Origin of the sequence: Nocardia neocaledoniensis, from assembly GCF_029868625.1 — a bacterium.
Taxonomy (GTDB): Bacteria; Actinomycetota; Actinomycetes; order Mycobacteriales; family Mycobacteriaceae; genus Nocardia; species Nocardia neocaledoniensis_A.
Genome location: NZ_JARWOJ010000268.1, coordinates 1 through 56,490, shown reverse-complemented (window position 1 = coordinate 56,490; position 56,490 = coordinate 1). Strand labels below are relative to the sequence as shown.

General features: G+C 67.3%; 57 protein-coding genes, 1 tRNA gene and 2 pseudogenes (1 of these 60 only partly in view). 33 read left to right on the top strand and 27 right to left on the bottom strand.

The annotated features are described in order from the left end of the window. Positions 1-1,357 carry the 5' portion of an MFS transporter gene (locus QH270_RS20660; protein WP_280345032.1) on the bottom strand. Its footprint begins 188 nt before the window's first position, so the window shows 1,357 of its 1,545 coding nt (coding positions 1-1,357); the start codon lies at positions 1,355-1,357; its stop codon lies beyond the left edge, outside the window. Positions 1,358-1,544: 187 nt separating this feature from the next. On the opposite strand from QH270_RS20660, the gene QH270_RS20655 reads away from it, so the two are divergent. Further along, positions 1,545-2,279, top strand: a complete 735-nt coding sequence (locus tag QH270_RS20655; protein ID WP_280344988.1) for an SDR family NAD(P)-dependent oxidoreductase — start codon at positions 1,545-1,547, stop codon at positions 2,277-2,279. 22 nt (positions 2,280-2,301) lie between these two features. On the opposite strand, the gene QH270_RS20650 is transcribed toward QH270_RS20655, so the two are convergent. Then, positions 2,302-2,979 carry a class I SAM-dependent methyltransferase gene (locus tag QH270_RS20650; RefSeq protein ID WP_280344985.1) on the bottom strand — a complete coding sequence of 226 codons (678 nt, stop codon included), beginning with the start codon at positions 2,977-2,979 and terminating at the stop codon, positions 2,302-2,304. A gap of 270 nt (positions 2,980-3,249) precedes the next feature. On the opposite strand from QH270_RS20650, the gene QH270_RS20645 reads away from it, so the two are divergent. Further along, complete coding sequence (locus QH270_RS20645) at positions 3,250-4,206, top strand: GlxA family transcriptional regulator (RefSeq protein WP_280344982.1); 957 nt, start codon at positions 3,250-3,252, stop codon at positions 4,204-4,206. Here the strand turns inward: QH270_RS20645 and QH270_RS20640 are convergent. Beyond that, positions 4,190-4,900 (bottom strand): TetR/AcrR family transcriptional regulator, encoded by a 711-nt coding sequence (locus QH270_RS20640; RefSeq protein ID WP_280344979.1) that lies wholly within the window; start codon positions 4,898-4,900, stop codon positions 4,190-4,192. The genes QH270_RS20645 and QH270_RS20640 overlap by 17 nt on opposite strands. 108 nt (positions 4,901-5,008) lie before the next feature. On the opposite strand from QH270_RS20640, the gene QH270_RS20635 reads away from it, so the two are divergent. Next, positions 5,009-5,695, top strand: coding sequence for a hypothetical protein (locus QH270_RS20635; protein ID WP_280344976.1), 687 nt, complete (start codon positions 5,009-5,011; stop codon positions 5,693-5,695). Further along, complete coding sequence (locus QH270_RS20630; protein ID WP_280344973.1) at positions 5,692-6,501, top strand: SDR family oxidoreductase; 810 nt, start codon at positions 5,692-5,694, stop codon at positions 6,499-6,501. Before QH270_RS20635 ends, QH270_RS20630 begins: the two co-directional genes overlap by 4 nt. A 207-nt stretch (positions 6,502-6,708) precedes the next feature. Here QH270_RS20630 and QH270_RS20625 read toward each other — a convergent pair whose 3' ends face one another. Next, entirely contained in the window at positions 6,709-7,425 is a 717-nt protein-coding gene (locus QH270_RS20625; protein WP_280344970.1) for a histidine phosphatase family protein, read from the bottom strand. A 163-nt stretch (positions 7,426-7,588) separates the two neighbouring features. On the opposite strand from QH270_RS20625, the gene QH270_RS20620 reads away from it, so the two are divergent. From QH270_RS20620 to QH270_RS34700, 3 genes and pseudogenes are all read left to right on the top strand, one after another. Further along, on the top strand, positions 7,589-8,644 hold the full coding sequence (locus QH270_RS20620) for a hypothetical protein (RefSeq protein ID WP_280344967.1): 1,056 nt from the start codon (positions 7,589-7,591) through the stop codon (positions 8,642-8,644). A gap of 1,406 nt (positions 8,645-10,050) precedes the next feature. Next, entirely contained in the window at positions 10,051-10,224 is a 174-nt protein-coding gene (locus QH270_RS34705; RefSeq protein ID WP_432420392.1) for a transposase, read from the top strand. Between the two features lie 15 nt (positions 10,225-10,239). Further along, a pseudogene (locus tag QH270_RS34700) lies at positions 10,240-10,803 on the top strand (IS5 family transposase); the annotation flags it as partial. On the opposite strand, the gene QH270_RS20615 reads toward QH270_RS34700, so the two are convergent. Next, entirely contained in the window at positions 10,720-11,157 is a 438-nt protein-coding gene (locus QH270_RS20615; RefSeq protein WP_280344964.1) for a nucleotidyl transferase AbiEii/AbiGii toxin family protein, read from the bottom strand. The pseudogene QH270_RS34700 and the gene QH270_RS20615 overlap by 84 nt on opposite strands. Before the next feature lie 100 nt (positions 11,158-11,257). On the opposite strand from QH270_RS20615, the gene QH270_RS20610 reads away from it, so the two are divergent. Further along, positions 11,258-12,316, top strand: coding sequence for a hypothetical protein (locus QH270_RS20610; protein WP_280344961.1), 1,059 nt, complete (start codon positions 11,258-11,260; stop codon positions 12,314-12,316). Positions 12,317-12,585: 269 nt separating this feature from the next. Continuing rightward, complete coding sequence (locus QH270_RS20605; RefSeq protein ID WP_280344958.1) at positions 12,586-12,816, top strand: hypothetical protein; 231 nt, start codon at positions 12,586-12,588, stop codon at positions 12,814-12,816. A gap of 141 nt (positions 12,817-12,957) precedes the next feature. Here QH270_RS20605 and QH270_RS20600 read toward each other — a convergent pair whose 3' ends face one another. Both QH270_RS20600 and QH270_RS20595 read right to left on the bottom strand, forming a co-directional pair. Further along, positions 12,958-13,500, bottom strand: a complete 543-nt coding sequence (locus QH270_RS20600; protein WP_280344955.1) for a hypothetical protein — start codon at positions 13,498-13,500, stop codon at positions 12,958-12,960. A gap of 412 nt (positions 13,501-13,912) precedes the next feature. Continuing rightward, positions 13,913-14,677: a hypothetical protein gene (locus QH270_RS20595; RefSeq protein ID WP_280344953.1), complete on the bottom strand. Its 765-nt coding sequence runs from the start codon at positions 14,675-14,677 to the stop codon at positions 13,913-13,915. Positions 14,678-15,371: 694 nt separating this feature from the next. Between QH270_RS20595 and QH270_RS20590 the strand changes: the two genes are divergently transcribed. Then, positions 15,372-15,674, top strand: coding sequence for a carotenoid oxygenase family protein (locus tag QH270_RS20590; protein ID WP_348537675.1), 303 nt, complete (start codon positions 15,372-15,374; stop codon positions 15,672-15,674). Between the two features lie 438 nt (positions 15,675-16,112). Here QH270_RS20590 and QH270_RS20585 read toward each other — a convergent pair whose 3' ends face one another. The 6 genes from QH270_RS20585 to QH270_RS20560 form a co-directional block, all read right to left on the bottom strand. After that, on the bottom strand, positions 16,113-17,369 hold the full coding sequence (locus QH270_RS20585) for a PEP/pyruvate-binding domain-containing protein (protein ID WP_280344949.1): 1,257 nt from the start codon (positions 17,367-17,369) through the stop codon (positions 16,113-16,115). A 51-nt stretch (positions 17,370-17,420) separates the two neighbouring features. Further along, the gene (locus tag QH270_RS20580; RefSeq protein WP_280344946.1) at positions 17,421-18,035 is read right to left on the bottom strand and encodes a MarR family transcriptional regulator; all 615 of its coding nucleotides are present in this window, start codon (positions 18,033-18,035) and stop codon (positions 17,421-17,423) included. Positions 18,036-18,225: 190 nt separating this feature from the next. Then, complete coding sequence (locus QH270_RS20575) at positions 18,226-19,458, bottom strand: TetR/AcrR family transcriptional regulator (RefSeq protein WP_280344943.1); 1,233 nt, start codon at positions 19,456-19,458, stop codon at positions 18,226-18,228. Positions 19,459-19,552: 94 nt separating this feature from the next. Beyond that, positions 19,553-20,917, bottom strand: a complete 1,365-nt coding sequence (locus QH270_RS20570) for a PEP-utilizing enzyme (protein ID WP_280344939.1) — start codon at positions 20,915-20,917, stop codon at positions 19,553-19,555. A gap of 233 nt (positions 20,918-21,150) precedes the next feature. Beyond that, positions 21,151-22,131 (bottom strand): hypothetical protein, encoded by a 981-nt coding sequence (locus QH270_RS20565; protein WP_280344936.1) that lies wholly within the window; start codon positions 22,129-22,131, stop codon positions 21,151-21,153. Positions 22,132-22,285: 154 nt separating this feature from the next. Then, positions 22,286-22,510 carry a hypothetical protein gene (locus tag QH270_RS20560; RefSeq protein WP_280344933.1) on the bottom strand — a complete coding sequence of 75 codons (225 nt, stop codon included), beginning with the start codon at positions 22,508-22,510 and terminating at the stop codon, positions 22,286-22,288. Positions 22,511-22,818: 308 nt separating this feature from the next. Between QH270_RS20560 and QH270_RS20555 the strand changes: the two genes are divergently transcribed. From QH270_RS20555 to QH270_RS20545, 3 genes are all read left to right on the top strand, one after another. Next, positions 22,819-23,178 carry a hypothetical protein gene (locus QH270_RS20555; RefSeq protein WP_280344930.1) on the top strand — a complete coding sequence of 120 codons (360 nt, stop codon included), beginning with the start codon at positions 22,819-22,821 and terminating at the stop codon, positions 23,176-23,178. A 333-nt stretch (positions 23,179-23,511) separates the two neighbouring features. Further along, the gene (locus QH270_RS20550; RefSeq protein ID WP_280344927.1) at positions 23,512-23,859 is read left to right on the top strand and encodes a DMT family transporter; all 348 of its coding nucleotides are present in this window, start codon (positions 23,512-23,514) and stop codon (positions 23,857-23,859) included. Next, entirely contained in the window at positions 23,859-24,179 is a 321-nt protein-coding gene (locus tag QH270_RS20545; RefSeq protein ID WP_280345028.1) for a DMT family transporter, read from the top strand. The genes QH270_RS20550 and QH270_RS20545 overlap by 1 nt, the downstream gene beginning before the upstream one ends. A 607-nt stretch (positions 24,180-24,786) precedes the next feature. Here QH270_RS20545 and QH270_RS20540 read toward each other — a convergent pair. Both QH270_RS20540 and QH270_RS20535 read right to left on the bottom strand, forming a co-directional pair. Then, positions 24,787-25,266 carry a hypothetical protein gene (locus QH270_RS20540; protein ID WP_280344923.1) on the bottom strand — a complete coding sequence of 160 codons (480 nt, stop codon included), beginning with the start codon at positions 25,264-25,266 and terminating at the stop codon, positions 24,787-24,789. A gap of 735 nt (positions 25,267-26,001) precedes the next feature. Next, a complete protein-coding gene (locus QH270_RS20535) occupies positions 26,002-26,757 on the bottom strand; it encodes a GntR family transcriptional regulator (RefSeq protein ID WP_280344920.1) in 756 nt (251 codons plus the stop codon). A gap of 163 nt (positions 26,758-26,920) precedes the next feature. On the opposite strand from QH270_RS20535, the gene QH270_RS20530 reads away from it, so the two are divergent. The 4 genes from QH270_RS20530 to QH270_RS20515 are packed head-to-tail and all read left to right on the top strand — an operon-like array spanning position 26,921 to position 30,118. Then, a complete protein-coding gene (locus tag QH270_RS20530; protein ID WP_280344917.1) occupies positions 26,921-27,808 on the top strand; it encodes a phosphate/phosphite/phosphonate ABC transporter substrate-binding protein in 888 nt (295 codons plus the stop codon). A 41-nt stretch (positions 27,809-27,849) separates the two neighbouring features. Beyond that, positions 27,850-28,593, top strand: a complete 744-nt coding sequence (phnC, locus tag QH270_RS20525; protein WP_280344913.1) for a phosphonate ABC transporter ATP-binding protein — start codon at positions 27,850-27,852, stop codon at positions 28,591-28,593. Beyond that, the gene (gene phnE / locus QH270_RS20520; protein WP_280345025.1) at positions 28,593-29,411 is read left to right on the top strand and encodes a phosphonate ABC transporter, permease protein PhnE; all 819 of its coding nucleotides are present in this window, start codon (positions 28,593-28,595) and stop codon (positions 29,409-29,411) included. Before phnC ends, phnE begins: the two co-directional genes overlap by 1 nt. Then, a complete protein-coding gene (locus tag QH270_RS20515) occupies positions 29,408-30,118 on the top strand; it encodes a tyrosine-protein phosphatase (protein ID WP_280344910.1) in 711 nt (236 codons plus the stop codon). Before phnE ends, QH270_RS20515 begins: the two co-directional genes overlap by 4 nt. A 931-nt stretch (positions 30,119-31,049) precedes the next feature. On the opposite strand, the gene QH270_RS20510 is transcribed toward QH270_RS20515, so the two are convergent. Then, positions 31,050-31,370, bottom strand: a complete 321-nt coding sequence (locus QH270_RS20510; RefSeq protein ID WP_280344907.1) for a hypothetical protein — start codon at positions 31,368-31,370, stop codon at positions 31,050-31,052. 312 nt (positions 31,371-31,682) lie between these two features. Continuing rightward, positions 31,683-32,364, bottom strand: a pseudogene (locus QH270_RS20505) (integrase); the annotation flags it as partial. Positions 32,365-32,762: 398 nt separating this feature from the next. On the opposite strand from QH270_RS20505, the gene QH270_RS20500 reads away from it, so the two are divergent. From QH270_RS20500 to QH270_RS20490, 3 genes are all read left to right on the top strand, one after another. Beyond that, a complete protein-coding gene (locus QH270_RS20500; RefSeq protein ID WP_280344905.1) occupies positions 32,763-32,996 on the top strand; it encodes a hypothetical protein in 234 nt (77 codons plus the stop codon). 972 nt (positions 32,997-33,968) lie between these two features. Further along, positions 33,969-34,232, top strand: a complete 264-nt coding sequence (locus tag QH270_RS20495) for a helix-turn-helix domain-containing protein (RefSeq protein WP_280345021.1) — start codon at positions 33,969-33,971, stop codon at positions 34,230-34,232. 392 nt (positions 34,233-34,624) lie between these two features. Next, positions 34,625-35,839 carry a tyrosine-type recombinase/integrase gene (locus tag QH270_RS20490; protein ID WP_280344902.1) on the top strand — a complete coding sequence of 405 codons (1,215 nt, stop codon included), beginning with the start codon at positions 34,625-34,627 and terminating at the stop codon, positions 35,837-35,839. 78 nt (positions 35,840-35,917) lie between these two features. On the opposite strand, the gene QH270_RS20485 is transcribed toward QH270_RS20490, so the two are convergent. Beyond that, positions 35,918-35,990: transfer RNA gene (locus QH270_RS20485), tRNA-Asn, on the bottom strand. A gap of 203 nt (positions 35,991-36,193) precedes the next feature. Here QH270_RS20485 and QH270_RS20480 point away from each other — a divergent pair. Further along, positions 36,194-36,439 carry a hypothetical protein gene (locus QH270_RS20480; RefSeq protein ID WP_110039640.1) on the top strand — a complete coding sequence of 82 codons (246 nt, stop codon included), beginning with the start codon at positions 36,194-36,196 and terminating at the stop codon, positions 36,437-36,439. Between the two features lies 1 nt (position 36,440). On the opposite strand, the gene dnaG is transcribed toward QH270_RS20480, so the two are convergent. The 4 genes from dnaG to QH270_RS20460 form a co-directional block, all read right to left on the bottom strand. After that, complete coding sequence (gene dnaG, locus QH270_RS20475) at positions 36,441-38,363, bottom strand: DNA primase (RefSeq protein WP_280344898.1); 1,923 nt, start codon at positions 38,361-38,363, stop codon at positions 36,441-36,443. A gap of 23 nt (positions 38,364-38,386) precedes the next feature. Continuing rightward, a complete protein-coding gene (locus QH270_RS20470; protein WP_280344895.1) occupies positions 38,387-39,640 on the bottom strand; it encodes a deoxyguanosinetriphosphate triphosphohydrolase in 1,254 nt (417 codons plus the stop codon). Positions 39,641-39,646: 6 nt separating this feature from the next. Continuing rightward, positions 39,647-40,225: a YdcF family protein gene (locus QH270_RS20465; RefSeq protein ID WP_280345017.1), complete on the bottom strand. Its 579-nt coding sequence runs from the start codon at positions 40,223-40,225 to the stop codon at positions 39,647-39,649. A gap of 119 nt (positions 40,226-40,344) precedes the next feature. Next, positions 40,345-41,277: a LysR family transcriptional regulator gene (locus QH270_RS20460; protein WP_280344892.1), complete on the bottom strand. Its 933-nt coding sequence runs from the start codon at positions 41,275-41,277 to the stop codon at positions 40,345-40,347. An 83-nt stretch (positions 41,278-41,360) separates the two neighbouring features. On the opposite strand from QH270_RS20460, the gene QH270_RS20455 reads away from it, so the two are divergent. Continuing rightward, positions 41,361-41,774 (top strand): DoxX family protein, encoded by a 414-nt coding sequence (locus QH270_RS20455; RefSeq protein ID WP_280344889.1) that lies wholly within the window; start codon positions 41,361-41,363, stop codon positions 41,772-41,774. 10 nt (positions 41,775-41,784) lie between these two features. Here the strand turns inward: QH270_RS20455 and QH270_RS20450 are convergent, their stop codons facing one another. Continuing rightward, positions 41,785-42,462: an MBL fold metallo-hydrolase gene (locus tag QH270_RS20450; protein ID WP_280344886.1), complete on the bottom strand. Its 678-nt coding sequence runs from the start codon at positions 42,460-42,462 to the stop codon at positions 41,785-41,787. 72 nt (positions 42,463-42,534) lie between these two features. Between QH270_RS20450 and QH270_RS20445 the strand changes: the two genes are divergently transcribed. From QH270_RS20445 to QH270_RS20435, 3 genes are all read left to right on the top strand, one after another. Continuing rightward, positions 42,535-44,523: a TPM domain-containing protein gene (locus QH270_RS20445; protein ID WP_280344883.1), complete on the top strand. Its 1,989-nt coding sequence runs from the start codon at positions 42,535-42,537 to the stop codon at positions 44,521-44,523. A 56-nt stretch (positions 44,524-44,579) separates the two neighbouring features. Beyond that, on the top strand, positions 44,580-44,885 hold the full coding sequence (locus QH270_RS20440) for a GyrI-like domain-containing protein (RefSeq protein ID WP_280344880.1): 306 nt from the start codon (positions 44,580-44,582) through the stop codon (positions 44,883-44,885). A 72-nt stretch (positions 44,886-44,957) separates the two neighbouring features. Continuing rightward, positions 44,958-45,323: a DUF732 domain-containing protein gene (locus QH270_RS20435; protein WP_280344878.1), complete on the top strand. Its 366-nt coding sequence runs from the start codon at positions 44,958-44,960 to the stop codon at positions 45,321-45,323. Here the strand turns inward: QH270_RS20435 and QH270_RS20430 are convergent. After that, positions 45,320-46,591, bottom strand: a complete 1,272-nt coding sequence (locus QH270_RS20430; protein WP_280344875.1) for a phthiocerol/phthiodiolone dimycocerosyl transferase family protein — start codon at positions 46,589-46,591, stop codon at positions 45,320-45,322. The genes QH270_RS20435 and QH270_RS20430 overlap by 4 nt on opposite strands. A 146-nt stretch (positions 46,592-46,737) precedes the next feature. Further along, on the bottom strand, positions 46,738-48,138 hold the full coding sequence (locus QH270_RS20425; protein WP_432420391.1) for a glycine--tRNA ligase: 1,401 nt from the start codon (positions 48,136-48,138) through the stop codon (positions 46,738-46,740). Between the two features lie 173 nt (positions 48,139-48,311). Here QH270_RS20425 and QH270_RS20420 point away from each other — a divergent pair, with 173 nt between their 5' ends. The 6 genes from QH270_RS20420 (at position 48,312) to QH270_RS20395 (ending at position 52,801) form a co-directional block, all read left to right on the top strand. Further along, positions 48,312-48,662 carry an ArsR/SmtB family transcription factor gene (locus QH270_RS20420; protein ID WP_110039590.1) on the top strand — a complete coding sequence of 117 codons (351 nt, stop codon included), beginning with the start codon at positions 48,312-48,314 and terminating at the stop codon, positions 48,660-48,662. Then, positions 48,634-49,116, top strand: coding sequence for a Fur family transcriptional regulator (locus tag QH270_RS20415; RefSeq protein WP_280344869.1), 483 nt, complete (start codon positions 48,634-48,636; stop codon positions 49,114-49,116). Before QH270_RS20420 ends, QH270_RS20415 begins: the two co-directional genes overlap by 29 nt. A gap of 91 nt (positions 49,117-49,207) precedes the next feature. After that, complete coding sequence (locus QH270_RS20410) at positions 49,208-49,498, top strand: hypothetical protein (RefSeq protein WP_280344866.1); 291 nt, start codon at positions 49,208-49,210, stop codon at positions 49,496-49,498. Beyond that, the gene (locus tag QH270_RS20405) at positions 49,498-51,348 is read left to right on the top strand and encodes an alpha/beta hydrolase (RefSeq protein ID WP_280344864.1); all 1,851 of its coding nucleotides are present in this window, start codon (positions 49,498-49,500) and stop codon (positions 51,346-51,348) included. The genes QH270_RS20410 and QH270_RS20405 overlap by 1 nt, the downstream gene beginning before the upstream one ends. After that, positions 51,345-51,860, top strand: a complete 516-nt coding sequence (locus QH270_RS20400) for a hypothetical protein (RefSeq protein WP_280344862.1) — start codon at positions 51,345-51,347, stop codon at positions 51,858-51,860. The genes QH270_RS20405 and QH270_RS20400 overlap by 4 nt, the downstream gene beginning before the upstream one ends. 143 nt (positions 51,861-52,003) lie before the next feature. Continuing rightward, positions 52,004-52,801, top strand: coding sequence for an ESX secretion-associated protein EspG (locus QH270_RS20395; protein ID WP_280344861.1), 798 nt, complete (start codon positions 52,004-52,006; stop codon positions 52,799-52,801). Positions 52,802-52,807: 6 nt separating this feature from the next. Here QH270_RS20395 and QH270_RS20390 read toward each other — a convergent pair whose 3' ends face one another. Together QH270_RS20390 and QH270_RS20385 are read right to left on the bottom strand one after the other, a co-directional pair. Then, positions 52,808-53,644 (bottom strand): hypothetical protein, encoded by an 837-nt coding sequence (locus tag QH270_RS20390; protein WP_280344859.1) that lies wholly within the window; start codon positions 53,642-53,644, stop codon positions 52,808-52,810. 134 nt (positions 53,645-53,778) lie between these two features. Then, a complete protein-coding gene (locus QH270_RS20385) occupies positions 53,779-54,534 on the bottom strand; it encodes a GTP-binding protein (protein WP_280344856.1) in 756 nt (251 codons plus the stop codon). A gap of 126 nt (positions 54,535-54,660) precedes the next feature. Between QH270_RS20385 and QH270_RS20380 the strand changes: the two genes are divergently transcribed. Further along, positions 54,661-55,107, top strand: a complete 447-nt coding sequence (locus QH270_RS20380; protein WP_280219515.1) for a Zn-ribbon domain-containing OB-fold protein — start codon at positions 54,661-54,663, stop codon at positions 55,105-55,107. Then, positions 55,100-56,299: a lipid-transfer protein gene (locus tag QH270_RS20375; protein WP_280344853.1), complete on the top strand. Its 1,200-nt coding sequence runs from the start codon at positions 55,100-55,102 to the stop codon at positions 56,297-56,299. The genes QH270_RS20380 and QH270_RS20375 overlap by 8 nt, the downstream gene beginning before the upstream one ends. Positions 56,300-56,490 lie beyond the last annotated feature (191 nt).

Sequence of the window (56,490 nt, the reverse complement as noted above, 5' to 3'; positions counted from 1 at the left end):
TGCGGCCGCGCTCCACCGCCTGGATCGCGTCGGGCTGCAGGGTGGCGGGCAGACCCAGTTCGGTCATCCTGGCCTTCAGGTCCCCGGTGAGGAAAGAGCTCACCACGGCGCCGAGCACCGCGACACCGAAGGCCGCGCCGACCTGGCGCATCGTATTGGTCACCGCGGCCGCCATTCCCGAATGCTCGGCGGGAACGCCCGACATCACGGCCGAGGTCAACGGCACCACCGCGATGCCGAACCCGACGCCTGCCACGGCCATCGCGGCGGCCAGCCACGGATCGTTCAGCGCCCCCGACAGCTCGTGACGGGTGAGCAGGATGCCGATCGCACCGACGACGCAGCCGAGGATCATCGGTATCCGCGCACCGTGCCGTGCCACCCAGTACCCGGCCACCAGCGACCCGAGCACGATGGTGACGGCCATCGGCGTGAAGACCGCCGCCGTGCGCGCCGCCGAATAGGACTGCATCACTTGCAGATACATCGCGGTGAAGAAGAAGATCGAGAAGATGCCGAAGTACACGGCGAACGACACCACCAGCGCCCCGCGCACGACACGCAGCTTCAGATAGGCGAATTCGAGCATGGGCGCCCGCGCGCGCCGCTCGACGAACACGAACGCCACCAGCGCGAGCCCACCGAGAGCGAACAGTCCCAGCACGGTGGGCGAGGTGTAGCCCTCGTCCTGGCCGACTGTCGCGGCGTAGATCACCGATCCGAAAGCCAGCGCGCCCAGCAACGCCCCGGCCCAGTCGACGGGTTCCTGGCGCGGGTCCGAACTCTCCGGTACCGACCACAGCGCGACGACCAGCGCCGCGGCGCCGATCACCAGGTTCAACCAGAAGATCGAGCGCCAGCCCCAGGTATCGACCAGCACACCGCCCAGCACCGGACCCGCGGCCAGTGCCAGCCCCGAGACCGCGGCCCACACGCCGACCGCCTTGGCCCTTGACCGCTCACCGGGGAAGATGTGCCGCAGCAGCGACAGCGTGCCGGGTTCCGACGCCGCGGCGCCGAGGCCCATGATGGCGCGACCCGCGATGATCAGCGCGACGCTGCTCGCCAGCGCCGAGACCACCGATCCGGCACAGAAGATCACCAGGCCGACCATCATCACGCGCTTGCGCCCGAACCGGTCCCCGAGCGAGCCGCCCGCCAGCATCAATCCGGCGAAGACCACGGTGTAGGAGTTGACCACCCACTGCAGCAACGTGACATCGGCGCTCATCTCCCGCCGGATCGCGCCCAGCGCGACGCTGACCACGGTGGTGTCGAGAAAGGTCACGAAAACCACGGCGACAACCGCCGCCAGGGCGACTCCCGGCCGTGCGGGCGCCCCCGGCGCCGTGTCCATCGGTCTCACCGCCACAGGCTACTTGCCGCGGCGACGCCACCGTCGGCCGAACCAGAGCCCGTCGTCAGAAGTTTCTTTCGGCGACATCTCACGAAAGCGCCCGCGCCGCCGTCTACCGAGTGAGGAGCCGCGGACGCCGCTCCTCACGCCGACCGCTCGGCGTCCGAACAATGAAGGGGCACACACCATGTCGACCGCAGTGATCACCGGAAGCAACCGTGGACTCGGCTTCGCGACGGCCGAGGCGCTGGCCGCGACGGGCACCCGCGTCCTGCTCACCTCGCGCCGCGAGGCCGACGCGAAGGAAGCCGCGGCGACGCTGACGGCGAAGGGATACGAGGCGCACGGGATCGAGCTGGATGTCACCGACGCCGACAGCGTCGCCCGCGCGGCGGAGTGGGTGCGTCAGAACTTCGGCACCCTCGACATCCTGGTCAACAACGCGGGCATCCTGCCGGAGGCCACCGACGGCGAGCAGCACGAGTTCGCCTCGCTGCCGCTGTTCCGGGAAACCTTCGACACCAACGTATTCGGCGCGGTCGCGATGATCGAGGCGCTGCTGCCGATGCTGCGCGCCAGCGCCGCGGGCCGCATCGTGAACGTGTCGACCACGATGGGTTCGCTCGCCGAACAGCTGAACCCGGAATCGCCGTACTTCGGCATGGTGCTGCCCGCCTACCAGAGCTCCAAGGCGGCGCTCAACGCCGTGACGATCGCCCTGTCCAAGAAGCTCGCCGACACCACGACCAAGGTGACCTCGGTGTGCCCCGGCTTCGTCCAGACCGACCTCACCCCGATCAACCGTGACCAGGCGCCGCTCACCGCCACCGACGCCGCCGCGGTGGTCGTGCGGGCGGCGACCCTGCCTGCCGACGCCCCGTCGGGTTCGTTCTTCGACATGAACGGCACCGTCGCCTGGTGATCGGACTCCGGATGCGCGGAGCTCAGCGGTAATACGAGCGGACCGAGGGTTGCCCGGTGTAGCCGGGCCCCTCGGTGTCGTCGGCACCCAGATAGGTCGCCGAGAAATGCGGCACCCGCGGTCCCACACCGCGCAGCCGGTGGGCGCGCCGGTCGTAGGCCAGGCCTGCGGCACGCAACTCCGCGAGAACGGTTGCGGGCACGACGCCCCGGATCTCGTCGAGGTCGAGATCCGCGCACAGGAGACCGCTCGCCGCGGTCCACTCCGCCATGGCCCGGATCATGGCGAGCTTGTCGCCGAGGTAGTGCAGCCCGTGCACGCAGGTCACCAGATCGGCCGGGCGATCCGGGGTCCAGGTCAAGGCGGAAGCGGCGACCAGACGCAGGCGCGGGGTGCGCGGCCGGGCGGCGAAGAAGTCGACCAGATCGACGCCGATCAGGGCCACCTCGGCGTCCGGAAACTCTCGGGCGAACCGGCTTTCGGCCTCGAGCAGCGCTCGACCGGAGCCACAGCACACATCGATCCAGGTGACCTCCGCCGTGGGATCGTGCCGCAGCCGTTCGGCCAGCCGCTCGTACGGATCGAAGCCGAGTTCGCGGGCATAGCTGTTGACGCCGGCGAGGCCGCGCTCGCGGTTCATCGCGTTGTTCGCCACCACGGCGGAGCGTTCGAGGCTGGTGTCGTCGAGGAGGTCGGGCACCTGGCCATTCTGGTCGACGCGAGAGCGCGCGGCCAGCTGCCGGCGGCCGCATCGTGCTGTTCGCGGGCGGGGTGGTCGGGTGGGACGGGGGTGCCGTGGCGGACGCGGGCGAACGCGTCGATGCCGCCGGCGATGTGGCGGACGGTGGCGCGGAGCGAGCGGGCGAATGCGGGGCGTGGGTTCTCTGCGATGACTGGCATAGGTCAACGATCGCAGTGGACGGGCAGTCGCGGGAGTGGCAGGATCGACATAAACCGATTGGATTTTGCCATGGCTCAGCAGCGACCCACCATCGCGGTTCCGCTGGTCGACGGGATGACCCTGTTCGAGATCGGCATGCCGCTCGAAGCGCTCGGCTACGACTGGGATCCGGGCGCGCCACCGCTCTACGACGTGGCGCTGTGCGGTGACCTGCGCGGCGTCCGCACCCACACCGGCGCCCGCCTGCACCCCCATCGGTCACTGCGCGCGCTCGCCACCGCCGACACGATCCTGGTGCCCGCGGTCCCGCCCGGACGCTCGGTCGGCGCACCTCTGCTCCGGGAACTGCGCCGGGCCGCCGCGCGTGGCGCCCGGGTCGCCGCCCTGTGCACCGGCGCGTTCGCCCTCGCCGAGGCGGGCCTGCTCGACGGCCGCCGCGCCACCACCCACTGGCGCCACGCACCCCTGCTCGAACGGATGTACCCGGAGGTCGAGGTGGACGCCCGCGCGATCTACGTCGAGGACGAAAACACCCTCACCAGCGCCGGTTCCGCCGCGGGCCTCGACCTGTGCCTGCATCTGATCCGCCGCGACCACGGCGAACGCGCCGCCAACACCATCGCCCGCAATCTCGTCATCGCCGCCCACCGCGATGGCGACCAGGCCCAATACGTCCACGCCGACCCCCTGACCGACGAGGCCTCCTGGCTCGACGATCTGCGCGCCTGGCTCCGCGACCGCCTCCCCCATCCCGTCACCCTCACCGAGCTGGCCGCCGCGGCGAACACCTCCCCGCGCACCCTGGCCCGCCAGTTCGCCCGCGACGTCGGCACCACCCCCATGCGCTGGGTCACCACCGAACGCCTCGCCGCCGCAAGGGAACTCCTCGAATCCACCACCCACCAGATCGACCACATAGCCACCGAAGTCGGTTTCGGCTCCCCCGTCACCTTCCGCACCGCCTTCACCCAGGAAGTGGGAATCTCTCCCCACCGCTACCGAACTCGCTTCACGGCGCGGGATTGATTCCGCTCCCGCCGCCGACCCTGTACGTCCCTGCTTCGAGTCTCGTCCGGGCGATGCCCGCCGCGCTTTCGCCCAGAGCGAGCCACAGCGATGCGATGTCCTCGACGAGCCGGCTCCGCTCGATCGTGGCGGTGCCGTCCACCCAGGACAGGATGGCCTGCGCGGTCCCACCGATCACAAAGGCCGGAGCGGTCGACGCGAGCGAGTCCTCCTCCAATTCGACGCCATGCACGCTGCGAGCGTGACCAACAAGGATCGCGGTCAGACCCTTCATCGCATCAGCACGCCGGCCATGGGCCGCCGGGCTGTCGGCCACACCACCGAGGAGGACGAGCGCCTTGCGCGGGTCGGTGCCCAAAGCGCCCACCACCGCGTCGACCGCGGCGCGTGCTTGCTCCGGCAGGGGAAGTTCGACCGACCGCAGATACGCAGTGACCGCAGCCTGACCGACCTCCGCCGCGACATCATCGATCACCGCGCTCGCCAGCATGTCGAGATCGGTGAAGCTCTCGTAGAAGTACCTCTTGTTGAGCTGGGCCTCGGCGCAGATCCCGGCGACAGTCGCTGAGCGCCAGCGATTCTCGGCCATGGCTGTCAACGCGGCATCGATAAGCCTGGACCGTCGGCGGCGGACGCGTTCCGGTGCCGACTCTCCCCCGTAACTACGTTCACCGGCCGCGGACACGCGTGCCATTCTCCCACTTCCCCGTACGCGACCTCACCATTGACAGCCCACATTCAATTCTGGCACAGTCTTGTACCAGAATAGACAGGCATCAGCCCGTACAGATTGGGAGGCGTGATGAACGCTGAACTCGAGGCCGTCGCAGTGTCGGGCACTACCGAACTGCGACCGTCAACCCCGACCACGATGCTGAGCGAACTCCGCGCGCTCGCCGAGCACAGCCCGACGCGAGCGCGTGCCGAAACATGGTCGTATCTCAGAGAATTGGGCAGCAGGGACGACCGCGAGGCCCTGTCACAGCTCTTCGGCGCCGGCGCCGAACCACGCGACCTCGACGGGAAGCTCGATGGTCAGATCGTCGGCAAGCTGTTCGGTATCCCCGAGGCGAAGCTCGCGAATCAGCTCATGCGGATCGATCCGACCTGGCGGGGCAAGTCGTTCGACCTGGCGGCGGGGACGGGCCTGAACCGGCTCTCGCCGCTCGCCATGGTGGCGATGCCTGTCGTCACGTTCGGATATCTCGGGCTTCGCATGGTCGGCGGGGAAGCGGAGGGGTTCGGCTTCGACCACTCGGTCCAACAGGGTCTGATCGAGCCACGGGTAACGGTGCGCGCCTTGGACTACGGCGTGCCACGGTACAGGAACCCCGGCGTCCGCACCTTCCCGATCCGCAAGACCCGCGACGAAATCGTCGAGCTGACGCCCGGCGTCTACCTGGGACGCGCATTGCTGCGCACGGACGCCGGCGAGATCCGCCTCATCGCGTACTTCGCGCTGCGGCACCCGGTGGGGAGCCCGCTGTGATCGACCTCGACGGCGCACGGGTATGTGTGACCGGCGGCGCCAGGGGCATCGGGCGCGCCACCGTAGCGGAACTCATCTGGCGCGGGGCGACGGTCTGGATCGGTGACCGTGATCTCCCCGCCGCTCAGGAGACAGCGGAAGAGCTCGGCGCTCACGCGTACCACCTCGATGTCACCAACCGAGCCAGCTTCGAAGAGTTCCTCCGGGCCGCGTCAGAGCGAGGGCCGATCGACATGTTGGTCAACAACGCGGGAATCCAGCACATGGGGCGCTTCGTCGACCAGGACCTCGACGCGTTGCAGCGGGAGCTGGCGATCAACCTGGGTGCGGTACTGACCGGGACCCGTCTCGTTCTGCCCGACATGATCCGACGCCGCCGCGGGCACATCGTCAACGTGTCGTCGATGGCAGGCAAGATCACCACTCCTGGGATCGCCACCTACTCCGCATCCAAGTTCGGCGTGGTCGCCCTCTCTCGGGCCCTCCGCGCCGAACTCGCGGGCACCGGTGTCACCCTGAGCACGATCCTGCCCGCCGCGACCCGGACGGACCTGACCGCCGGTGTCCGGTTACGTCTGCAACCGACCCTGGAGCCCGAACACGTCGCCGCGGCGATCGTCGACAGTGCCGGCCACGGGCGCGGCGAAATCACCGTGCCGCGGTATCTCGCACCGATCGGGCTCCTGGAGGAACTGATTCCCGCGCCGATCATGTGGCAACTCAAACGATTCGTCGGAGGCGCCGACTACGGCGCATACGACCAGGCACGGCGGCAGGCGTACCTCGACAGAACCCGGTTGTCCTGACGCCCGCCGAAAGGACTTGCCGAGGTGAACGCGACGCGTCGGGCAACTGGTCCGATGCGCACCGAAGCGAGTCGTGCCCGCACGACACGGTGGTACCCGGCTGGTACGCAACCGCTTCCACCTCGGACCGATGTCTCACAGCAGGGGAAGGCCCGGTGTCATCGTCGAACGCCAGTGCTCGACGATGACACCGCCCTGGTTCGGGCCTCAGGAGACGGCGTGGCCGTCCCAGGAGACGAGCTTCCAGCCCTTCGCCGGGCTGCCCTTCACGACCACCCGACCGGTGTTGTGCAGCGGATCGGACTGCAGCTTGCTCATGTCCGGGTTCGAGACCGACATGAGCGCCCAGATCATGATGGTGCCGCCGTGGGAGAAGATCACCGCGCGCTTGTCGCCGCGGTCCTGGACGTCCTGGATGGAGTCGTCGACGCGCTTCTTGAACTCGTGGCCGTTGAGGGAGCCGGGGATCCGGGCGTCCAGGTTGCCCTGCATCCACTGGATCGGCGCGGCGAGATAGCCCTTGGTCGCGTCTGCTTCCGGGGTGCCCTCGTAGTCGCCGGCCTCGATCTCGTGGAAGCCCTCCTCGACGATGGTGGACTCACCACACCGCGCCGAGGTCGGCTCCGCCGTCTGCTGGGTCCGGACCATCGTCGAGGCGTAGACACCGTCGAACTTGCAGTCGCCGAGGAACTCCGCGACCGCCGCGGCCTGCTGCCTGCCCAGGTCGGTCAGCCCGGGGCCCGGGATCGACGTGTCGATCAGCCCGGAGGCATTGCCCGCCGACTGGGCGTGCCGGACGAAGGTGAGAAACATTTCACCGGTCTGCGGCGCGGCGACCGCGCTACCGCTACCGGCCACGCTGAGCGCGGCCACCGAGACGATCGCACCGGCGATCGCGGACAGGCGAGACTTCATGAGACGCATCGGGAGAGCTCCTTAGTGGGCAGATCATGTGATCCGGGACACTAAGGCCGGCTCGGCGACTCCCCGCGACCCTCTCCCGGTGATCGGGAGACCTTCGGCGCGGCCGCCCGACTCCTGCTACATCGCCAGCTACGCCCCCGCCCCTGGCCTATCCTCCATGGTCATGACCGGCCACCCCGATGTCGGAGCCGAGCTCTTCCGCCGTGATCCCCGCCCGCCCGATTCCAACGAGCGGCGCCGATACGCCTCGGCCCTGATCTGGCGTCAGCTCGTGATCGATGGCCGCGTCGCCCATGACCAGCTGGTCGCCGACCTGCTCGGCATCAGCCGTCACGTCCATCGTCGGTATGCCCACACGTACCGATACCTGCTCCCCGAAGCTCTGCCGGATGTCTCCCGGTCCCGGCTCACCGCCGCCCTGCGTGACACGCTCGCCCGCCTCCCGTCGGAGCCGGCCGGCCCGCTCCCACTCGACCAGGTCGTCATCCGGCTCGTGGCGTTCTTCGGCCCGGTGCCGATGGAATGGCTGCCGGATTCCACCGTCCGAACCGTGTTCACCGAAATGCGGCCCCGTGACGTCGAATTCGACGGCGCCTACTACCTCGCGGCACTGGACCGGATGTCGGTTGCCGACCCGTGGCGGCTGAGCGTCGTCCTGCGCGATGTCGCCGAGGCGAACCTGCTGTGCGTGGCCAGACTGCCACGACCCGACCTTCGCACAGCGGTGCACGCGGCATTCGACTCCACGGACGAGGCCTGGGTCGTCCTGTCCTACTCGGCCGGCGATTTCCCGCCATCGGTCGACATCCCGACCCCGGATGATCCACGACTCCGCACCGGCCTCATCGCACTCGCCGAAGGCCTCCCGGGCGACACCGTCGCGCACGGCCTCTTCCCCAGCCCCCTCACGAAACTAGCCCGCCTGTGCCTGGCGTCCATCGGGCACTACCCGCCCACCGAGGTCCTCGACACGGCCCGGCACGCCTACGACCGAGACCGCCCCTACTGCGCCCACGACGCCGTGGCATGCGCACTCGTCCACCCGCGAATCCCCGCCACCGAACGCGCCGCCCTCATCCGCCACCTGTCGGCCCTGACCTCCGACGGGCAAACGGCCCGCGGATGGCGGGTCCGCAAGAAGTTCTGGCGCATCGTCCGCTGGGCTCGAGGTATCCACACCACACCAGCCGCCGTCGAGCGCGACGCGAATAGCGGTTGAACGAAAAAAGGGTCCGGCTCGAAAGCCGGACCCTTTGTCGAAAGTGGAGCTAAGGGGACTCGAACCCCTGACCCCCACAGAGCCGAGCGACTCGACTACCAGATGCGACTTTAGACTACCAGAGCGTTGCGCAAATCATACCCTGACCTGGACAGATGCCCGTTCTCGACAACTCTTCGCAACTCTGCGCTACGACCGACGACGGCGACGTCGAGCGAGTTTGTTGGGACTTAGTTGTGAGTCCGCCGGGTTCCACAGCTCGCCAGATCAGTGCGGGCAGCCCCGCGGCGGCTTCCTCGTTCGTAGCTGTGAACCACCTACGCGGCACGGCGCCGGGATGTCGCGTCGTTGGGCCGCCATGAGCGCCTTCGGCGTCCGTCATCTCCGGCACAACTGCGAAGGAGGCACCGTGCACTATCCCATCGACGCCAGCACATTGGCGTCGACGCAGAGGATTCTCGCCGGCTTGGCCTCGAGCAACCTCTCGATGGCGCCTGTCTACAATCCGCACCGCAAGTCACGGATACCCTTACTGCGCAGGGGTTTCCACTACAGGCAGTCACAATCGCAGGCTGGCTTGACGCTGCCAACACGATTCTGGCTTTCCTGCACACGGCCACCCGCTGCAATGGCCTGATCCTCGATGCCACCGCACGCCAGTTCGACCCGATCTTGCCAGCGGCCTGGATGACCACCGAAACGACTACCTAGTGGCCCGGGCGGCTGCTACCGCGATCGAGCACGCCAGCATCTGGCGGACATCGTGACCTTGCAGGCGAATACGGTCGGCGCTTTGAGCAACCGCGTCACCTGGTATTGGGGCTCAGTCAGGGCCAGAAGGATCCGAACTGACGATGTCCGTGCAGGCGCGGGCGACCTTCCGCGCTACTCTAAGTCCTGGGACGTTCCAAGCTTAAGGGTCTGACCCACTACAAGTCTCTCTCACCGGACCTGAACCGACGTGAGGGGGTAGCGCGGACCGGACCGTGCGGTGGTACTCATTCCGTGCCAAGTACGCCGACACATGGACCACCCCCATTCCAGCACCACCTCACTCCGCCGCGACGCAGTTGATCGTTGCTCCAATTACGACACATGCTGATGCCTCACAGACCCAGCGCAAGGGCAAGCCGGTTCTCGTCGAGGTCTCCGCGCTGCTCGTCGATCAGGCGACGCAGGACGGCGCAGAGCGGCTCAGCCATCGGACTGGAGGCGGGAGCTGGTCCAGGTCAGTGTCGATGACGATTCGTACCAACAACACGACCGCAGCGGCGGGTGTGACGGTGTCAGGCGGCGCGTTGCACCCGGGGACTCGTGTGCTGTAGAGCAGTCCATTCTCGGCAGGTGCGCCAAGGCCTAGGCCCTGTCCTGTAATTCGTTGTGCTGGGTGGTGTTAGCTGTAGAACGTGGTTGGTCGTGGCGAGTTGACGGACCGGGCATGGGCTCGGATCGAGCCCATGCTGCCGATATCGGGCCGGGGCCGACGGTGGCGTGATCACCGGCAGGTGATCAATGCGATTCTATGGAAGCTCCGGACCGGCACACCGTGGCGTGACCTGCCCGAACGATATGGGCCGTGAAAAACCGACCACGAGCGGCTGCGGATGTGGACCGTTGACGGCACCTGGCAGGCGATTCTGAATGAAGTGATCGTCAAGGATGACTCGATCGGGCAGATCGAGTGGATCTCAAGTGTGGATTCCACTGTTGTCCGGGCTCACCGACACGCTGCCGGCGCCCGGAAAATGGGGGGCGCCACCAGCGCAAGCATCGCCGTGGGCGGGGAAGCGTTCGGCCGGTCGCGCGGCGGGCTGAGTACCAAAAGCCACCTCGCAGTCGACGACCGCGGCCTGCCGATGCGAGAGCTGCTCACACCCGGTCAGGCCGGTGACAACCCCCAAATCCTGCCGCTGCTCGACGGGATCAGCGTTGCCCGCACCGGCCCGGGCAGGCCGCGGACACGCCCGGGGGCCGTGATTGCCGACAAGGCGTATGCACATCCATCGACCCGAGCCGCACTGCGCCGCCGGCGAGTCAGATTCGTCAGTCCCGAACGAGACGACCACACGTTCCGATCACGCCGGCGGTCGCCTCTTTGCCTTCCATGGCGTCCTGGCCAATGCCGATGTGCTCATCCACGGCATCGCGCACTCGCTTGAGCGCCTTGCCGCGGGTTCCGGTGCCGGCGCCCATGTCGGGAACACCACGAGTCGGTCGATGTCCTCGGAGAATCGTTCGATCAGTCCGTAGACGCGCGAGATCGACGTTCCGCCTTTGAAGATGACGGTGAGCAGGCCGCTGTCGGTTTCCCCTGTCACCTCCACGGGGAACGTCGCTGCTCGCAGAACCTCCGTGGCCCAGAAGTCCTTGTCGAGTTTTCCGACCTTCACTGAGTATTCGAATGTCCCGACGTGCGAGCCGTCGACGCGAACATGTAAGCGGCGTGGAAGTTGCGGATCATTAGCGAAGCGAAGCTTCGAGCGTTGCGACGGGCCGAGTGAATCCAGGAACATGGCATCCCTGTGCGGGCCAAGACGTGTCGGCCCCCCGCAGTATCCTGGCGCTGCTCGGAGGTTGCCGGGCAGAACATCTTGGGGCGAGGAGCCATTCATTTTGAGCGCGAACCAGTATCGAAGCCAGCTGAACAACAAGCGCAAGCAGCGCGTCGACGCAGAGAAGAAGGCCGGTGAGTTCCGGACCAAGGAGTCGAAGAAACGCGCCGAAGCTGCGGGAGCGCGATTGGCGGCCTCGAAATCCAAGACCGACTCGACCGTGACGAGCAAGCTCCGCGAGGCCGAGCGTAAGGACAAGGAAGCCGAAACCGCCGGGAAGGAAGCCGGCCGGTGGCAGCTGCGGGCCAGCACCTATGCCAAGAGCGAGGCCGATCTCCAGGCCAAGCTGGCCAAGGCCGAAAAGTCCGAAGCCGATGCCGCCGAGACCAAGCGCAAACGGGAGGAACAACGGGCTCAGCGCCTCGCCGCAGGCCAGCAGACCGCGCTCGAATCCCGACTCACGAACACTGAATCCGCAGTTGAGCATGTGCTGCGCCGGCTGCCGGCGCCAAAACCCGAGAAGCTGCGAGTGCTGATCCTCGGGGCTGCCGGCGAGGGCGATCTCCGGGTGGGTCGCGAGCAGAGCCGGATCCGCAAGGCCGTGGATGCAGCTCTTCATCGCGACCAGATCGAGTTCGATGTTCGTTCTGCGGCGACGCCTTTGGACCTGCTCAACGGGCTCAGCAGGTTCTGTCCGCATGTGGTCCATTTCTCCGGTCATAGCGATGACGACTTCTTGGTGTTCGAGCAGGACACCGACGATCCCAACTCGGGCGTGGACGTCACCGCCGGTGCGTTCGCCCGCGCGATTCAGGCGACCGACACTCCGCCGCTGCTAGTGCTGTTGAACTCGTGCAACTCCGCAGCTCAGATCGATGATCTCGTCGAGGTCGTGCCGTTCGCGATCGGGATGGCCGATGAGATCGACGACGGCGACGCGATCAACTATGCCGCCCAGTTCTATTCCTCGATCGCCGACGGCCAGTCGATCAACTCCGCTCACCTGTCCGGGCGATCAGCCCTCGAACTCGCGGGGTTGAGCGGTGCCGACCTGCCGACCCTCCAGTGGGCCCCCGATGTGGATCCGAGCGTGACGATCCTGGTCAAGGCCATGGAATAGCAGCGACAACACCGACCGCCTGGGCATTCGTTCCTGATGCCCGGGCGAGTGCGACGTGTCTGCGGATCCCGGGGAAGCGGCTCGACTCGTGTGCCCGAGCTGGTCTGATCGGTTGCGCCCTCGGCGATCTGGGCTTCCAGCGGCGAGACGCGGTTGTCGAGGAACCGGTTGTTGTCCCGGGCTCCGCGCAGACGGTCCTGCAGGCCCTGCTTGTCCTGTGTGAGCTGCCTGACCTGGGCCTTGAGCGTCGTGTTCTCGGTGATCAGCCGTTGAACGCCGTCTTCGGGGATCTCGGCCTCGAGATCGCGGACCTGACCCACCGGCTCCCCGATCGTCCTGCGTTGCCGGGCGTTCTCGTCGTAGGCGTCAGCGACGGCGTCCTCGGCGTTGAGCGCGCGCTCGCGCCAGCAGGTCTCGATGTGGACCGCATGGTCGATGTCGGCTTGGACTCGGGCGGCCGTCGAACCGGGCGCGCTTCACGAATCAGACTGCCTGCCTGAGGGTTCTGATAGAGGAACGTGCGCGAGACGTCCGCGCGGCGAGCAACCGCGGCAACGGTGATCTGGCCCGCTCGAGCAGCCCGGCCGTCGCCGCGCGGCGCGCTTCGAGCGCGGCCGAGGTCTTGGTCTCGGCGGCCGAGGTCATGCGGACTCCTGTCCCCGTGCGGCCGCCAGGTCCTCGGCCCGGAAGTTGGTCGCCCAGATCCGGTGGAAGTAGTCTTGCGGGCGACGGAGGTCGAGTTTGAGGGCTTCGTCGAGCAGGCCGAGACCGGCCAGCGCCGTCCCGAGGCCGTCGATGGCGCGGGAGGTGGGTTCGAAGACCTGGTGCAGGTAGTCGGCGGTGGCGTCGTCGGGGACGCGTTTGGCGATCGAGCGCCATTGTTCGCGTTTGCGACGCCAGTAGAGCAGGTCGCCGCCGGAGAGCACGAAGTGGTCGCAATTCTCGCAGTTCAGTTTCCAGGGGCAGGCATCGCCGTTGACGACAGGCTGGAAGGTGCAGAACCCGCCCTCGGTCGGCGTGCTGCGCCGCGACAGGTCCAACGACAAGGCCATCGCTTCCTCCCTCGTCACCGGAGACGTAGTGTCCGAGAGCAGTTCTCCGGGCAACGCGGAACCGGGGCCGGAGACCCAGACCGCGGCCAGGACATCTTCCAGGTCTGAGTGCGCGACCTTCGTGTAGTGCATGGCCATCCGGTCCGAGACCTGTCCCAGGTAGCGACGGATGCGGGCCAGGCTCGCGCCGGCGCAGCAGGTTGGTCGCCAAGGTGTGCCGGGCTTGGTGCGGGACGGCCGAAAGCTCCAGTGCGGCAACCCATGCCCGGATTCGGCGGCTGAAGTGGGTGTAGGAGACCGGCCGTGTCATGTCCGGGTTGGTGACGCGGCTGGGAAACAGTGCCAGGCCCGAGCGTTCCTGCGGTGTCGCGGCGCGGCCGCGCCGTTCTTCGAACCGGGCCAGGGTCTTGTCCCGTCGTCGTTCCAGGCGTTGATAGAGGGGTTCGGGGATGCGGATTCCATCGTTGAAGGTTGCCGACCTTGGTTTGGTCGTGCCAGAGCAGTGGCAGCCCGCCGTAGCGGCCGATGCAGTCCAGCCGCAGGCCTATGACTTCGTTGCAGCGCCGGCCGGTGACGATGATCGCTTCCCAAATGTCGCGCAATCCGTCGGCGGCCGGATCGTGGGTCTTGAGCAGTCGGAGATGTTCTCATCGGCCAGGGTGCGGGCGACCTCATCGCTGAAGGGGTTGCCGGACCGGGTTCGGGGCCCGCCGGAGGGGAAGGCTGCGATGAAGCCGGGGTCGAGGCCGATCTCGGCGGCCCGTCCGGTTTCGAGGGCGCGGAACAGGATCTTGCGGATCTGGTTGAACGTGATCCGGCGGCTGATGGTGTTGACCGTCGCGGGTTTGCCGTTCGCGGTGACGACGCCGAGTGCGACCAGTCCGTGTAGTTCGCGGTGGCGTTGGTCGGCAACGAATCGTTGGGCGTGGGCCTCTCCCAGCAGCCGGGGGTTGTGCCCTTCCTCGGGCGCGTCGGCGGCCAGGAAGGCCCCGAGTTCGTTGCAGGCGCGGCGCAAGGTGTCGAAGGTGTTGCGGCTGCGGGGGCATTTCGGGGAACGCAGCAGCTCGGCGAGGTGCTCCCAGAGCAGATCCCGCAGCCAGCGTTGCGGGATCGTCGTCAGGTCGAAGTGGCGCTGAGCGCGTTGTAGTCGGCGACCGAAGTGTTCGGTCTCGATGAACCCTACGTCCTTGGCATCGGAAGGGCTGCAGTAGATCAGCCGCAGACCGTCGGCGATTTCCCGGCCGATGTGCCAGACCGCGCGCAACCCGTCGTGGAGACCGCCGAAGTCTTCGGCTCGCAGGCCGGCCATGATCGAATGCCTGTCCCGTCGACAGAGATTGGCCAACCGCTGCAGGAAGCTCAGCTCCAGGAGGTGTGACGCTTGCTCACCCCGTGCGCGTAGAGGCCCCACTTGAACTCGGCCTTGACCAGCGGCGGCAACCCGACGAGGTTGATGATCCCGAGGCGATAGGCCGGATCTGCCTCGGCGCACCACCGTCGGACGACGCCTCGTCATCACAGACCAGAACCGGCCATTTCGAGCGCGCCGGATCTCCCGTCCAGGCCGTATCGGCCCGCGCCCCACCAGGTTTGCCGTCGCGCCAGTAGCGCCCCCGGTGGATCCCGCAGAGCCCCCAGGGTCCAGATGCCAGGTCGGGACAGACCTTGACGCGGCAAATGCCGAACCCTGGCAGCGGGGCCTGCTCGGCGATCCATTGCTCCATATCGGTGGCGCCGGTCGCCCTGACGTGGTGGCGCCAGCGCTGATCATGTGCCCAGCAAAGAACCGCCCGCCGCGTCGGGGTCGGGCGATCGGGACAGACTCGGCAGATCCTCGGGTTCGGTTCCCTCGGTGGCAATCCGAGGCTGTGCAGCGTTGAGGAATGCTGACCGGGTCTGCCCGGCCGCGTGGGCCGAGTTCCATTCGTGCCGGTGGGCCGCGCAGAGGGCTTCCTTGCTCGTCTTGACTCGTTCGCAGTGCTCGACCATGCAGCCCCAGCCCCCTGGACCCGCGACCTTCGCACTCCCGGATCTACAAATACGACTTTACCTATGGCGGTTCGCGCCAGGTGCTGGGGTTGCCCGCCGAAAATACCTGCGGGGAATTGGTATTCGTACCGCGCGCCAACAGTCAAAGCGACGACGGATACCTGATGACCTTCATCCATGATCGCACTCGCGACACCAGCCATCTGGCGATCATCGACGCCGCAGATCTGATCAGCGGGCCGATCGCCGAGATCCGGCTTCCGGTACAGGTGCCCAACGGATTCCACGGCAATTGGATTTCGAGACATCGGGATTGACGTGCCGACCACATCGGTGGTCCGGACGTGCCCGGTGTCTTGCCCAGTGACAACGAAGCTGATCCGTCCATCCGAGATTTGACGAACAAGGCTTGGGAGAATTTGTACCCCAGAACGTTAGTCAGCGGTGGGCCACGGCGTCATCTACATGACTTCAGAGCGCCGCATGATCTTCGCTGAAGCAACGATTCCGCTGTTGCCCAGTCCCTCGATCGCGATCGCCTCGACACGACTACCTAACACTCCGCGCGTCAGTAGATTGTGCACAGTGCCGAACACTTCCAAAATCGGCTACTTCCGACGGTGCACGCAGCCGTTTCGGTGAGGGTCGCCAACAATGTCCTTTCAATTTTCCGCCAGCACCCCCAAACGTTCCGGTATCTGGGTCAAGCCACACTTTCGTCGACCACGATCAGCTAAGAGAGAGCAGGTAAACGCTCACGCGAGCGCGCCCTCAAGCACCTGACCGGCGCCCGCGTCGATGGTCACGGTCGCGCCTTCGAGCGGTGTGAGCACTCCCTCGCCAACTCCGACGATGCAGGGAACGCCGAGCTCACGGCTGATCACGGCCGCATGCGAAGTCGCTCCGCCGATTTCGGTGAGCACGCCGGCAACGACTGACATCGCGCTCACGTCATGAGGGCAGGTGGTCGGCCGAGCCAGGATCACGTTCTCGCCGGCGAGTGCGCGCGTCTCGGCCTCGTCCACGTCGGTGACGATCACGCCACTGACGACACCAGGACACGCGGGACGACCGGAGGCGAGGATCCTCGCGGCTGCCCGCACATCTGCGTCTACTCCCGAGCCGTCACCGGCGGTGCGGATCTTTGCCCGGCGGCACTGCAACAACCACAGCCTTCCGCTCTCGACGGTGAACTCGATGTCCTGGGCTTCCCCGGCCGAGCGGTCCAGTCGCCGTGCAAGCTCAAGCAACTCAGCATGTGCCTCGGGGACCGTGTCGTCCATCGCGGTGAGTGGCAGCGGATCGAAGTTGCCGGAAACGACGTCTTCGCCCTGCCCTCGGGGGAGCCATTCCCCGTAGTGGCCCGCGCTGGCACCGGTGGGGTCTCGGGTGAAGATCACGCCGGTGCCCGAACGGTCATCGAGGTTTCCGAACACCATCGTCTGGATCGTGACGGCGGTGCCGCCCAGCTCCGGGATCCCGCGCTCCTGCCGGTAGTGGTCGGCGCGCTCGGAGTGCCAACTGTCGAACACGGCAGCGATCGCGCGCACGAGCTGCGCCCATGGCTCGGCCGGTGCGGGCTCTCCGACAACCTTGTTGAACTGCTCCTGGAACCGCGCCCGGGTGTCGGCGGCGTATGCGGTGTCCCCTGTCGCGGTCGCCAGTGCTTGCTCGGCCGCGTTGGTCATGCCCAGGTTGAGGATGGTGTCCATCATGCCGGGCATGCTCGCGGGCGCGCCGGAGCGGACCGACACGAGCAGCGGCCATTTGCCGCGGCCGAACGTTCGTCCTGTCTCTTGCTCAAGCCACTGCATGGCGTTGGGAAGCTGGTCGAGGACATCCTGGGGGATTGTTCGGGCGCCGTCGTAGTATCGCGTGCACTCATCAGTGGTGATCGTGAATGCCGGCGGGACCGGGATGCCATGGCGGAGCATCTCGGTAATGCTCCACGCCTTGCCGCCGAGAATGTCGCGTCCGGCGTCGAGCTCTCCCGTCAATGCTACGACTGCCATATTCCCTCGACCTTCCTCGCCTTTACCGATGGACCGTATGTGTCTGGGAGCTCAGTACGCACGGCCAGCCGTCGCCTCGTCGAGCCGATTGCGGCCAGCCAGGTGAATGAGTTCCTCATGAAGCTCGAACCACACGGTGTGGTAGCTGTCGATGATCGGCTTCAGCAGCCACTCTGACTCGCCCGCCTGAACCAGGTTGAGCGCGGTCTGCAACCGCGGCCCGTACAACGCAAGACGCGACACCAATTCGCCGAGCCTGTCGATGATCGGGGTGATGCGCTCATGGATGCCGGGCAGCCTCGCCAGGACCCGTTCGTCGTACTGGGCGTCGAGGTGATCGTTGGGCTCCTCGCCGCACGTTTGCCAGTCAAGGGCCAAGGATTTGAAGTCTGCGTTGACCGGGTTGAACCGCTCGTAGAGCTCCGCCGCCGCGCTGCTGTCGACGCCGGCCCGCTCCTGCACGAGGAGCGCGTCGAGGCGTTCGCGCGCCGACGGTAGCAGCATGTGGGCGCCGCGAATCTCGCGGGTCTCGGCGCTAGCCGCCAGCGTGGTGATCACCGACTCCACTTCCGCAGTCGGTAGGCCGGTAGCCGTCGCCAAACCGTCGATGGTTGCCCGGCCCTTGAGCCGGAGCGCCCGCATAACGGCCAGTTCGCTGTCGACCATGATCCCTACTTCCTGTTTGTCGTGCCCTCGCCGACTCCACGCATCGCGATCCCTTAGACAGCCCGAAGCACGCCGACCGTCCAAATCGAGGTGCGGGAGATGCCGCTTTGTCGGTGCCGCGATCGTTCTGCGCGTTCGCTCTAAAACGTGACGCGGCTAACAGGGAAGTTACGACTCTTATAATGGGAAGTCAAGACTCTTCTGCGTGGCTTGCGGCGCGGCGACTGCGGGTGATGAGATCGGACATGGTCGCGATCGTCCGTGAGGGTTCAGCGACATCCTCGCGCGGCAGGAACCAGTCATCGAGGACAGCAGCTGCCATCAACATCGCCAAGGCAGCCCGGATGCGGAGCTCCGGTTCATCTCCGGGGTCGACGCCATCGAGCGTTTCCTGCTGCGACACCAGCTCGGCAAAAGTCGAGGAAAACCACGCGGCTACTGCGGCGTTCACGTCTTCGTGTGCCGGATCGTTCGCCACCCCCATGAGGATCCGGAGCAGTTGACGATTGGCGACCAGGGTCGAGTACAGGTCTGCGACGAACTCCATCTGACGAGCGCGTCGATGCTCGGGGGCGACGGCTGCCCATCGGCGGCTCACCGATCTGAACGCGTCGGCAAATGGCTCGAGTACCGCCTCGATCAACAGGTTCGACTTCGAGCCGAAGTGGCGAAACAACGCCGACTCCGACGTGTGCGCCGCACCGGCGATGTCGAGATAGGTCGTTGCCGCAAAGCCCCTCTGCGCGAACGACTGTGCCGCACCGAGCAGCAGCGCTTCGCGAACCTCGTCCGGGTTGCGCCTCCGACCCGACGGCTTCGTCGGCTCACCCATGGGCACCGGCTCGGTCGGCCTTCGAGCGTGACGAGTCGCGCGGGCCGACGACCCTGTTTCTCCCCGGCTGGCCATGTTGCCGAGCACCTCGGCCAGCCTAGCGGGATCGTGGCCCGGCGGAAGGAACCAGTCCTCGAGCGCCACCATTGTCGTGGTCGTAGCGACCAACAAGCGAAGCACCAGGTCCCCGTTCTCAGCGGCTGGCGCACGCTCCGCGTAGCGGCGGATCTCGTCGAACCTAACATCGAGACGGCCGCCGAGCGCGGCCATCAGTGCGTCACCGTCAGCGGACTGCAATGTACTCAACAGGGCACGCAGGCTCGCACGGTGCACGCGTAGCCGCACTACGAGGGCAGCGGCGAACCATGGCGCGGGCTGACGACCGGCCGCCACCGCCGCTTGGAAATCCTCGGCCAATACGGCGGCGAACTCCCCGAACGGCTCGATCACGGCCTCTGCGAGCAGTTGCGCCTTTGAGTTGAAATGGCGGAACAACACCGAGGTGGACACACCGGCGGCAGCGGCGATCTGGCGCTGCGTGGTGGCCTCGTAACCCTGAGCGGCGAACAACTTCTCGCCGGCATCGACCAAGCTCCGCCGCACCTCTGAAGGACTACGGCGGCGACGTCGATGTACCACAGCCCCTTCGCCCACACCGACAATCTAACCATCGCGACCGCAGTCCTCAGGGACCGCCGCAGGGTTTCACGAGCTCAACCGTGCCGGCGAGGCCGTCGACCCGGCAGATGTCACCGGTGCGTAGTTGCATGGTTCCATCGATGGTCCCCATTACGCACGGGATCCCCAGTTCGCGCGCGATCACCGCGGCATGACTTTGCAGCCCTCCTATGTCGACGACAAGTGCCCCCGCGAGATACATCACCGAGGCCCAGCCCGGGTCCGTGAACCGAGCGACCAGAATCTCGCCGGGGTCGATGTCGTCGGAGTAGGGGTCGAGGAGCACCCGCACGGGCGCCTCGACCACACCGGAGCTGGCACCGCAGGCGACGATCCGAACCTCCCGCTCCTCGCGATCCTGAGACTCGATCGCGGTCGGCTCCGGCCGGGCTCGCCAGTACGCCGGAATCGTCAGGCCCAAGTAACCCTGGCGTAGCGCACGTCGCTTCGCGATGGTGTCGGCATACTGACCGTCGTTCGCCGCCACCAACTCCTCGACGGTTAGGTAGAAGACATCGGCCGGTTCGGCCACGATGCCGGCCGCGACGAGGTGCGCTCCGATCTGTCGGGCAGCGGCGCGGCCGACGTCGATGGCCCGCAACGACGCGGCCTTTGCGGTTCCGCGCAGTGGGATCGCCCCGGCGGCAAACTTGAACACCGCGGCGGCAAGTGCGCGTCTGTGACGGGGAAGCCGGGACATGACCTCTGCGCGGGCTGTAGCCCGCTCGGCTGCCCGGGCGGCGTCGCTACGGGCCGGACTCTGCGCTAGGTCCTGATTGCGGTACTGCTCACGAAGCCGCTCGACCGGCGACGAATCCTCGCGCCACGACCAGCAGTCGAGTTCACCCTGCAGGGGCGCGTACGCTCCATGCTCGGCGAGGAACTCTTCCACGGTGATCTCGTCGCACGACAGTGCCCAGAGTCCCTCGACCACCTCGAGTTCGGCATGCGAACCGTAGCCAACGAGCAGCTTGTCCGTGAGTTCTTCAGCCCCTGCCGCTGTGGCGATCTTCTGGACCGCCTCGAACATCGGCTGCACCACCGCCATCTGAGCGATGATGTGGTCGGAGGTGAAGTCTTCGTACGCCTTCTTCGCTCGACGAAGCTGTTCGATGGCAGCGGGAAGCGACATCGTGGCGGTGGCGCGGGTCTCTTCGAACCACCACCGTTTGGCATACTCGAGGGTCCGGTGTACCCGTCTCGATGCGGTGGCCGCCGCCCAGGGCAGCTTGGCTGCGATGACAGGGTATCGGCTCCGGGTGGGGTTCGAGACGAACCCTTCCGGGATCGCCCCGAACCATTGCTGCGCCATCGCGGCACCACTGGTGCCGGGAAGCCGGTCCGCCATCGCACCGAGGAAGTCGATGTTCACCGCGGTCCTGCCGTGGAAGATCCCGACCCCCCAGTTCCGAGTGTCCAACGGCAGGCGCGCTTCGTCTCGCCTCGCCGCGCCGATCGTCCGGAATGCGCGGCGCATTCCACGTTCCAGGCCCGGCCCGGAGAAGGACCATGTAAGCGGGGTGAGCACACCGGGGAGAGCCTCCCCGAGGTTGGTGGTCGTCCACCAACCGTGCGGGCTCCAGTCGCCGTCGAGCGGGTCGGAGTTCACCGGACTGGTGCGCTTCGCTCGGTGAGGCCGTAACCGATCTCGCCGTCCCATTCGAAACGGGTCTTGCTCTCGTACATGAGGTGATGACCGTCGGTGCGAGTACCAGGGACCCAGTCATTGGTTCCGCACATGCTCAGCGGCAGCGACTGCAGGATCTCCGCCCGAATGGTTGTCGGCCCCTCCGGACCCTCGAGTTCCAGGGTGTAAGGGTCCTGGGACTGAGCTGCAGACGCGAGCAGACTCGCGCCGGGCGACAGGACGGTGGCCTCCACCAGACCGTCCCGGTTCCCGACGACGGCATAGCGCAGGCAGGTCCCCTCCGCAGAGGTCACGTCCATCGCCATGAACACCCGTCCGCTGGGAAACTCACCGTGACACCACGAGTGAAGCTCGAGGTCGTTGATGTCGCGCGGACCGACGGAATGATCCCGCATCCCGGTGCCGTCGAAGTCGAAAAGGGTGCCGTCGACTGTCACCATCCCGCGCAGCCCGACGTGCTGCTCGTAGTGACCGTGGGCCCAGAACTCTTGACGCATGCCGCCGATCCCGAACGCGGGCCCGATCGCACGCAACGTGAGGTCCAGCTCCGCCTTGACGTGCACTCCATCGGCGAGCGTGTTCGCCGCGAGCTCCTTGGCCGTCACCACGCGGACGCTGCCCCGGAATCGCAGGTCCCACTCCTCGAAAGGCTTCCGGTAGACGTAAGTGACGGCATTGGCCGCCGGGCCCTCAGGCCTGTCGCCATAGGCGAAGCCACGGTGCACGGCGAAGCGCCCGTCGGGAAGGTAGATCACACACGTCTCATCCCACAGTTCGGGGTCGAACTGTGCACGGGCGACATGTACGAAGACGCCCAGCCGATTGTTCGGATCGTATCCGGAGCCGTGGAAGCTCTCCGTCCACAGCGGAACATCCTGAATCGGTTGCAGCCGCTCAGCTTGTGCATCGAGCGGCGGGTCTTGGACTGTGCGAGTCATGGGAACCTCTCAGAGCATCGTGTAATGAAGGAAGTCTCGACTCTCATTGGCTGGAAGTCAAGACTCTCTCTTCTGGCAATCTCTCGGCAACGCCTCGCTCGGAGTGACCCCTGTTCGCAAGCTTCCTGTTGCATCCAGTGCGGGGCTTACACCCCTAGACGCCGCCGCGCAGACGACGTGCCCAGACCACGCCGTCGGGCCCGATGTCGTGGATGTGTTGGCGGATCAACGCAATATTGTCGCGCTGCGGTGTCCGCAGCCGGCTGCCGATGTCTTGCTCGCCGAACACTCGCGAGCCATAACGGTCGCGTGCCGCGATGCCCGGCGCTTTGGTAGCAACGCACCGGGTTCGGCGCACCACCGGCAACGGGTTGAACACAACTCCACTCACCTTCGCCTGGGATCGACAGACCGCTACTGCGGGCATAGCCGGTGGGTACGACTCCAACCGACGGCGATGGGCCGCCGGTACCGGATCAGGAAGGGCCCTCGTCGGCGAGGCGACGCTGACACAGCCCTCTACTCGATTCCGACGAGCAGCACACTCGGCATTTCAGCACCCCTGTTCTCCGCAGCGACCGAGCTCAGCTCGTCCGGCCCGGCCGCCGCGGAGCTACAGTTGTGCGAGTCCTGAGCCACCGGAGCATCTGATGCCTCTAGCACAACCGGTCCCGAGGAGGAGAGCTTGTGCACAAGCCTGTCGACGCGGACATCATCGCATCGCTGACAGCAATCCTCGCCGGCATCGCTGTCGAGAACCCGATTGACGGCGCCTGCCTGGATTCCGCGCCCATGGTCACGAAAGCCCTTACGACACAAGGATTTCCTGCGCGCAAGGTCACGATCGCCGGATGGATGGACACCACCGAGACCGTGCTGGCGTTCCTGCATTCGGCGACACGCTTCGACGGCCTCATCCTCGACGGCACGGCAAGACAATTCAACCCGACCCTGCCGACAGTGTGGATCACCTCCGAACATGATTACCTGCAAAGACTCGCGATCGCCACACAGGTCGAGCACACCAGCATCCTGGACCAGCAATGACTGCGGAATATCTTCCACCAGTCATTCAGTCGGCCCGGCGCCAGAATCAGCCCGGAACAACGCGATTCGGGCCGCTAAGATCCGACCGGGCACACGCAACCTTACGGATCGTCTCTGGCGTCGATCCCTGGTTGACCGTTCTCCCGCTGGCCGTCGATGTAGCGGTGGACCAGGAGGTTCCATGAGTGGGGCGAGGTGAGCGGACCCGGTTGCATACTCCGACTCCTCGCGAGGGAGCGTGGTTCGTGGGCACGATCGCCCTTTCCGATGCCCGACGATGATCGATCCGACCTGCTGCGATTCGCGCTCGGACTCTTGGAAGGAACTACAATGATGACCTGGCTACTGCTATCCGCAGCCATTCTCAGCGAGGTTGCGGCCTCTTTGTCATTGAAGGGCTCCGAGTCGAACCCAGCTCTGTTCGTGGTCGTCGTTGTGGGCTATGTGGCGGCGTTCGTATTCCTGACTGCTGTCCTCAAACGCGGTCTAGCACTGGGAGCCGCATACGGTATTTGGGGCGCTAGCGGTGTGGCGCTGACAGCGATCCTGTCCTCGCTTATTTTCGATGAAGCGTTCACCCTCACTATGGGCGCGGGACTCGTGCTGGTCATCGCCGGTGTCCTGCTCGTCGAAACAGGATCACGCCGCGATGAGGCCAGCACACCCGAGATGAGCCAATGATGCAGTATCTGTTCTTGATCTGCGCCATCGTCTTCGAAGTCATCGCGACCCTGTCACTGCGAGTTGCCGCGATGGGGCACACGAAGCTCTACGCTGCAGCCACCATCGGCTACATCGCCGCGTTCCTGTGCCTACTGGTTGGCCTGCGGCAGGGGCTGCCGCTGGGCATCGCCTACGGAATCTGGACGGCCTCCGGTGTCGCCATTACAGCCATCGCCTCGAAGTACATTTTCAGCGAACCACTGACACGACGAATGCTCGGCGGCATCACCCTAATCGTCGTCGGCGTCCTGTTCCTCGAACTCGGCGGCCGCCACTGAGCACCATCGGCTGACAGGAGTCTCCCGGTACCTAGGTGAGCCCGGTTCGGGTCGATGAGTCCAGTTGGCGGAGTAACGGTTTCAATGCCGATCACGGACGGGTCGGTGACGCTGTATGGCCACCAACCATGGCCAGCAACCGCATCCGCGGCCACTGTGTCCGAGCAATCGTGCCGCTCGGCGCAAACGCGGACGTTGCTCGTTCAAACTCGCCGGTTTTCGCTCTCGGCCAACACATTGACGTCGGCGATGAACGCCGCTCGTTCTGGCGGCCGCGGTTTACCACCGCGTCGGCGGGCATGAAGGCGGCAGCTAAAGCCGAACCAGCGCCCACAGCTTGCCGGGCAGTCGGCCTCAAACGCAACGACAGTTTTGTCGGTCACAACCAAATACCATGCACCACACCCGATCATGTCCGGCCATTACCTCCGCCAGATGGATGGGGAGACACCCCCTCACGGTCGTTTCTAATCGCTGGGCGAAGGTGCAGCGCAGGCGGGTGTTGAGATGGAAGCCCGTTCTCCGAACGGTCCAGCCCGCAATTCAGCATTGCCCTGCGGCCACGATCCAAAGCGGCACTCACGGTCGATACTCAGCATCTGCGCGTTTACGTCTTGGCACGTTTGCGATTGTCCGGCGACTTAGGGAAGCAGTGCAGTAGCCCAGGATCCTCAGCCAGAAGTCTCGTCCACAACCTGCGGTAGTGCCGGAAGTTCATGACGTACTGGTCCTCGCCGTAGACCACCACGCCGTCGTATTCCCGCTTCACCAACGACCACCAGTTGACGATATCGGTGTAGTGGGGCCACTTCAACCAGTTCAGCGACGTCCCGACCGCGTGCAGCTCCCGGCCCAGTTCGTCGACGCAGTCGATGGCCTGGGCCAGCACCCGCCCGTCGCGCCCACGATCGGCTCGACGTGTGCACTCGACGACCTGGGCCTTGATCCCATCGCGAATGTAGAAACCATGGGTCGCCGATTCCGTCGTGCCGATGTTGGGATCATCGTCAAACGAGAGGGCGCTGCTGGGATATAGATGCCATCCACTCTCCGCCGAGGCGAAGACATACGGCCGGCCGGCGCGCACGGGATCCTTGGCGTCGGCGTGACGGGGCCCCAACCGCGATCACGAAGCGCCCCACAGTCGATCGGGATCGATTCGCCCTCGATCTGGACCGTTCCCTTGAACCAGCCGGCCTGCTCGTAGTGACCGACCGACAGGTCGCCGGCACGCGCGACCCAACTCCCGATGCCCCGGTTTTCCTCTCCCCCTCCGCAAGCATCGTGTAATGCGGCTCAGCAAGTGCAGTCCAGGTCAGGTCGATCTTCACTCCCTTGCGGCCGTACCCTAGCCGGTATTCTTTCTGCGGCTCGACCATCTCGCAGGACAGTGAGTTCGACAACTCAAAGTCATACATCTGGGCGCCTTCGAGGATCGCAAGATGCTGATCCCAGCCGTAGTAGAGGCAGTTGTCGACATCCTCGCCTGTGTCGTCCCAGATCGCCGGACCACCCACCACCAGGTTCATATTCGGCCGGAAGTAGAAGTAGATGAACCCGCAAAGGTTGCGTTCCGGCGCGGCGAATCCCAACAGGCTGCTCTCACTCCAGTACAGATCTCGCTCCGCGGAAGGAACTGCTCGTCAGCGAGGTCGATCTTGCCCGTCCAGCCCTAGCTTCTCCCAATTTCTTCGGTGGCCTGATCTCCCATAGCGCAGGTGGTCATACGCGTCCAGAACCCTGCGAACCAACGTCTGTGTCCGGCACGAGCAGAACGACGCTCAGATCGCCTCGTATGGGACTAAGAACCGATCTCCGAGGATCAGTCCGAATGCAGGTAGTTCGCGACGAACTGCACGCGATCGCTGCGGCAGGCGCGGTTGATATACACAGTAGGGGCACCGTGCTCATCGAGGTTGAGGCCGTCTCGCAGCAGCACCGGCGCACCTGCAGGTACACCGAGAAGTTCCGCCACTCGTGGCGAGGCAGCCGCTGCGGCGAATGAACGCCAGGCCGCCTTCAGTCGCACGCCGTAGATGTCACGCCACACCACATACAGTGAGCATCCATCCTGCAGATGTCGTTCGATGCCGGCGAATCGTCGGTCGTCCATCCACAGCGAGTTCGCGAACCAGGGTTCGCCGTCGACCTCGAGCACGGTGTCGATGCGATGTAGCCGGCTGCCCGGCAGATATCCCTCCGCCTGCGGCGCGCTCCCGCCCAGCACGATCTCGCTCGCCACCAATGACTCGGTCAGCGTTCTCCCCACGGCGCTGAAGGCTTCACTGAGACCATCGGCATCGTTGATGAAGGCAGCGGCGAGTTCGATAGGAAAGTGCCGAGGCGGCGGGGCAACGAACGTTCCCGACCCCTGCCGTGCGACCAACCGGCCGGCACGGGTCAGCTCCCCGATCGCCTGGCGGACCGTGAGTCGGTTCACTCGCAGCTCTGCTGCCAGGTCGGTCTCGGGCGGCAGCCGGTCGCCCGGGCGCAAAGCTCCGCTGTCGAGTCGCTGCAAAAGGACGTCCTGCACCTGCCGGTAGAGCGGCACCCGGCTCGTGGAGATTTTACTCGGCATCAACCTAGTCTAGAGGACTCCCGAAGCGTTCCGGACAGCCAGTCAATCAGATCATAGCTGTTCAAGAGCTATTCGCCTTCCAGACACGTCTGAGCGTTGCTGAGTCAATTTGTCTAGATGAATATTTGGAACTACCTCGGATTCAGCTTGGAAAGGCCTGCCCATGCGCATCAACCCACAACTGCTCCGCAACTTGGCCGCTGCCGCCTGCGTGGTGATCATGTGCGGTGTCACCGCCTGCGGTGACTCCTCCACCCAAAGCGGCGCGCCCGACGTGCTGAAAGTGGGATTGCCCCCCGCGGAGGCCAACGCGGACCTGCAGGCAAAGTTCAAGCCGCTTACCTCACTGATCGCCGAGGGAACAGGCAAGGCCGTGGAAGTTAAGCCGACCAGCGACTACCTGTCGATCGTCGAGGCCATGCGGTCCGGACTCATCGATGTGGCTGTTTTCAGCCCCTTTCCGACACCTCTTGCCCAGGCCGTCGCCGGTGTCGAACCTCTCGTCGCGGCAAAGGGTGCCGCCTACAGCTCAGTGTTCGTATGTCGCACTAGCGCTGGCATCAACTCGATCGCCGATCTTCGTGGCCGCAAGATCGCGTTCGTCGATGCCGGATCGACCAGTGGCAACTACATTCCCAAGCTCATGCTGAAGCGGGCTGGGATCGACCCGGAAACCGGCATCGAGGGCATGTACGCCGGCGGCCATGACACCGCCGAGCTCGCCGTGAAGCAGGGCTCAGTCGACTGTGCCGCCGACGCGCGATCGTCCTATCAGAAGATGGTGGACAAGGGGGTGATCGACGGTGCCCAACAAGCGATCGTCGCCGAGTCCGACCCGATTCCGGTCTCCCTCGTAGTGATTGCACGAAAGGACCTCGATCCAGCGCTCAAGCAAGGCATCGTGGATTCGTTCGTTGGCGGCAACAACGCCGCGGCGCTTGGAGTGGTCGGGGCAACTCGCTTCGACAGAGCGCAGGAAAGCGACTTCGCAATCTTCCGTGACGCCGCAGCCGAACTCGGTGTGGATCTCGCGGAGTTGTCGCAAAAATGACGTCGATACGCAGCGGCCTACCGAGAGTGGAGGCCGACGCAGTGAGCTATCAATATTCCGATGGCACCACTGCACTACACGAGGTATCCATGCAAGTAGCGCAGGGCGAGATCGTCGCCGTACTTGGTCGCAGCGGGGCCGGGAAGTCGACACTTATGCGTTGCCTCGCAGGTCTGGTGGCCCCGACGTCAGGGCGGGTGCTGCATGACGGAGTCGACCGCGCCGGCCTGCGCCGACGCGCCAAGCGTCGAGCGCACGCACGAGTAGGGCTGGTGTTTCAGGAATTCCAGCTCATCGATCGGGCGACAGTGCTGTCGAACGCACTCATCGGGCGCCTCGCCTACCAGCGGTCGCTACCGAGCCTTTTGCACTACATACGCCGCAGCGATCGCGAGATCGCCGTCGACAGCATCCGCCGACTCGGCCTCGAGGACCAACTCCGCAAGCGTGCCGATGCACTGTCGGGTGGGCAGCGTCAACGCGTTGCGATCGCCCGCGCACTCGCACAACAGCCCGACATGCTGCTCGCCGACGAGCCGGTCGCCAATCTTGACCCCGTCCTCGCGCGTGGCGTCATCGACGACATCGTGCGACTGGCGCGAGTCGAAGGTATGACAGCAGTGCTGAATCTCCACAACGTCGAGTTGGCGCGCCATGTCGCGGACCGGTTGGTGGGGCTGAGGGCTGGAACCCTCGCCTTCGACCGCCCCTCACGATCGGTAACGGCAGCCGACCTCGACCTTCTCTACGCCGAAACTGAGCGTGCTTTGATGGACGCGCAGTGATGGATATGGATACAGATCACGTCCCGGCCTCCCCTTCGACATCCGACCTCGCCGCGTTGCGGCGTCCGTCCTGGCCGACTGTCGCCGGCGTCCTCGCCGCAGCCGTGGTTGTCCTGTGGTCAGCGGAGACCACCGAGTTTTCCCTGGACGCGCTCGTCGACGGGCTTCCCAACATCGTAGACTTTGTCGGTCGCATGTTCCCGCCCGACCTGTCGATCCTCCCCACCGCCGTCCACCTGATGGGCGAAACGCTCGCCATCGCGGTCATTGGTACCGCAGTCGGCGGCGCCCTCGCGCTACCGTGGGCGCTGCTCGGCGCGCGATCTGTCTTCGGTCAGGTCTGGCTGCACCACGCCGCACGCACCTCGATCAACATCACCCGCGCCATCCCTGAATTGATGTGGGCGCTGCTGTTCGTCTCAGCCGTCGGGCTGGGACCGCTCGCAGGCGCCCTCGCCATTATCATCGGATCGGCTGCCGGGATGGCCCGACTGTTCGCCGATATCTTCGAAACCATGGACATGCGCGCATGGGAGGCGGCGGCCGCCGCTGGTGCCACGCGGTCCCAGTGCATCAGCTGGGTCCTACTGCCTCAGTCCGCTCCAACCATCGCCAGCTACACCCTCCTCATGCTCGACGGGAATGTGCGTGCCGCGTCGCTCCTCGGCATTGTTGGCGCAGGCGGCATCGGGATGGAACTCACCCAGCAGCTGCGGCTCTTCGAATACGGAAACGTCCTCACCATTGTCCTGGTCGTTCTTGTGGTCGTGGTGACCCTCGACCGCGCCGCATCCCAACTCAGAAAGAAGTTGATGTGACCGTCACCGACCTCGGTGTCCTACCCAATCTCCGTGACCTCGGCGGGCTTCCGACTTCCGGTGGGCGGCACACCCGTTCCGGTGTGCTCTACCGCAGCGCACTGCCTGCGCCTGGCGACGCCCACCCAACCGCTGTCGCCGCATGGCCCGCAAGAACGGTCATCGACCTACGCAGCCCCCGAGAGTTCGACGCCCGCGCGCACCCATTGCGGTCCGACGAGACCGTCGTACACCATATCTCTTTGCTGTCCGATGCCGAAGTCGCCGCACCGAACCAGGGCGCCCGGCTCGCAGACATCTATCTCGGGATCCTTGCCAACGCAGCAGAACGGCTCGCGGATGTCCTGCAGGTCGCAGCCACCGCCCCCGGCCCAGTGCTGTTGCACTGCGCGGCCGGCAAGGACCGCACAGGTATCGCGATCGCCTTGCTGCTACGCACCGCTGGAGTCGAGTCGGACGACGTGATCGCCGACTACCTGTCGACCAACGAGCATATAGAAGCGATCCTTGCGCGTATCACCCGATTCGCACCCGAACTCGGCGAGACACACCCCAACGACCGCGACCTCCGCGGCGCCGTTCCGGAGGCCATCGCTGATGTTCTGGCGCACTGGGACGAGTATCCCGGCGGCGTGCATGCGTGGGCGCGAGCCCACGGCGCCACCGACGAAACAGTTCGGGACTGGACACAACGATTCACCGAATGACAAGCGCTCTGTCTTCTGTTGTCCTTCTGATGTCGCTACCTGGGGAGTGCTGGCCACAAGCGGCGAAGGAAGGGTTCCAGACCATCCATCGGAGAGCAGGTGACACGCGGTACTTCGGTTAGCGATGACAACCTGGCGTCGATCTCCACCGCGTGGTTCTATCGGTGATCTGTGACGTCACCGACCGGTGGTTTCCTGTGCCGGTGAATCTGAGCCATTCGTCGGACTGTGACCTGGGTGGCTCAGATTCAGCCGCAAGGATGCGGAGGCGGGATAGTCACTGAAGGTGAGCTGCATTGGAGTTTCTGTGTCGTGGGCTGAGGCCTCGGAGGTCTGCGAGGTAGAGCCGCAGCGAGGTGTAGGGGATTTCGGCCTGATGCTGGTCGAGTAGTTGGTTCCAGACGTCTTGGACCCGTCGCGTCGGGCGTCGCTTCGAGGATGGCGGCGATATGCGGAACGAGGGGTTGGACGCTGGCTCGTTCTCGGGGGCGATTGTTCTTGCGGGGTGGCGGGGTGATCAGGGTGAGTGCTGCGCCGACTGTTCGACGTTGTGCTTGCGTTGGATCTCGCGGCCGGAGAGCCCTTTGTCGGCGTCTCGGCGAATGATGGCGTTAAGGCTTGTTTGATGGTGTCGTTGCACTGCTTGGCGTCTCGTCTGGCTTGAGTGCTGCCCCGCCGCTTGGGACGTCGGCGTTCGGCCAGCGCAGGGAACATGCGCATGATCGCCTGGGTGTGCGGCCTGAGATCGCGGCAAGCTTGGCGTGTTCGATGCAGCCGGTTCCATATCGACCTGGGGTGACGTGTCGACGAAGGTAACTGGGACGTTGATGGTTTGCGACGGCCAATCGGATGACGAAGGACTCGGCAGTCTCGCCGGGTTCGGGTCGCAGGCGAACCGGCAGCGGTGCCGCATCGATGGTGGTCATGAGGTTTAGCCGTTGCAGTGGGCTGAATCTGTGGCGGCGTGGTCGAGGTCGATTGCGTCGAGCATCGTTTTGGTCATCGTCTCTGCGCCGGTGAGGATAGCTTCCAGTGCTGCTTCGCGGATCAGTGCCGAGAGGCTACCCATCATCCCGCTAGTGCGTTTGTGCAGATAGCGGTCCAGGCCGGTGACCGATCCCGGCGTATGGTTGTGCAGGGTGTTTTCGAGGGTGGCGACGACGGCGCGCCAGTCGGCGGTGTAGGGGAAGCCAACGGTGCGGATCATGGTGAATCGGCCAGCGATCTGTTCGCCGCGGGTGCCGGAGAACAAGCCTTCGCGTTCGACGTTGACCCCGGCATAGACGAAGGTCGCCGGATGCGCTCGGAGAAGTACTTCAAGGTGTAGGAGACCTCGGCGCCGGGCTTGGTGGCCAGCGAGATATTGTGCAGTTCATCGCAGATCACGACGCTGGTTCCGGCGTCGCAGCAGACGCCGCAGACGGCTTCGAAGATGTCGGTCAGGTTCGCGCGGTGGTGACCGGCGGCCGATGAACCGGGCGAACGAACTCCGCGGCGAGCATCCGCGGTGTCGCTGCGGGCGGGACTGTCGCATAGAGGACCGGGATCCGGTCGCAGCAGTGCGGGTACGTTCTACCGCCGGCTTTGTCGGTCGGAGTGTCGGGGTGCGTCGGTTGCAGACTGATTCCCAATGCTCTTGCGGCGCTGCGGGAGTCCTGCGACAAGTATGCCTTGCCGTGGACGAACACGATCGTCTCCGGCGCGAGCACCGGCCGGGCTGCGGCATCGGCCAACCGCTGATCGACGCTGGTCAAGCTGCGATGCGGCAGCACCGACCGAGACATCCGCAACGCATTGCTCCAGCTGGGCCGCATCGGTTCGGGCGTCAATGCCCGTGCCAGCAGCAATGCGGCGTCGACCGACTTCGTGGTCGGCGCCGCCACCAGCGCAGCCATCGACCGCGTCGCCAGGTCGACCAACCCGGTCATCTCGACCCGATTGACCTGGCCATCGCCGAGGACCACCCGAACGTCCAGTGGCGTGGAGTCGATCTGCATCAACTCCCCGGGCCGCGCAGCAACGAGTGTCGAGAACCGGGCCTTCGGGTTGTTTGGCCAGCGACCTGCGGGTCCGTGCCGACCCGAACGTGTGCTTGCCTTGCGACAACGTTAGAACGTGCTGCGCGGGCAGCGTCGCCCGTGCTCGGCGGCCAACAGCTGCTCAGTGCGCCGCCGCAACCGGGAAACCGTGCCGGTGGAGCGATCGGTCTCCTCGGCGATGGTGCGGGCAACCGCGGCGACCACCCGAGCATGTCGGTATGGCCGGTCACGCGCAAGCAGTACCCGAAGCGGGGGTCCAAACTCGACCCGTTCAAGCCGTTCATCGACGAGGTGCTGCGGGAAGACTTGCGGGCACCGAAGTAGCAGCGCGACACCGTCAAACACGGCTCTACGCCCGGCTGATCGACGAGCATGGATGGACGAGGTGTCGTATCAGACGGTCCGCGACTACGTCGCCGGGCACAAGCCGCAGATAATGACCGAGGCAGGACCCGGCCGAGGTGTTCATCCGCCAGACCCCTCGAAGTGTTCATACTCGCGCGCCGCAACGGTCAAATCATCGGCAAGGGACTACTTGGTCTACGCGTCGTGCCCGCGACCCGTGGGCTCGTCCCCGCCTCGGATCAAATATCGCTGCCTGGCGAATGTTGATCATTTTCCTGCCCTCATTCTTCGTGTCGATCTCCGGTGCGCACCCTGAATCCACCATTCTTGACATGCTGGCGATGATCGCCTATGGCTCATTCCTCGTGAGATGTGTGCTGGCCGTTGTCTCCGCCAACAACCGACGAGCCATCCACGACCTGACCACCAGCACCCGCGTAGCCCGCGCACCCCATCGCAAAGTCGAGCTCAAAAGGACCGGTGCGATGACCTGATCTACGCCTACCCGAGGTGCCCGTTGCCGCGGCGGTTCAGCGCCGATCGAGGTGCTGGTCAACCGGTCGATTCACCCATGGACGGCTGTGTAATTCCCACCGCGACCGATGTCGCGCTCGCCGCGACGGACGCGCATTACACTGGACTTGGAAGAGCTTCAGACCATCGGACAAATTCCCGCAGGTCGGTCATGCCTTCATACTCTGCTCCCGTCACACCTCCAGCTGGCTCGGTTGTCAGTGTGAGACATCAACGGTCAGTGCCGTGGCTAGGACGCCACACGTTGGCCGCCCAGATGCGTATTCGCGCGGACCCGACCGATCCAGGCCGAGGCGTCGACAACCCCGACCACGGGCAATGCGGCCAACCCACATGCCGGACAATATGACTCATCAGTATCAGCCACAAGATCGCGTCAATGGCTCTAGCAGAGACCGCTTATCCGGGCCGCACACTGCCGGCAAGTCAGCGGTGCCACCTGCGCCTGGAGAGGTCCGCCCGCTACACGTTGAAGAATCTTGCCACGCCACAGCCCATTACCGCGTCCGGGGCTGCTACAAAGGTTGCAGGCCGACTGCAGCAGATGTGACGAGCATCTCAGGACACCTACTGGCCTGACCGCTGCGAGATCAGGTTTCATGGAAGCCGGAGGAGCCACTGACGGGTCTAGGAGAGACCATGTCAGCACGACCATTTCGCGTCGCAATGCTCCTGAGCGACAAAGTGTCATCCACCGTCGTTTCGGTCAACGGTCGAAATCAGCATCTCACAACACCCCACGCGTGCGGCCAGACAAGGAGACGAACGTTCTGGCAGGTTGAGTTTCGGCCCCTACAGTATCCAGGTTTGGCTGAACCACCATTGCGCGAATCACACTGCCCAGTAGTCGAACAGCCGCACAGCCGCGCCGAGCTCGGTCGTGTCCTCCGCGCTTCGACTGCACCTCAGCGCTTGTCGGCCCGGTGACTGTGATGATTCCGGATGGCGTTTGGCTCACCAGCGTAGAGGTAGCGGCACGCTTGAGAGTCCCGCTTAAGACACTCGCCGTATGGGCGTCGAAGGGCACCGGACCTCCTTACGCGCGGATGGGGCGCTACCGGCGATACCCCCTCAACGATCTCCTCCAGTGGGAACGAGATCAACTCACCGCCACGGCGGAGGGCAACCTTCCCTCTGGCACGGAGATCAGATCCGGCCAGCGTGGCCGACACCCAAGGCACCGGCGAAGCGACTGATGTGCCACCAGACCGCCATGACCCGTACCTGCCACAGAACCTAACCTGCACCTACCAGGCCACCCACCTCCAGCTGCTGGACCCGCGCTCCTGAGCCCCAGCACGCCTTCGACGGCGGCGGGTTGGTGTCGGCCACGCGGGGAACGGTTCGTTCCTTCCATCCCAGAGTGATCGCCAACCAGTAACCGACAGCAGAACCACATCGCGCGGTCGACGTCAGCGACCGGCTTCACTCCGCGTCAATTCCGTGCATGACCGCGGTGCGGAGTTGATTTCGACTGCCCTCACCGGCCGCCCACCGCAGGCGAGTCGGCCCCGATTCGATCAGGTGAGTTCGGAAGGGCTTCGCCGCGACACCTTCCGCAGCATCGACCAACTTCCAAGGACCCGTCATGCCCAGACAAGCGTTACCCATCGGAACCTATGGCCAGATCACGGCCAAACGACAGCGCAACGGCAGCTGGCGAGCTGCCACCCGCTTCCGCGACGACGACGGTGTCACCCGGCCGGTACATCGATTCGCCGCGACGCGCGGAGCCGCCGAACTCTCTCTGCGGGAAGCGCTCGCCGAACGATCAGCTTCCCGCGGGAAGCTGATCACCCGCGACACCAAGCTGTCGGAACTGGCCGATCTGTGGTTGGCCGAAAAGTCGCGGCAGGAAGGAGTAACCCAGCAGACTGTCGACCGGTATCGCCGCGAAATCGAGATCTCGACCGATGTGCGAGCCAGCGAGGACGCGATCAAGATCAAATCCTCCCTCGGCGGCCTGCGGCTGTGGGAAGCATCCACCTCGGTCCTCGACGCCCATCTGCAACGCATCGTGCTCAACGGCCATCGAGACAAAGCCCGCTGCCAACGAGTGATCCTGTCAGAAATGATGGGCATGGCAGTGCGCCACGATGCCATCGACCGAAACCCCGTCCGAGAAGTGGCCCGCCTGCCCCGCGGGCGGCGCAAGCCTCGCGCCGCCGATCTCGAGACCGTCCAGGCCCTGTGGGGCCGACTCCAAGCCTGGGCTGCCGGCGCGGCACTGGATGGCGGTTCGGACTTCTACTACGGGCCACGACGCAACCAGCGGCTGCTCGACGTCATCGATGTCGAGGTGGGAACCGGACCCCGCCCCGGCGAAGCACTGGCTTTGCGCTGGTCCGATATCGATCTCGATTCGACACCGCCGCGGATCACGTTCTCCGGCACCATCGTCCGGCTCAGGGGCAGAGGCTTGATCCGACAGGCACAGACCAAGACCGAGGCTGGATTCCGCTCGGTCGTCCCTCCCATGTTCGTAGTCGAAACGCTGCGACGCGTGCGGGCCGAGTCGACGCCCAACGAACTCGATTTGGTATTCCCGAACCGGGACGGAGGCATCTGGGATCCGCACAATTTCAACCGGTTGTGGAGGGAGGCTCGGGGCAACGATTTCGACTGGGTGACGCTGAAAACCTTCCGCAAGACCGTGGCCACCGCCCTCGCCGAGGCGTACGGTTCCGAAGCCGCGGCCCAGCAGCTCGGTCATACCGACGACGCGGTAACACGGCGCCACTACATCGACAAGCCCACCGAGGTCGCGGACTATTCGGCAGTGCTCGAACGCTTCCAACGCTGAAAGCGTGTCGTTTCCGTGTCGTCCCGCCCCTGAAAAGCAGAAAACCAGGGTCAAACGAAACGTTTGCCCTGGTCAAAGCTCCCCCATCTGGACTCGAACCAGAAACCTGCCGATTAACAGTCGGCTGCTCTGCCAATTGAGCTATAGGGGAATGATGCCCCGAGTGGTTGCACTCGGTCGGTCTGCCTTGGCGGGCTGACCGAGATGAAACTTTAGCGTATGGCCTCGCCGGTTCCCAAATCGGGGCACTACCTGCGGACATGCGGCGGTTTGTGGTGCGTGGGCGGGTCGACAGGGGTGGGGCCGCTGGGGCAGGATGGAGCGCGCACACAGACGTGGGAGGAGCTCCAGGAGATGCTGCGGTTGATCATCGGCGTAGCGGCCGGTTATGTGCTGGGCACCAAGGCCGGGCGCGCGCGCTACGAGCAGATCAGTGCGGCGACCAGAGCCGTCACGGGAAGCCCGGTCACCAGGAAACTGGTGTCGGTGAGCCGGCAGAAGCTGTCGGACAAGTTGAGCACCCGCCCGCAGCTCGAGCCCATGGAGCCGATCGACGAGCGCACCACCGTGCTGGTGCCGCACGACCAGCTGCGCCGCTGACTCAGACCCCGGCGGGGTCGGTCTCGCTGCCCATCGCCTGGGCGGCGAGGCTCTTGCGGTACTGCTCGAGCGCGACCAGGTCGCCGAACAGGGTCATGTAGGTGTCGGGTTCCTCGCTGGCCGACAGGCGCTGCAGCTTGGATTTGAGCTCGGCGATCTGACGGCCGACCCAGGCTTCCTGGGTGCGCGCGAGAATGCCTGTGATGAAGCGCGGCACATCGGACTGCGATCGCACGGGCAGCTGCTCGTTGGCGAGTTCGGAGACGAGCGCGCGGATCATCAGGTCGTCGGTGTGGTCAGCGACAGCCGCGACCCACTCGGCGCCGCCGAGCCCGGCGGCCGTGCCGCCCGCCTGCGCGATCATGATGCGCACGGCGACATAGGCGGGGTGGGTGAAGGCGGCCGCGTCGATGGAGTCGAAGACGGCGCCCGCGATGCCGGGGTATTGCAGTGCGGCACTGAGGGTTTGCCGCTGGGCGTAGAGCGCCGGATCGTTCGGTGCCGGACGGACCGAGGAGTCCTCTTCGGTCTTGGGCGCCGCGAACGGCGCGGCACCCGGCCTGCCGGCGGGCGCGTTGCCGCCCATGCGGTTCTTCTTGGCTTCCTCGCCGACGCGGCGCACGACGAGCTGGATGTCGTCCCAGCCGACCCAGCCGGCCAGCTTGGTCGCGTAGCCCTTGCGCGTCGCGTTGTCCTTGATCTGGGCCACCACGGGCACCGTGCGACGCAGCGCCTCCACGCGGCCCTCGACGTCGTCGAGGTTGTGTTCGGCGAGCAGGCCGCGGATCACGAACTCGTAGAGCGGGGTTCGGCGCGCGACCAGGTCGCGCACGGCCGCGTCACCGGAGCGCTGACGCAGCTCGCACGGATCCTGGCCGTCTGGCGCGACGGCGATGTAGGTCTGGCCGGCCAGGCGCTGGTCGCCGCTGAACGCCTTCAGGGCCGCGGCTTGGCCCGCCGCGTCACCGTCGAAGGTGTAGATGATCTCGCCGCGCCAGAAGTTGTCGTCCATCAGCAGCCGGCGCAGCACCTGCAGATGCTCCTCGCCGAAGGCGGTGCCGCAGGAGGCCACGGCGGTCTTCACCCCGGCCAGGTGCATCGCCATCACATCGGTGTAGCCCTCGACGACGACGGCCTGGTGTCCCTTGGAGATCTCACGCTTGGCGTGGTCGAGACCGAACAGCACCTGGGACTTCTTGTACAGCAATGTCTCCGGCGTGTTCACGTACTTGCCGGGCATGGTGTCATCGTCGAAGAGCTTGCGCGCGCCGAACCCGATCACCTCGCCGCCCAGGTTGCGGATCGGCCACAGCAGGCGGCGGTGGAACCGGTCGATCGGGCCGCGCTTGCCCTGCTTGGACAGCCCGGCCGCTTCCAGCTCCTTGAATTCGAAGCCCTTGCGCAGCAGGTGTTTCGTGAGCACGTCCCAGCCGCCGGGAGCGTAGCCGCAGCCGAACTGCTGGGCGGCGGCGCCGTCGAAGTTGCGGTCGGTCAGGTACTTGCGGGCCGTCTCGGCCTCGGGCTCGCGCAGCTGTGCCATGTAGAACTCGTGCGCGGCGGCATTGGCGGCGACCAGCCGGGAGCGGGTGCCGCGGTCGCGCTGGACCGAGGTGCCGCCGCCCTCGTAGTTGATCTGGTAGCCGATCCGGTCGGCCATCTGCTCGACGGCCTCGACGAAACCGATGTGCTCGATCTGCTGCAGGAACTTGTAGACGTCACCGCCCTCGCCACAACCGAAGCAGTGGAACAGGCCGTGGTTGGGCCGCACATGGAACGACGGCGACTTCTCGTCGTGGAACGGGCACAGCCCCTTGATCGAGTCGGCGCCCGCTCGTTTGAGCGCGACGTACTCGCCCACTACGTCTTCGATCCGGACACGTTCACGGATCGCCGCGATATCGCGATCTGGGATTCGTCCGGCCACGAGAGAAGTCTAGTCGGCCGCTCTCAGCGGCAGTCCAGCGAGGCGGCGACGCGCTCGAAGCGGCTCTCGGTGTAGGAGGCGATCTGGTCGATCACCACGCGCACGCGGGCGGTGTCGTCGGTGGCGGCGTTCCACCACGGCAGCATCACAGCGTCCAGGTGGGCGGGCGCGGTGGTGACCAGCCGGTCGGCGACGGCCTGCACCCGTTCCCGCTGGGTCTGCTGCCTGGCCAGGTGCCCGCGATCGGAGCGCACGTAGCGCAGGGCGACCGTCTTGAGCACGGCGACCTCGGCGGCCACGATCGGCGGCACGATCAGATCGGCCTGGTAGCGGGTGAGCGGGCCGCTGCCCTGATGTTCCCGCGTGGCGGCGATCGCGGCGGTGGCGAAGCGGCCGACCAGCTCGCTGGTGAGGCGCTTGAGCGCCACCGACGCGGCGAACGTGCCGTCGTAATCGGCGGCGTCGGCCACCACGTCCAGCTCGGACAGGCGCTGGGCGGCGGCGGCGAGCGCGTCGATCGACTGGTCGGGATGCTGACCGTGGCCCTGTTCGGCGAGGGCGGCCTGCTCGGCGGGGTCGGCCAGGGCACGCAGGTCGATCCGGCCGACGATCACGCCGTCCTCCACATCGTGCACCGAGTAGGCGACGTCGTCGGACCAGTCCATGATCTGGCATTCCAGGCTCTGCTTGCGCTCCGGCGCGTCCTTGCGGATCCAGGCCAGGCGCTCGAGGTCGTCTTCGTAGGCGCCGAACTTGGTACCGGAACCGCTTCTGCCCCAGGGGTATTTGAGGGTCGCGTCCAGGGCGGCGCGGGTCAGGTTGAGGCCGGCGCTGTCCCCGGCCGCGTCGAGCACCTTCGGCTCCAGCCTGGTGAGGATGCGCAGGTTCTGCGCGTTGCCCTCGAAACCGCCGAATTCGTCGGCGAATTCGTCGAGCGCGCGTTCGCCGTTGTGGCCGTAGGGCGGGTGGCCGATGTCGTGGGCCAGACCCGCCAGGTCGACCAGGTCGGGGTCGGCGCCGACGCCGTCGGCGATGCTGCGGCCGATCTGGGCGACCTCGAGCGAATGGGTGAGCCGCGTGCGCGGGGTGTCACCCTCCCGCGGTCCCATCACCTGCGTCTTGTCGGCGAGGCGGCGCAGGGCCGCCGAGTGCAGGACGCGGGCACGATCGCGGGAGAACTCGCTGCGGTGTCCCTTGCCCGCCGCACCGGGCCACGCGGTCTTACCCGGTTCGTGGACCATCCGTTCCCGGTCGTGCGGAGTGTAGCTGTCGCTCATCGGATCTCACTGTCCCGCCGTGTATGAGAAGTCTGCCGAGAAATGGGTGAGCTGGTACCACAGCAGCGCGCCGGTCTCGCGGGCGATGCCGTGGAACTGCGATTCCCTGGTGTAGACCGCCGGTCCGGTGCGGGTCGGCGCGGTCCACGCGTCCAAGCCGGCGTCGCGAGCCATCGTCCTGGTGCGCAGTGAATGCCACGGATCGCTGACGAGTACGGCCGATGACATGTCGCGCGCCCGCATCGCGGTCGCCACCGCTTCGACGCTGCGCAGGGTGTCGGAGCCGGTCTCGACGGCGAGGATGTCCTCGCTGGGCACGCCCTTGTCCTCGAGGTAGCGCTTGCCGGAGGCGGCCTCGGTGAAGAGGTCGCCCTCCTGCTTCCCGCCGACGGTGATCACCCGCGGCGCCACGCCCGCCTCGTAGAGCCGCCAGGCCTGGTAGAGCCGCGCCTCGAACACCGACGACGGCGTGCCCGAGTACTGGGCGGCGCCGAGCACCACGATCGCGTCGGCCGCGGTGTAGTCGTCGATCCGCGCGACCTGCCAGACCCGCACCGCGGTGCCGGCGACCAGCACGATCCCCATGAGCACCGCGCCTGCGATCAACCGGCCGACCCAGCGCGACACCGCGGACCCGAACCCGTGTGGGCGGGCAGCGGCCGGGGCGGGAGCGGTCGTGCGCGGGAAACCCGATCTCATCCTGATCAGTCTGCCAGGTCGGGCCGACAGCCGATCAGGCCAGCGGTCACCGCCCGATTCCGGTCCGGTGAACGCCCGTCGGCGGGTGCGTCATCGTCCCAGGACACGGTCGCGGCCAGCTCGACGAACGAGCGCACCAGCGGGCTCGGCGGGCCGCCGCGCCACGCCAGCACGAGACTGTTCGGCGCCTTGTCGACGAGCGGGACCACGGCGAGGCCCGCGGGCACCGGATGGCCGAGCGGGGTGAGCCCGACGGTGCCGTTCCACAGGACCGTCTGCCTGCACTCGGTGGCGGTGCGTACCACCGGACCGGTGTCCGGGTCGGTGGGATGGGACCAGTAGCGACGCCAGACCGGATCGGCGTCGGCGGGCAGCTGGAACCACTGCCGGTCGAGGAGGTCGCTCAGGTGCAGGCTCGCGCGGCCGGCGAGCGGATCCTCGGCGCGCAGTACGGCACCGACCGGCTCGGTCCGCAGTACCCGGGTGCCGAGACCGGCGCCGTCGAAGGGCGTGCGAGTGAGGGCGACGTCGACGAGCCCGGCGCGCAATCCCGCCGTCGGGTCGGCGAAATCGCCCTCCCTGATGCGGATCCGGACCTCGGGATGCCGGGCCCGGTAGGCCGCGGCGAGCCGGGCGCCCGCGTCCTCGGCGATGGTCCCGATGGTCAGCACCGACGCGCCCGCCGCCGCCGCGACCGAGTGGCGCAGCTGATCGGCCCGGGCCAGCAACTCGCGCGCCTCGTCGTAGAGCGTGGCACCGGCGGCGGTGAGGGTGACACCGGACGGTGAACGGCGCAGCAGCGTGGCACCGAGATCGATCTCGAGCTGTTTGATCGCTCTACTCAGCGGCGGCTGGGTCATGTGCAGCCGGGCGGCCGCGCGACCGAAGTGGAGTTCATCGGCCACCGCCGTGAAATATCGCAGCAGACGCAAATCCATGAGCTGCGACGATACCCGCCGGGTATCGGGCGCGCACGGATCGGACTTGGACGCGGTGTCCGTCCCGATGGTCGGGTGGAGCCATGAGCGTCGTTGTCCTGATCGGACGGATCCTGTTCTCCGCGTTGTTCATCGGCGCGGCCATCGGTCACCTGACCGCAGCCGAGGACACCGCGCGATATGCGGCGGCTCGCGGGGTGCCCGCGGCCCGAGTCGCGGTGTACTCCTCCGGGGTGGTCATGCTGATCGCCGGGACGAGCGTCCTGCTCGGTGCCTGGGGCGATGTCGGAGCGCTGCTCCTGGCGGTCTTCCTGGTCCCGACGGCCTTCCGCATGCACGCGTTCTGGACCGAGACCGACGCCGAGACCAGACAGCACGAGATGGTGCACTTCAACAAGGACATCGCCCTCGCCGGTGCCGCGCTGGTGTTCTTCGCGGTGTTCGCGGCCACCGACCTCGGCCTCACCCTCACCGGGCCGGCGTTCTCCCTGCGCTGAATGGACCGCGTCACCAGCCGCGTTCGCGCCATTCGGCCAGGTGGGGGCGTTCGGTGCCGAGGGTGGTGTCGTCGCCGTGGCCCGGATAGACGACCGTGTCGTCGGGGTAGCGGTCGAAGAGCTTGGTGGTGACGTCGGTGAGGAGGGTGTCGAAGTCGGCCGGGCTGTGCGTCTTGCCCACTCCGCCGGGGAAGAGGGAGTCGCCGGTGAAGAGGTGGGTGCGGTTGCCCTCGTCGACCAGGGCGAGGGCGATCGAGCCGGGGGTGTGGCCGCGCAGGTGGATGACGGCGAGGGACAGCTCGCCCAGCTGCACGGTGTCGCCGTCGGCGAGGAGACGGTCCGGTGGGACGGGGAGGGAGCCGGCGTCGAGGGGGTGGGCGGCGGTTTCCACCGCTAGCGCCGTGCTGACCTCGGTGAGCGCCTGCCAGTGGTCGGGGTGTTGGTGGGTGGTGATCAGCAGTTCGACCCGGCCTGGAGCCTCTTGGCCGACCAGTTCGAGGATGCGGGTGGCGTCGTTGGCGGCGTCGATGAGGACGGTGGCGCCGGTGGCCGTGTGCTGCACGAGGTAGGTGTTGTTGTCCATCGGGCCGACGGACATCTTCACGATGCGGGCGCCGGGGACATCGCGCTGTTCGGCGGGGCCACCCGCGGTGACATGACCGGTGTAGGAGCGATCGACTGTGACCATGCGCCGATCGTAGAAGCCACGCCTCGCGCCGTCGTACCCGCGTGGGCGGGCGCTGCCCGTTAGATTCGACACATGCCGCCGTCGCTGAAGAGTTCGGCCCCCGGATTGCTGTGCGCGCTGCTCGCCGCGCTGAGTCTGCTGTGCGCGCCGACGGCCACGGCCGAACCGCCGTCGCGGATGGGTCCGCAGGTGGTCGACTCAGCCGACGTGCTCAGCGGCGCCGACGAGAGTCGGGTGCTCGAGGCGGTCGACCGGCTCTACCGCGAGCACCAGGTCAAGCTGTGGGTGATCTACGTGCGCGACTTCGCGTCGATGGCGCCACGGGACTGGGCAGAGCGCACTGCCGAGCTGTCCGGCTTCAGCGATCGCGACCTGTTGCTGGCGGTCGCGGTCGACGACCGGGGTTACTGGCTGAACGGCACCCTGCCCACGGAGGTCAGCGACGGCGAACTGGATTCGCTGCTGGCCGCAACGGTGGAACCCGCGCTGCGCGACCGGAAATGGGCGCAGGCCGGGGTCGACACCGCCGACGGGATCGGCGCGGCGATGCGCGGCACCGGTGTGCCGTGGGGCTGGCTGATCGGCATCGGTCTGGTGGTCGTGGCCGGCGCGGGCGCGCTGATCCTGTTCTCCCGCAAGCGGCGTCGCGACGCCGATCGTGCCGAGCTCAGTACCGCGCGCGGACTCGATCCCGCCGATTCGTCCGCCCTGGCGAAGCTGTCGCTGCCGACGCTGCACGCGCTCTCCCGCGAGCGGCTGGTCGAGATCGACGACGCGGTGCGCACCAGCGACGAGGAATTGGCGCTGGCCACCGCCGAATTCGGGGAGACCGCGGTGACTCCGTTCCGCGCCGCCCTCGACGCCGCCCGGGCCGCGACCGCGAAAGCATTCACGATCCGGCAGCAACTCGACGACGCCATCCCCGAAACCCCCGACCAGCAGCGCGCCCTGCTCGTCGAACTGCTGTCCACGGCGGGCAAGGCCGACCGTGAACTCGACGCCCAGGTCGCCGATTTCGACGCCATGCGCGACCTGCTCATCGACGCGCCCGCGCGGCTGGACGGGTTGACCCGCGACATCGTCGACCTGACCGCACGGCAACCCGCCTCCGAAGCCGAACTGGCCCGGCTGAATGCGGCCCATCCGGCGACGGTGCTGGCCCCGATCGCCGACAACGTGCGGATGGCCACCGAGCGGATCCGCTTCGCCGAGCACAACATCGACACCGCCCGCGCCGCGCTCACCCAGCCGGTGGGCCGGCAGGGTGGCGCGGTCGCCGCGATCCGCGGTGCCGAGGCGGCCATCGGCCAGGCCCGCGCCCTGCTCGACGCGGTCGACCAGGCGGCGACGAACATCCAGCAGGCGCGCGACGGACTGCCCGCCGCGCTCGACGAATTGCGCGCCGACCTCACCGTCGCCGCCGGCCTCACCGAATTCGGCGGTGCCGAACTGGCCGCCGCCGTCACCACCGCCACCACGACGGCGGACCGCGCCGCGGCCACCGCCGACACCGACCCGCTCGATGCGTTCCACGACGCGGTGTCGGCCGACGCCGAGCTGGACCGGGCGATCGCGGCGGCCTCGGATCGCAAACTCGCGGTGGAGGATCTGCGCCGCAGGCTCGAGCGCGCACTCACCGACGCGGACGCGCGGGTCGCCGCCGCGTCCTCGTTCATCACCACCCGGCGCGGTGGCGTCGACGCCGAGGCGCGCACCCGGCTCGCGGAGGCGCAGCGTCATCTCACCGAGGCGCGCGGGCTCGCCGCCTCCGCCCCGGATCGCGCGCTGGTCAGCGCGCAGACCGCCGCCGGGCTGGGCGGGCAAGCCCTGCAACAGGCGCAGGCGAGCGTGCGGGCCTGGGAATCGCGTCAACCGGTGGCGGGCGGCGGCTCGCAGGCGGGTGCCGTCCTCGGGGGCATCCTGCTCGACGGTTTCCTGCGCGGCTCGATCGGCGGCGCGACGCGCCGTGGCGGCGGCGGATTCGGCGGCGGCGGGTACCGGCCGGGGTCGTACGGCGGGTCCTCGGGGTCGCGCCGGGTGAGCCGGGGCGGCCGATTCTGACCCGCGCTTGACCCTGACATCGGCTCGCGCGGGCGGGTATCGCCATCGCGGGACCGGTGATCGCCTACTACGACGCGCGCGACGACGGGACCGTCGGCGTGCACGCGTGCGTGCCGGTGAACGTGGAACCCGATGCGGCGCCGGGATTCTCGATCGTCGATCTGCCCGCGGTCGAGAAGGTGGCGACGACCGTGCACCACGGCGACGTCGCCGGGATCGGCGCGGCGTGGCAGGCGCTGGGCCGCTGGGTGGAGGACAACGGATACCGCACCGCCGCGCCGGTCCGCGAGGTAACACTGGAGTGGACACCAGACCCCGCCGACTGGGTCACCGAACTCCAGGAGCCGATCACCCCGCGTTGATCGTGGCTTGGGAATTGTTGTCGGACAGTCGATCTAGGGTTACGGCAGATCGATCGAACGAGGACGCGATTCATGCTGAAGTATCAGGTCACCGCTGCGGCCGCCGCGTGTGCCATGGTCCTGGCGGGCGCCGGCCTGGCCCAGGCGGCGGATCCGGAGGGCGAGAAGCTCTTCCTCGACACGGCGCGGAACTACTCGCCGTCGCTGTTGTGGCAGGCCGACGAGGGCCTGCTCGACGTGGGCTACGCGATGTGCGCGGTGTTCGACTCGCGTGGCGTGAGCCCCGAGGTGGTGGGCAAGGTCATCGAATTCGGTACGGAGGGTGGATTCTCCGAGCCGGAGACGCGCAATCTCCTGGGCGCGGCCACCCGGGGGCTGTGCCCACAGCACGGTGACGCGCTCATGATCGCGTTCGACGAGATGGTCGCGGGGGGCTAAGCGCTGGCCGCTCGCGCGGCGGCGGGGTGGCCGGTCAGCTCGGCGGCGAGCGCGGGCAGCAGTTCGGTCGCCCGTGGGCCGCCGCCGAGCCTGGCCAGGGTGAGGCGGCCCAGATAGGTGTAGACGAGGAACGTCACGGCGGCCGAGGCGCCGGTGGACGGGCGGGGGTGCGCCGAGAGGTAGACGATCTCGTAGTCGTCGAGGATCAGGCCGGTGGGCGCGCGGAAGGTGGGCACGGTCCCGGTGTTGGTCAGCGCGATGTGTCCGGCGGTGGAGTGCACGCGGCTGGGCCCGAAGAAGTCGGGGAAGTGCAGGACCGACTGTTCGATCACGCCGCCGGCCAAGTCGTCGTGCAGGGCGGTACCGATCCGGCGGGCGAGCGCGACGAGGTCGTCGGTGCCGGTCACCTCGGTGGTGAAGGCGGCCAGGCCGGAGATGTTGGTGCCCGCGGCGGGCGCGAGCGGCGGATCCAGGCGCCTGCGCAGGTCGACGGGATAGAGGCAGCCCACCTCCTCCACGCCGTAGAGCGTCGCGAACGCACGCAGGGCAGCCGCGGTGACCAGGCCGTTCACACTCACCGCATGAGTACGCGCCAGGTCCAGGACCCACGCGGTCTCGATGGGGTCCAACTGGATTCGAGCGGGCCGAGCCAGGGCGGGCGTGGCGGGTGGCGACGGCTCGATCACCCCGACGGCGTCGGCGACGACCAGCGGCCGGACGATGGGCTCGAGCCCTGACCGCGGGCCGCGCACGGTCCCCCGCTGGGCCAGCAGCGATTCCAGCGACACCGGGTACGCCCTGGCGGCGGCCGCGATAGTCCCGGTCTCCACATGGTCGGTGTAGTAGTCCCACAGCCGCGCGAACAGTTCCACGCAGTGCCCGGCGTCGGCGACGGCGTGATGCACGAACAGCGTGACCCTGGCCCGATCCTCTTCGGCGAGAACCGCGTCCAGATACGCCAGCTGATCGGCGGGATCCATCGACTCGGTCGGAATCCTGACCTCGTCGGGATCACCGAAACTCACCCAGGCGCCGACCGGGTCGATGTGCCCGGGGCGCAACAGGATTCCGTTCTCCTCGGCGTCCTCGACGATCCGGGCCACCAGGATCGGGAAGGCGCGCTGCAAGGCCGCGAAGGCCGCGCCGAGCGCCGCCGCGTCCAGTTCACCGCGCACCGTCACCGAACGTCCGGTGTAGGTGGCGTGCCGCACGAATCGCTGTTCGGAGGGGTCGAGTACCCGCACCACGTCTTCCGGTTCCCACAGCACACCGGACACTGTGCGGCACGCGGCCGACGGACGCAAACCGTCGGGTACGCAGTGTGATCGCCCGCACGACACGCGGCCGCCGCGACCGGCCCGCGACACGACGAAGCCCGCGCCGGGTGCGGGCGCGGGCTTCGGTCAGCGACGGATCAGGCGCCGAGCAGGTGGGTGGCCAGGTAGCTCTCCACCTTGTCCAGCGCGATGCGCTCCTGGGCCATCGAATCACGCTCGCGGATCGTCACGGCCTGGTCGTCGAGGGTGTCGAAGTCGACCGTGATGCAGAACGGGGTGCCGATCTCGTCCTGACGGCGGTAGCGGCGGCCGATGGCGCCCGCGTCGTCGAAGTCGACGTTCCAGTTGCGGCGCAGCTGGGCGGCGAGGTCCTTGGCCTTCGGGGTCAGGTCGGCGTTGCGCGAGAGCGGCAGTACCGCGGCCTTGACCGGCGACAGGCGGCGGTCCAGGCGCAGCACCGTGCGCACGTCGACGCCGCCCTTGGCGTTGGGGGCCTCGTCCTCGGCGTAGGCGTCGACCAGGAACGCCATCAGCGAACGGGTCAGACCGGCCGCCGGCTCGATGCAGTACGGGATGTAGCGCTCGCCGGAGGCCTGATCGAAGAAGCTCAGGTCGGTGCCGGAGTGCTCCGAGTGCGTCTTGAGGTCGTAGTCGGTGCGGTTGGCGATGCCCTCGAGCTCGCCCCACTCGCTGCCCTGGAAGCGGAAGCGGTACTCGATGTCGGTGGTGCCCGCCGAGTAGTGCGACAGCTTTTCCTTGGGGTGGTCGTAGAGGCGCAGGTTGTCCGGATCGATGCCGAGGTCGGTGTACCAGGCCAGGCGGGTCTCGATCCAGTACTTGTGCCACTCGGCGTCTTCGCCGGGCTTGACGAAGAACTCCATCTCCATCTGCTCGAACTCGCGGGTGCGGAAGATGAAGTTGCCGGGGGTGATCTCGTTGCGGAAGCTCTTGCCGATCTGGGCGATGCCGAACGGCGGCTTCTTGCGCGCGGTGGTCTCGACGTTCTTGTAGTTGACGAAGATGCCCTGCGCGGTCTCGGGACGCAGATAGTGCAGGCCCTCTTCGTCGTCGACCGGGCCGAGGAAGGTCTTGAGCAGGCCGGAGAAGTTCTTCGGCTCGGTCCACTTGCCGGGCTGGCCGGTCTCGGGGTCGTTGATGTCGGCCAGGCCGTTGGCCGGCGGGTGGCCGTGCTTCTCCTCGTAGGCCTCGAGCAGGTGGTCGGCGCGGTAGCGCTTGTGCGTGTGCAGCGACTCGACCAGCGGGTCGGAGAAGGTCTCGACGTGGCCGGAGGCCTCCCAGACCTGGCGCGGCAGGATCACCGAGGAGTCGAGGCCGACGACGTCGTCGCGGCTGGTGACCATGCTGCGCCACCACTGCCGCTTGATGTTCTCCTTCAGTTCGACGCCCAGCGGACCGTAGTCCCACGCCGACTTGGTGCCTCCGTAGATCTCACCGCACGGGTAAACCAGGCCCCGGCGCTTGGCGAGGTTGGCAACGGTGTCCACCTTCGACTTGGGTGCCACGCGAGATTTCTCCATCCCTAGGGAGTCGGACAGTACTGACGACAAGGGTATCGGCACCGGCCAAACCCTTTTGCACCGCACGGGGGAATGCCGCCGGCCGCTTCGCCTCGCGGTCGTTCGCGCGCCACATTCGACATGCGCACTTTTGCATGTCAAAATGGCATCGGTTTCCATTAAGGAGTTGGTTGATGACCACCGATGCCACGGCCGCGCACGCGCACAGCCCGTATCACTCCCCCGCCCCGGCGACGGTTCCCGCCCGCCAGGTGCTCGAGGACGCGGGTGAGCTGTTACGCGCGCTGGCCGCGCCGGTGCGGATCGCGATCGTGCTGCAGTTGCGCGAGTCGCCGCGCTGCGTGCACGAGCTGGTCGACGCGCTCGGGGTGACCCAGCCGCTGGTCAGCCAGCATCTGCGCATCCTCAAGTCCGCGGGCGTCGTGCACGGCGAACGCTCGGGCCGCGAGGTGCTCTACGAACTCGTCGACGACCACCTGGCGCATATCGTCATCGATGCCGTCGCCCACGCCGAGGAAGGGTAAACCGTTGGCAGACAATCCCGCCGCGAAGCAGGTCGGAGTTCGCAGCACCCGTCAGCGCAGCGCGATCTCGGCGCTGCTCGGTGACATCGACGAATTCCGCTCGGCCCAGGAGCTCCACGACGAGCTCCGCAAACGCGGCGAGGGCATCGGCCTGACCACCGTCTACCGGACCCTGCAGTCGCTGGCCGACGCGGGCATGGTCGACGTGCTGCGCACCGACTCGGGGGAATCTGTCTACCGCCAGTGCTCCAGCGGCCACCACCATCACCTGGTGTGCCGCCACTGCGGCCGCACCGTCGAGGTGGCCGGTCCGACGGTGGAGGCGTGGGCCGAGGCGATCGCCGGTGAGCACGGTTTCACCGACGTCAGCCACACCCTGGAGATCTTCGGCACCTGTCGCGAGTGCGTGTGCGAGCACGCCGCCGCGACGAAGGACCAGCCCGCCTCCGTCTAGCCGATGTGACTCATGTCACACCATGGAACCCCCGCTTCGCGTGGCCCGTCCAACCTTCACGACGAGACCGATCCGCGCGGCAGGGGGATTCGTGAGCACGCTGGGTGTGGAACCTGATCAGTTGGCGACGCTGGCCACGACGTGGCGGCGGGAGGCGGGCGAGGTCGGCGCGCTGCCGTGGACGGCGAGCGGCGAGGCCACGGGCGACGGCAGCGATGTCCTCGCCGCGGCGCGCGCCCTGGCCGATCCGGCGCAGCAGGCCATGACCGCCATCGCGACCAGGTTCACCACCCTGGCCGACCTCGTGGACACGTTCTCGGCCGACATCCAGGCGGCGGACGGCGCGGTCGCGGACGAGATCGGGAAGCTGAGCCCCCGCTGATGCGGCCCACGATTCCCCAGCTGGACGGCTGGAACCTCGCCGGCCTGCAGCGCACCGCCGATGCCGCTCGCGCCAACGCCGATGTCGTGTCCGCCTCGGTCGACGACTGCTCCCGCGCGGTCTCGGCGCTCGGGTCGTGGCACGGCCACACCAGGGACGCCGCGGGCAGGCGCATCGATGAGGAAGTCGACCACGGCTACGAAGTGCGCACCGTGCTCCTGCGCATCGCCGACGCGGCCGCCGACGCTCATCTCGGCCTGAACCACGCCAGGACCTACGTGCTCGGCCAGCGCGATCTCGCCGTCGGCCAGGGGTTCTCGGTCGAACCCGACGGCCGGGTATCGCACCCCGACCCCGACAAGGAGGGCGCGGCGGGCGTCTTCCAGCTCAACCTCTTCGGTGGGCTCGACGAGATCGAGCGGCTGGACAACCAGTTCGGCACCAGCCTGAAGGAGTCGCTGGCCGACCTCACTGCCATGCGCGACGGCCAACCCGACATCACCCTGCCCGACGGCACCGTCCGCGACCCCGACGCGGTCGCGATCCAGCTGGCCGCGATGTCCGCCGACGAGCGCGCCGCCTTCCTGTCGGGGCTGAGCCCGGAAGCGCAGCGGCAGTTGGTGATCGCGGCGCCGGAGAAGCTGGGCAATCTCAACGGGGTGCCGTTCTCGATGCGCGTCGAGGCGAACGAGATCGTCATCCGCAACGCGCTGACCACCGAGAAGGCGAAAGCCGACCCGGACGAGTCCCGCGTGAAACAGCTCGAGGCGATGCTCGCGCCCATCCCGAATCCGGAGGGGACGGGCACGCTCGACACCACGGCCGCCGCGACCGCGACGCCGCGCCTGGACATGGTCGATCGCAAGTTCGTCATGTTCAGTACCGAGGGCAACGGCCGGATGATCGAGATGCTCGGTGAGATGAAAGCCGGTGCGCCCGGCGTCGGGGTGTACGTGCCCGGCACCTCGACGAACCTGAACGGCTCCGGCTCCAATCACGTCGCCGCCTGGAATCTCGCCGACAAGACCGGCGGCCCCGTGTTCCTGTACATGGAGGGCGATTTCCCGCAGAGCCTGACCAGCCTCTCCGACGGTGCCCCGAGCCCGCGCTTCGCCGCCGACATGGCGCCGCGGCTGGTCGAGTTCGGCCGCGAGCTCGACCGCGAGGTCGCCACGAGCATGCCGGGCACGCCGGTGACGTATGTGGGTCACTCCTACGGCGGCTCGATCGTCGGCTCCGCCGAACAGCTGGGGCTGCGCGCCGACCGGATCCTGCACGCGTCGTCGGCGGGCACCGGTGTGTTCGACACGGGCTGGAACAATCCGAATCCCGATGTCCGGCGCTATTCGATGACCGCGCCGGGCGACCTGATCGGCGTTGTGCAGTCCTACCCCGAAAGCGGGCTCACCGTCCCGGGCGGCATTCGGCTACCGGGTAACCCGCACGCCTCCGAAGCCCTCGGCGGAGACCCCGACGAGGCGCCCGGGGTCATCCGCCTCGACACCGGGTTCTACGGCAGCGCGCGCGACGGTCACGAGGCAGGCGAGGTCATCTTCGGCACCGACGGCCACGGCGGCTATTGGAACGACCCCCGGTCGACGGCGTTCGAGAACATCGCGGGCGTCATCGCGGGAACCGGCGCGACCGCCTACGTGGAACGCGGCATCGAGACCGACGTCGTCGATATCGGCTTGGGCGACAACGGAAACGGCGGCAAGGAAGGGTTCGACGCCGCGAAGGCGGCCGCGGCGGCGCAGACGGCCGCGGCCCTCGGCCTCGAACTCGACCCCTACGCCGATCCCCGGATCACCGACAATCCCGGCCCCGGCGCCCGGATCGGAATCCGATGAGGGCCCGCGCCGCGCTGGCGGCGCTCGCGATGGTCGTCCTGACGAGCTGTTCGCTGGAGGAGACGTTCAACGGCGAGCAGGGCCCGAGCAACGAAGACGTCCTGGCGGGCAGCGGTCTCACGGTGGCCGCGGCCCGACCGATCGTCGCCGACAACTTCTCCCTGGTCTGGCCGGAGCCCGTGACCATCGACCCCGGCGCGGTCGACGTGAGCGAGGGCTGTCGGTCGAAGATGACCGACATCGCGGCCGCCGGTCCGCCGTGGCGGCCCCGCTACGAGCAGACCGTGGTCGACCCGCCGCAGGAATTCATCGATCGCGCGCTGACAAACCTGGCGGCGCTGACCACACGCGGCTTCACCCTCACCCCGAGCCAGAACCCGGCCCAGGATCCGATGAGCAAGACTTACACCGACAGTCGGGGATTCTCGGTCGCGTCCTGGCGGGAGACGGCCGGGCCGAAGCGGGAAGTGCGATTCTCGATCACCGCCACCGCTCCCTGCGCGGCCGAGTGAGGGAGCACACCACCGACTAGACTCGACACCGCCGTCACCGCTCGAGACGAGCGCTGCTGTCTATGCCAGGAGGGGATAGGTCGAGATGACAGTGCGGGAACGTGCACGGACGGCGGTCGGACCGGGCGTCAGAGGGTGTGTGGGTGTCGAGATCGGTGGAGACCGCGACAGTGCAGCACGCTGAGTTCACCGGCTCCGAGTTCGAGATCCTGTGGTCCGGCTACGGGCGTGACCGCCTCCCCTACCCCCTGCAGTACCGCACCGACATCGCCGAGTTCGACGCGTTGAAGGCACATCGGGAGGCCGCCGTCGAAAGCCTGCTGCGCAAATACGATCCGGCGATCGAGCACGCGCTGACCGTGCTGCTCGACCCCGACGCCAGGATCGAGTCCAAAGGGTTCGTCGGCCAGGATGATTCGAACGTCATTCGATTCCACGGCGCGATTCGCGGCAATCGGGGGGCGACGCTGGCACAGGCGCCGGGCACCGCGGCCGACACGGGCGGGGACGTCACCCTGACCTACTGCACCGCGGGCCAGGTCGCCGCGCTCACCGTCGCTGCCCTGCCGCGCGCGAAGCCGGGCACCAAGCCGCCGGTGGAGGTGCGGCGCGAGCAGCTCGCCGCCGAGGAGGAACACTTCGAGTACCGCGCGGGCCGACTCAGCTCGGCCGAGCAGCTCAACCGCATCTTCCATCGCAAGCGCCGCGCGTTCGGGGAGATCTCCGCCTTCTCCGGGCCCGCCGTCGACGCCCGCCCCAGCCCCGGCCGTGCCTTCTGGTGGATGGACTACGACGACGGACGCTACTACGTGAAAACGGGCGACCCGATCATCGCCGAACCGCTGCCCGCCGAGCGCATGATCGCGGGAATCCACCGCATGCTCGCCCGCGCCCAGCGCTACCACCAGGAATTCGGCGGCGACGACGAGATGCTCGCCTGAAGCGGCTCACCAGCTGCCTGTGAACAGCGCCAGCAGCGCGGGCGCCGGATCGGCCACCGTGGTGATGTTCGCCAGCGCGACCACCGCCGAGGCCGCCGCGGCCGCGACGGTCACCGCCGCCAGCGCGGCGAAGGTCCGGCGCGCCCGTCGATCCTCCGCACCGGCCCGCGCGCGCCACAGCCGGACACCGGCGGCGACGAAGGCGACGGCCGTGACGCAGGCGATCGCGATCATGGCCTGGTGGTAGCGCACGAAGTCGTCGAGCAGCACCGCCACCGCGGGCAGCAGCGTGCCGTCGGCGTGAATCGAGTCCGCCAGATTCCGGGTCAGCTGATTCAGGACTCCGGCGAGTTCCCGGTGGACCGGTGGCTCGGTCAGCATCGGCAGCGTCGAGGCGTAGGGCGCCACCACACCCTGGATATTGGCCATCGTCGCCACGACAGCGAACAGCGCCAGCGCCGTCACCAGACCGCTCACCACGCCGAGCCGGACCGGCCGTTCCGCCACGAGAAATGCCCGCCACAGCCGCACGCTCAGCGTCACGAGGACGATCACCAACAGCCCGGCGAGCACCGCTTTGGCCAGGTGATAGCGAGACCAGTACTCGACGGTCGCGGCCAGTGCGGAGGACAGCGCCCGGTCGCCGGTGTCCCAGTATTCGACGAAGCCCGCTCGCACCGCACTGCGCACGTCGTTTTCGTCGTGGAGTCCACCGCCGGGCGCACTCCCGGCGAGCATGCGCGGGGCGAGGACGAAGGCACCGCCGAGCACCACTGCCGACACCGCGGGCAGCAGGAGCGAACGCCCGTCGCCACCTGCCCGAGTCCGCGACTCAGAACTCATGCGCCACCCCTGTCCTCGGCGGGCCACCCGCCTCGGCTCGATCGTACCGGGAAGGACCCGGCCGCCCGCTCACCAGGCGTGATACCGAACAGGCGGCCCCGCAGGATGTTTCGACCATCGTGGTAGGCCGTGGCTCAGCAGTCGAGGGAGTGCTCGGGTTGCCACACGTGCAGGGGCGACGGGAGATAGCGGACGATCGCGTCCAAGAGCGGGGCGACGTCGTCAACGGCGGGCGCCGGGTCACACAGCACGGGGACGGCTTCGCCGATGTGGGTGAGTCGACGGATCCGGTCGACCAGCTGCTCGGCGGGAACCACGGCCGAAGCGATGTCCTGTTCCAGCACCGCGGTCATCAGGTCGCGGTAGCGCCGTTCGGCGACGGGCCAATGGTCGCCGAAGAATTCGGCGGCCATCGGCGCGAGCGACCACATCGGCACCACGTCGATCACGCCCTCGAAACCGGGTCCCGCGCCCATCGGCGAGTGCAGCGCCACCGGCACGGCACCGCGGATGTCGGCGATGGCGCGCACGCAGCGATCGAAATCGGCGGCGGGATGGTCGAGCCCGGTCACCAGGCACAGACGGGCGACCTGATGATCATCGGCCATGCGCAGGATGGACTCGAGCCGCGGCGCGCGCCGGACGGCGGCGTGCACGACGGTGATCACCCCGTCGGCGACCCGGATCGAGCGCTCGAGCTCGGCGACGGGCGCACGGCTCGACAGTTCGGCGAGGTGGACGGTGTGCTCGGCACCGTCGACTGACCAGGGGATCGGGCCGGACTCCGGGCCGCCGCGGCGCAGGCGGCGCCGGAGGCGCGCTGTCTCGTCGGGGTCTCCGATGATGGTGACGTTGCAGATCGTCTGCGGGTCAATGGCGGCGGCGCCCAACGGTCCTCCAGATCGACTCGAGGGTGGTGGCCATCGGTGGTTTCCGGCTTCACGGTAGCGCCCGCCGGGCCTCGGTGGTGCGAGTTTCCGCACCAAAATAGAACGTGTTCCTATATCGTCGGCCGGGTGCAGAAAGAACAACGCCCCGCGGTCGCGGGCTGGTTCACCGCGGACGACGGCGCGGTACGCCTCCAGGGCAGTCGCTGCGACGTGTGCGGCACACCGTACTTCCCCCGGAATACGCTGGCTTGCCGCAATCCGCAGTGCGCGGCCCCCAAGGACGGCTCCGAACTGGTCGACTACCAGTTCTCCACGCGCGGCCGGATCTGGTCGTACGCCGACGCCCGCTACAAGCCGCCGCCGCCCTACGTCTCACCCGAGCCGTTCGAGCCCTACATCGTGGCCGCGGTGGAACTCGAGGTGGAGAAGATGGTGATCCTCGGGCAGGTGGTGCGCGGGATCTCCGTCGACGACCTGGCCGTCGGCATGCCGGTCGAACTGACAGTCGGCGTGCTCTACGAGGACGAGGACGCCGAACACACGGTGTGGATGTGGAGGCCCGTCGATGCCTGACACGAATCGCGATATCGCCGTCCTCGGTGCGGGCATGCACCAGTGGGGCAAGTGGGGCCGCAACTTCGTCGAGTACGGGCTGGTCGCGGCGCGCGCCGCGCTGGCCGACGCGGGGATCGACCACCGGGATGTCGGCTACATCGCCGGGGCCGACACCATCCGCAACGGGTACCCGGGCTTCGTCGCGGGCGCGACGTTCGCCCAGGCCCTCGGCTGGTCGGGCGCCCGGATCTCGAGCAGCTACGCGGCCTGCGCCTCGGGTGCCCAGGCCATCGCCAACGCCCGGGCGCAGATCCTGGCCGGCCTGACCGACGTGGCGTTGGTCATCGGCGCCGACACCACCCCGAAGGGGTTCTTCCAGCCGGTCGGCGGGGAACGCCGCGACGATCCGGACTGGTTGCGTTTCCACCTGCTCGGCGCGACCAACCCGATCTATTTCGCGTTGTACGCCCGCAGGCGGATGGCGCTGCACGGCGCGACGCTCGAGGATTTCGCCGCCGTCAAGGTGAAGAACGCCCGGCACGGCCTGAACAACCCGTACGCCCGCTACCGCAAAGAGGTGACGGCCGAGGACGTCGCCGCCTCGGCGATCGTCTCGGACCCGTTGCGGCTGCTCGACATCTGCGCCACCAGCGACGGCGGCGCCGCCCTGGTGCTGACCTCGATGGACTACGCGCGCAGGCACGGCATCGCCGAACCGGTGCGCATCCGGGCGCTGTCGACCGTCACCCCCACCTTCCCGAAGACCGTGCTCGACCTGCCGGATTTCGCGACGGACTCCGCGGTGGCCGTGGCGCCGCCGGAGCGTCCGTTCCGTTCCGATCTCGCGCACGCGGCCTACGAGGAAGCCGGGCTCGGCCCCGACGAGCTGTCGTTCGCCGAGGTCTACGACCTGTCCACCGCGCTGGAGCTGGACTGGTACGAGGACATCGGCCTGTGCGAGACCGGCGGGGCGGAGGAACTGCTGCGCAGCGGCGCGACCACCCTCGGCGGCCGGGTGCCGGTGAACCCCAGCGGCGGCCTCGCCTGCTTCGGCGAGGCGATCCCCGCCCAGGCGATCGCCCAGGTGTGCGAGCTGACCTGGCAGTTGCGTGGACAGGCCGAGGGCCGCCAGGTGGCCGATGCCCGCGCAGGCATCGCGGTCAACCAGGGCCTGTTCGGCCACGGGTCCGCCCTCATCGCGACCCGCTGATCCCCTAGACGCCCCGAAAACCCGGGCCAGGCCGGGGGGTTGCGGGGGGGGGGGGCCGCCGTTGCGCCCCTGTGTTTTGTCGCGGGCCCGCGCCGGGCCGGAACTCGGCACAGTTACTTCACGAAACCGATCTTGGTGTAGTCGAGGGAAGCCAGGCCGGCCGCACCGTAGTTCGCGAGGGTATCGCGCAC

Coding starts and splice junctions, on each gene's coding strand:
- QH270_RS20655 (WP_280344988.1), top strand. CDS start 1,545: ATGTCGACCGCAGTGATCACCGGAAGCAACCGTGGACTCGGCTTCGCG.
- QH270_RS20645 (WP_280344982.1), top strand. CDS start 3,250: ATGGCTCAGCAGCGACCCACCATCGCGGTTCCGCTGGTCGACGGGATG.
- QH270_RS20640 (WP_280344979.1), bottom strand. CDS start 4,900: ATGGCACGCGTGTCCGCGGCCGGTGAACGTAGTTACGGGGGAGAGTCG.
- QH270_RS20635 (WP_280344976.1), top strand. CDS start 5,009: ATGAACGCTGAACTCGAGGCCGTCGCAGTGTCGGGCACTACCGAACTG.
- QH270_RS20625 (WP_280344970.1), bottom strand. CDS start 7,425: ATGCGTCTCATGAAGTCTCGCCTGTCCGCGATCGCCGGTGCGATCGTC.
- QH270_RS20620 (WP_280344967.1), top strand. CDS start 7,589: ATGACCGGCCACCCCGATGTCGGAGCCGAGCTCTTCCGCCGTGATCCC.
- QH270_RS20615 (WP_280344964.1), bottom strand. CDS start 11,157: ATGTTCCTGGATTCACTCGGCCCGTCGCAACGCTCGAAGCTTCGCTTC.
- QH270_RS20600 (WP_280344955.1), bottom strand. CDS start 13,500: ATGCACTACACGAAGGTCGCGCACTCAGACCTGGAAGATGTCCTGGCC.
- QH270_RS20595 (WP_280344953.1), bottom strand. CDS start 14,677: ATGGCCGGCCTGCGAGCCGAAGACTTCGGCGGTCTCCACGACGGGTTG.
- QH270_RS20585 (WP_280344949.1), bottom strand. CDS start 17,369: ATGGCAGTCGTAGCATTGACGGGAGAGCTCGACGCCGGACGCGACATT.
- QH270_RS20580 (WP_280344946.1), bottom strand. CDS start 18,035: ATGGTCGACAGCGAACTGGCCGTTATGCGGGCGCTCCGGCTCAAGGGC.
- QH270_RS20565 (WP_280344936.1), bottom strand. CDS start 22,131: ATGACTCGCACAGTCCAAGACCCGCCGCTCGATGCACAAGCTGAGCGG.
- QH270_RS20550 (WP_280344927.1), top strand. CDS start 23,512: ATGACCTGGCTACTGCTATCCGCAGCCATTCTCAGCGAGGTTGCGGCC.
- QH270_RS20545 (WP_280345028.1), top strand. CDS start 23,859: ATGCAGTATCTGTTCTTGATCTGCGCCATCGTCTTCGAAGTCATCGCG.
- QH270_RS20535 (WP_280344920.1), bottom strand. CDS start 26,757: ATGCCGAGTAAAATCTCCACGAGCCGGGTGCCGCTCTACCGGCAGGTG.
- QH270_RS20530 (WP_280344917.1), top strand. CDS start 26,921: ATGCGCATCAACCCACAACTGCTCCGCAACTTGGCCGCTGCCGCCTGC.
- phnE (WP_280345025.1), top strand. CDS start 28,593: ATGGATATGGATACAGATCACGTCCCGGCCTCCCCTTCGACATCCGAC.
- QH270_RS20500 (WP_280344905.1), top strand. CDS start 32,763: ATGTTGATCATTTTCCTGCCCTCATTCTTCGTGTCGATCTCCGGTGCG.
- QH270_RS20495 (WP_280345021.1), top strand. CDS start 33,969: ATGATTCCGGATGGCGTTTGGCTCACCAGCGTAGAGGTAGCGGCACGC.
- QH270_RS20490 (WP_280344902.1), top strand. CDS start 34,625: ATGCCCAGACAAGCGTTACCCATCGGAACCTATGGCCAGATCACGGCC.
- QH270_RS20480 (WP_110039640.1), top strand. CDS start 36,194: ATGCTGCGGTTGATCATCGGCGTAGCGGCCGGTTATGTGCTGGGCACC.
- QH270_RS20470 (WP_280344895.1), bottom strand. CDS start 39,640: ATGAGCGACAGCTACACTCCGCACGACCGGGAACGGATGGTCCACGAA.
- QH270_RS20465 (WP_280345017.1), bottom strand. CDS start 40,225: ATGGGGATCGTGCTGGTCGCCGGCACCGCGGTGCGGGTCTGGCAGGTC.
- QH270_RS20460 (WP_280344892.1), bottom strand. CDS start 41,277: ATGGATTTGCGTCTGCTGCGATATTTCACGGCGGTGGCCGATGAACTC.
- QH270_RS20455 (WP_280344889.1), top strand. CDS start 41,361: ATGAGCGTCGTTGTCCTGATCGGACGGATCCTGTTCTCCGCGTTGTTC.
- QH270_RS20450 (WP_280344886.1), bottom strand. CDS start 42,462: ATGGTCACAGTCGATCGCTCCTACACCGGTCATGTCACCGCGGGTGGC.
- QH270_RS20445 (WP_280344883.1), top strand. CDS start 42,535: ATGCCGCCGTCGCTGAAGAGTTCGGCCCCCGGATTGCTGTGCGCGCTG.
- QH270_RS20435 (WP_280344878.1), top strand. CDS start 44,958: ATGCTGAAGTATCAGGTCACCGCTGCGGCCGCCGCGTGTGCCATGGTC.
- QH270_RS20425 (WP_432420391.1), bottom strand. CDS start 48,138: ATGGAGAAATCTCGCGTGGCACCCAAGTCGAAGGTGGACACCGTTGCC.
- QH270_RS20420 (WP_110039590.1), top strand. CDS start 48,312: ATGACCACCGATGCCACGGCCGCGCACGCGCACAGCCCGTATCACTCC.
- QH270_RS20415 (WP_280344869.1), top strand. CDS start 48,634: ATGCCGTCGCCCACGCCGAGGAAGGGTAAACCGTTGGCAGACAATCCC.
- QH270_RS20405 (WP_280344864.1), top strand. CDS start 49,498: ATGCGGCCCACGATTCCCCAGCTGGACGGCTGGAACCTCGCCGGCCTG.
- QH270_RS20400 (WP_280344862.1), top strand. CDS start 51,345: ATGAGGGCCCGCGCCGCGCTGGCGGCGCTCGCGATGGTCGTCCTGACG.
- QH270_RS20390 (WP_280344859.1), bottom strand. CDS start 53,644: ATGAGTTCTGAGTCGCGGACTCGGGCAGGTGGCGACGGGCGTTCGCTC.
- QH270_RS20375 (WP_280344853.1), top strand. CDS start 55,100: ATGCCTGACACGAATCGCGATATCGCCGTCCTCGGTGCGGGCATGCAC.